This is a genomic window from Pseudomonas sp. F9001 (assembly GCF_013385435.1).
Lineage (GTDB): Bacteria > Pseudomonadota > Gammaproteobacteria > Pseudomonadales > Pseudomonadaceae > Aquipseudomonas.
In genome coordinates this window covers 1-57,671 of record NZ_JACAPX010000008.1, presented here as the reverse complement: position 1 = coordinate 57,671, position 57,671 = coordinate 1, and the positions used below count along the sequence as shown (strand labels likewise).

Genomic DNA, 57,671 nt, shown 5'->3' with positions numbered 1-57,671 from the left:
CCATTGCTCATTGAGTTTATTGGTGTAGAAACCGAAAGGAACGGCAGTGAAAGGGACCATGTCGCCTTTATTGCTACCGCTGGAGCGACCACTGACATCTTTGATGTTGGTGGAAGCATCAATCGCTGCAACACCACCTGTAACTTGCTGGCCGTCAAGGCGAGCCATACCGGCAGGGTTGCCATAAACAGTGCTTGCGTTTTCGGCAGATGAAGAACGTCCCGCAAAACCGGTACCCATCCCGGCAACGTCTTGTTCGTTGAGGGCGAAGCCGCTCGCGAACACGTGGGAGGATGCCATTGCAACGGCGAGGCTAAGTGTCGTCTTGAGCATTACTTTTTTCATTATTAGAACTCCGTGGTGATCACCGCTGCGGAAAGTAACAATAAATTTATGTTTGCGCTATAGGCTCAAACACAGGAGATAGAGCGGTTTTGTAGGACAATCCGACCAAAATCAACGTTTTTAGCCGAATCTTGCAAATCGCCCGGTCAACAGGCGACGTGATTCATGGGTGAAACACAGGTTTGCCAGGCCTGGGTGAAATCCCGGAGCCGGCCTTGAGGGTGAAATATTTCTTTCCAGATACGCGCCATCGCCAATACGTCGTCGGCCGGTGGCAGGTTTGGGCGGTGTTGTTCCACCAGCAGCCAGGCGATGGCGGTGGCGTAACGCAGGTTGACCGTCAGCTCAAGCTGCGGCCCGCTGAGGAAGGCATGCTGGCTGGCGAGTCCGCGTACCAGGCTGGCGCGCTCGGGGTCCAGCGCCAGATAGTTATCCCACAGCGCGCGATGACGCGGCTCGGTGATGCTGTAGAGGCCGTGGCCGCGGCGGTCGTGCAGGGCTGAACCGAGTGCCGACTGGCTGGCGGCGATGCCCAGCAGCAGGGATTCAGCCGTCTGGTTATGGCGACCCAGGTAAAGCAGGGTGGGCCGGATCACATAACGACACAATTCGCTGGCGGCGATGCCCATAAATGCCTCAATCCATGAAATTAATCGGCGATACCTGAGCGAGGGCTTGGCAGCGGTGAATCGGATCTCAGGTCCGCCGGAAGCGGATCATGCCGCTTGAGTTGAAGTGTAGTGTCATATTTACGATGTAAAGGACTGTTTTTAAAATATTTTCATCATTTAGTTATATCGTTTATATCAATTTAAACTTAGCGCGCCTGAATTTCAGGCAATAAAAAACCCCGGGTTTTAACCGGGGTTTTTGTGTTTCAGCGATTCGGGTCGATCAGGCAACCAGTGCCTGGCGAGTACGATCGATCACGGCCTGCAGCGGTTCTGCGCTGGAGTATTGATCGGGGTACAGGCGTTCGCTGTGACGAGCGATGCCGTGTTCGTTGACCAGGGTAAAGCTGAAGCAGCCTTTGCGAGCGGCCATGATCAGGCAGTTCATTGGTGCAAAAGCGTTGGTGAGGGTGCGAATGGCATCCTGAGTGTGGATTTGAGTGGACATATTATTGGTGTTCCTACAAATGACACGGTTAAGAACCGTGCAACGTTAAAACGTTCCAGTGACGTTGATCACCATTGATCGAACGAAGAACCCGACTGGAACAAAGCAGCCAGTTTGAAGCGCTATTAAGTTGGCGCGCTTGGGCTGGCAGGTAGGTACTTAGGAGGGCAGGCAACACAACAGGGGCAAAGGTTCTGGGCCCGGGGTGAAGATCCTGATCAATTTGCAGGTTGGTTCGGACAGAGTATGGAAACTTCGCGACACCCTTTGCATTGTTCAAAGGCCGTGTCGTCGCAAGTGATACCTGGAAACCATCGAGGTGGTCGATCCCTTTTTGTCGGCGGTGCCGTGAGGGAGTTGTTCGACCAGAATTGACTTTCAGCTTGGTACTAACGCCGCGGATAGTAACGGATTGAAACGATGAAAGGAAGTGTGATAGGCAAAAAACTTTTCGGGTCCTGGGCCTGCGGTAACATTCCTTAGCCGCTGCCTGAGCAAAAAACGCGGTTGATATAACCGGCGAGTGGGTAGTTGTGCACATTGGTGGCGCCCTGTGTAACTGAACTGACATACGCCCCGCAAAGCGCCCGGGTGCCTGCAACTAAAATTTAAGTCAATGAAAAATCGAGCTTTTTTTTATTGGTGAAAAAATCGTCAGTTTGACTGCGGCCCCCGTTCCATGGGCCTTTGCGGGACTTACAGAACGGTTGTCCACTGAGTTATCCACAGCTTCTGTGGATTGTCCCAAGCGCTTGCTCTAGAACGGGCGTGCAGGCTTTTTTCAGCTTTACCTGTACGAAAAAAAGAGTAGAGTGGCGCGCCTTCCGTTCTGTCCCACAGTGCTTTATGAAGTTTCGCTCAGTATCACCTTCTGTTACCGACAGCCCTCAGGTTGTTACCGCACCCAAGCGTTTTTCCCTGAAAGTTGCCTTGTGGTTGCTCGACAGCCCGCGCCTGGGCCACAGCCCCAACGTCAAACATTTTGCAGGGCATTTGCTCAAGCAACCGGCTCGTGCTGGCGTGGTGGTGGCGCAAAGCCGTCTGGGCCAGTTGATGTGCCGCGAGTGCGGCAATGCCCGCGACCGCCGTATCGGCCACGAACTGCTGCGCCAGGCCGCCCGCGCCGGCGACCGCATCGCCCAGCGTGAACTGGGCCAGATCGAAGACTGAGCTGTCCTCAATGCGCTGGCTTGGTTAACCTTCTTCTTTTCGGGTGACGGCAGGAATCGCTATGGCTTTTGACTGGACCAGTGTTGTGCTGGGTCTCGCCGCTGCTGGATTGCCGCTGTTGGGCCTGTGCTGGCAGATTCAGCGCCGACTGAGCGCGCGAATGGCCGGCTGGGAATTGCTCGAAGAGCGCCTGGCCACCGCGCAACTGGCCCAGGAAGGGCTCGCCGCGCAGTTGGACGCCAGCCGTGACGAAATCAGCGACCTGAGCCAGGCCAACGCTGCCAAACAGGCTGATCTGGCCGCCGTGCGCCGGGAAGTCGAACTGCTGCAGATCGACCGTGACAACGCCCGCGACGCCGCCCACGCCTGGAACCTCGACCGTTCCGCCAAAGAAGCCGAACTGCGCCGCCTGGATGCCTTGTCCGCGTCCCTGCGCGCCGAACTTCGCGAGCAACAGGAAAGCCATCAGCAACGCCTCAGTGACCTGCAAGGTTCCCGTGATGAGCTGCGCGCGCAGTTCGCTGAACTCGCCGGGAAGATCTTCGACGAGCGCGAGCAACGCTTCGCCGAAACCAGCCAGCAGCGCCTCGGCCAATTGCTCGACCCGCTCAAGGAGCGCATCCAGTCGTTCGAAAAGCGCGTCGAAGAAAGCTACCAGAGCGAAGCCCGCGAGCGGTTCTCCCTGGCCAAGGAGCTGGAGCGCCTGCAACAGCTGAACCTGCGCCTGTCCGATGAAGCCACCAACCTGACACGCGCCCTCAAGGGCCAGAAAACCCAGGGCAACTGGGGCGAGCTGATCCTGGAGCGGGTGCTGGAACATGCCGGTCTGGAAAAGGGCCGCGAGTACCAGACCCAGGTCAACCTCAAGGGCCCGGACGGCGAACGCTTCCAGCCCGACGTGTTGATCATGCTGCCGGGGGACAAGCAGGTAGTGGTGGACTCCAAGGTCAGCCTGACCGCCTATCAACAGTACGTCGCCGAGGACGACCAGGCGATCGGCCAGGCAGCCCTCAAGCAGCACGTACTGTCCTTGCGCAACCACGTCAAAGGCCTGGCCGGCAAGGACTACAAACGTCTGGAAGGCCTGCACAGCCTGGATTTCGTGCTGCTGTTCGTGCCCATCGAAGCCGCATTTTCGGCTGCACTCCAAGCCGAGCCGAACCTGTTCCAGGAAGCCTTCGACCGCAACATCGTGATCGTCAGCCCGACCACGCTGTTGGCCACCTTGCGGGTGATCGACAGCCTGTGGAAACAGGAACGGCAAAGCCAGAACGCCCGGGAAATTGCCGAGCGCGCCGGTTGGCTGTACGACAAGTTCGTGCTGTTTATCCAGGACCTGGACGAGGTAGGCAACCGCCTGCAGCAGCTGGATAAAGCCTACAGTGCGGCGCGCAACAAGCTGACCGACGGACGCGGAAACCTGGTGAGCCGTACCGAGCAACTGAAGCTGCTCGGCGCCCGCGCCAGCAAAAGCCTGCCGGCCGACTTGCTGGAACGGGCGATGACCGATGAAGACGGCGTGGCGCAGTTGCCAGAATAGTCACCGGTCTCTGTGGGAGCTGGCTTGCCTGCGATGCAGACACCTCGGTCCTCCGCATACACCGAGGCGATGCCATCCCAGGCAAGCCAGCTCCCACATGGGCTAAAGCGGCAGGTGCCGGCTCAACAAGGCCCGCAACGCCGCCGGCTTCACCGGTTTGGCGAGGTAATCCAACCCTGCCGCATGCACCTGGGCCACCATCTCCGGCCGCCCGTCGGCACTGATCACCACACCCGGAATCGGCTCTGCCAATTGCGCCCGCAGCCAACCCATCAACTCGGTGCCCGTTTCCCCGTGGTCGAGGTGGTAATCCACCAGGGCCAGTTGCGGCCGCACACCCTCGGCCAGCAACGCGGCACATTGCGCCTGGTCGCGGGCGGTCCAGACTTCACAGCCCCAGCGCGTGAGCAAACTGCGCATGCCGATCAGGATGCTTTCTTCGTTATCCACACACAGCACCTGTGCACCGCTCAACGGCTGGCCGCTTTCCTGCGCCGGCTTGGCAGGCGCGCTGACCTGAGTGCGCGCCAACGGCACACGCACGCTGAACACGCTGCCTTTGCCCGGCCATGAACGCACGCTCAAGCGGTGCCCGAGCACGCGGCACAGGCCATCGGCAATCGCCAGGCCCAGTCCGAGGCCTTTCTCGGCACGGGTCTGGTGACTGTCCAGGCGTTTGAATTCCTCGAAGATGACTTTTTGCTTGTCCTGGGGAATCCCGGGACCACGGTCCCACACTTCCAGGCACAACTCGCCGCGACGGCGCCGCACACCCAATAGCACCGGCCCGTCGGCGTACCGGAATGCGTTGGTGAGGAAATTCTGCAACACCCGCCGCAGCAACTTGATGTCACTGTCCACCCGCAAACGACTGCCCCGCAGACGGAAACGCAAACCCTGCTCCTGAGCCAGCGCCTTGAACTCGGCGCCCAGCGTATCGAACAGTTCATTGAGCACGAAGGGCTGGCGCTGCGGATTGATCTTGCCGTTTTCCAGGCGCGAAATATCCAGCAGGTCGCTGATCAGGTCTTCCGCCGAACGCAACGAACTGTCCAGATGCTGCACCAACTGCCGGGCATCCGGCGACATGCCGTCGTTCTGATGGGAGAGGGCAGCAGAGAACAATCTTGCGGCGTTCAACGGTTGCATCAAGTCGTGACTGACCGCTGCGAGGAACCGGGTTTTCGACTGGCTGGCGGTCTCGGCCACGCCCTTGGCATCGGTCAGCGCGACGTTGAGTTGCGACAGTTCGTGGGTTCGCTCGGTCACCCGCTGTTCCAGGCCTTCATTGGCCTCGGTCAACGCCTGCTCGGCTTCGCGGAACGCGGTGATGTCGGTGAAGCTCATCACAAACCCGCCACCCGGCATCGGGTTGCCGATCAGTTCGATCACCCGGCCATTGGGAAACAGCCGCTCGGAGGTATGCGCACGGCCCTGGCGCATCCAGTGCAGGCGACGCGCCACGTGTACTTCGGCCTCGCCCGGGCCGCACAGCCCGCGCTCGGCGTTGTAGCGAATGATGTCGGCAATCGGCCGGCCCACGCTGATCAGGCCTTCGGGGTAATTGAACAGCTCCAGGTACCGCCGGTTCCACGCCACCAGCCGCAGGGACTGGTCGACCACGCTGATGCCCTGGGTGATGTTTTCGATGGCGCCTTGCAGCAATGCCCGGTTGAACTGCAGCACTTCCGACGCCTCGTCGGCGATGCGAACTACGTCCTCCAACTGCATTTCCCGGCCTTCAATGGCGGCTTTCACCACTGCGCGGGTCGATGAAGCCCCGAGCACACCGGCCAACAGGCGTTCGGTGTGGGCAATCCAGTCATTGTCGGCGTTCTGGTTGGGGTTGAAACCTTTGCCTTGCCGATAGGCGAAGCGCACAAAACTCTGGTGAGCCCGTTCTTCACCGACAAACCGCGCTGCCAGACTGAGCAAGTCGTTGATCTGCACCGAAAGCATCGAGCGAGCGCTGGCCCGCTGGCTGATTTCCTGGCCGATAAAACGCCCGGCCTGCCAATGTTCCGACACGCGCGTGCGGGACAGCATCGAGACCCACACGAACAACGTGAAGTTACCCGCCAGGGAAAATACGGTGCCCAGCGTCAGAGAAGTTACAGACAAGCCCAGCGGGTGCGAATGCAGCCACGTCATGCCCGGGAAAAGGCTGAACGACCAGCCCAGACTTTTCGCGGTGACCGGCAGGACCAAGGTGTAGAACCACAGGAACGTACCCGCCGCCAGCCCGGCAAATACTCCGCGTCGGTTGGCCTGTTTCCAGTACAGCGCGCCGAGCATCGCCGGTGCCAGTTGGGTCACGGCGGCAAAGGCAATCTGGCCAATGGTTGCAAGGCTGGCGGAGGACCCCAGCAGCCGGTAACTGACGTAAGCCAGCAGCAGGATGATGACAATGCTCACCCGGCGTACCGACAGCATCCAGTGACGGAACACTTCGAACGGCCGCTCGGCACTGGAACGGCGCAGCAGCCAGGGCAGCAGCATGTCGTTGGAGACCATGGTCGACAGGGCGATGCTCGCGACGATCACCATGCCCGTAGCCGCCGAGGCGCCGCCGATAAACGCCAGCACGGCGAGCGCCGGATGGGCTTCGGCCAACGGTAGGCTGATCACGTAGGAGTCCGGTAATACCGAGCCCGGCAGCAGCATCTTCCCGCCGAGGGCAATCGGGATCACAAACAGGGCGGCCAGGATCAGATAGGCCGGGAACACCCACTTGGCCAGGCGCAGGTCCTGGGGATCGATATTTTCCACCACGGTGACATGGAACTGCCGGGGCAGGCAGATGATCGCCATCATCGCGACGCCGGTCTGCACCACCATCGAGGGCCAGTTGACGGTCTCTTTCCAGTATTCCTCCAGCCGTGGCGCGAGCATCGCCTGGCTGAACAAATCGTCGAAACCGTCGTACAGGCCGTAGGTCACAAACGCACCGACGGCGAGAAACGCGAACAGCTTGACCAACGATTCAAAGGCAATCGCCAGCACCATGCCGCGGTGGTGTTCCGTGGCGTCCAGGTTGCGGGTACCGAACACAATGGTGAACAACGCCAATACCAGCGACACGATCAGCGCCGTGTCCTGGGAGCGGGTGCCGGTAGTGTCGGCGCTGGCGCCGATCAGCAGGTTCACCCCCAGCACGATGCCTTTGAGTTGCAAGGCTATATAAGGCAGGACGCCCACCAGGCAGATCAGCGCCACCACCACCGCCAGGGATTGGGATTTGCCGTAACGGGCGGCGATAAAGTCGGCGATGGAGGTGATGTTTTCCTGCTTGCTGATCAGCACCATCTTCTGCAGGACCCACGGCGCGAGCACCAACAGCAGCACCGGTCCCAGGTAGATCGGTAAAAACGCCCACAACTGTTCGGCTGCCTGGCCTACAGCACCAAAGAATGTCCAACTGGTGCAATACACCGCCAGCGACAGGCTATACACCCAGGCACGCATCCGCGGCGGCAGCGGCGCATGGCGACGGTCACCGTAAAAGGCGATGGCAAACATAATGGCCATATAGGCCAGGGCAACGGCGGCGATCAGCCCGCTGGACAGCGTCATGAGAACTCCAGACATAAGAACGCCCGGGCATTCCCGGCCCGGGCGAACAGTCTCGCATGATGCTTGGCGTTAGTCAGTGTCGACCAAGGTCGGAGCGTGGTGTGATGTCGCAGCGTTGGTTCAGGCGCCGAAACCACCGTCGATGGTCAGGCTGGCGCCGGTGATGTAGCCGGCCTCAGGGCCTGCCAGATAGGCGACGAAACTGGCGATCTCTTCTACATGGCCATAACGGCCCACGGCCATGAAGCCGATCAGGCTTTCGGCGAAATCACCGCTTGCCGGGTTCATGTCGGTGTCCACCGGGCCTGGCTGCACGTTATTGATGGTGATGCCCCGTGGGCCCAGGTCGCGGGCCAGGCCTTTGGTCAGGCCGACCAGCGCCGATTTGCTCATGGCGTACGGGCCGCCACCGGCAAACGGCATGCGATCGGCATTGGTGCTGCCGATGTTGATGATGCGGCCACCTTCGCCCATGTGCCGCGCGGCTTCCTGGGTGGCGACAAATACGCTGCGTACGTTGATGGCGAGGGTGCGATCGAAGTCTTCCAGCTTGAAATCTTCCAGCGGGCCGACGGCCAGCACGCCTGCGTTGTTGACCAGGATATCCAGGCGCCCGAACGCTTCGACGGTGGCGTTGACGGCGCTGCGGATGGCGTCTGCGTCGGCGCTGTCGGCATGAATCGCCAGGGCTTTGCCGCCTTGGCTGATCACGCTGTTCTGCAACGCTTCAGCCTTGGCAGCCGAACTGACGTAGGTAAAGGCGACGGCAGCGCCCTGTGCGGCCAGGCGCTTGACGATGGCGGCGCCGATACCGCGGGAACCGCCCTGGATCAAGGCGACTTTGCCGCTGAGGTTTTGTGTGGTCATGTCGTTCTCCAAAAGGTGTGTTGAGGTTGGAGTCGAGTATCGACCTCACCCGGCGCGCCCGGTAGACCGTGATTGCTATAGTCTGTGTAAACCAAAAGTTTAGAGTGGGGCGATATGGAAAGCTTTGGCAGTATCGAATGCTTCGTGCGCAGCGCCGAAGGCGGCAGTTTTGCCGAGGCTGCCCGGCACCTGAGCCTGACCCCGGCGGCCGTGGGCAAAAGTGTGGCCAAGCTGGAGGCGCGCCTGGGTGTAAGGCTGTTCCAGCGCAGTACCCGGCGCCTGACGCTGACTGAGGCCGGCAAGCTCTTCCTCGAAGAAGTCAGCGGCAGCCTCACCACCATTCAAAACGCCGTGGCTAACCTGGCCAGTGCCGAAGGGCGGCCAGTGGGCACGCTGAAAGTGAGCATGGGCACGGTGTTCGGCAACCGTTATGTGGTGCCGTTGCTGGGGGAGTTTCTAAAGCGCTTTCCTGATATCAACCCCGACTGGCATTTTGATAACCGCCAGGTGGACCTGATCGGCCAGGGTTTCGATGCCGCGATCGGCGGTGGTTTTGAGCTGCCCCAGGGCGTGGTCGCGCGCAAGCTGGCGCCGGCGCACCGGATCCTGCTGGCCTCACCGGAATACCTCGCCAAACGCAAGCCGGTGGTCGCGCCCGAGGACTTGTCTGTGTGCAACGGCATCCTGATCCGCTCACCGCAAACCGGGCGCGTGCGTTCGTGGCAACTCACCCACCGCACCCGCGAACAACGCCCGCTGGTGCTCAAGCCGCGCATGACCATGAGCGACTCGGGCGCTGCCTGCTGCGCCAGTGCCCAGGGCTTGGGGATTGCGCTGGTCAGCATGCCGATGGCGGTGCCGTATCTGGACAGCGGCCAACTGGTGCGAGTGCTGCCCGACTGGTATGTCGACGACGGCAACATCTCGCTGTACTACGCCGAACACAAGCTGCTGCCCGGCAAGACCCGGGCGTTTGTGGATTTCATCCTGGAGCAGTTTGTCGAACGCGAGTTGGGGCGGCGGTTCAGCGCCATTTGATCCTTGTGGGGATCAAAGTGTGGGAGCGGGCTTGCTCGCGAAGGCGGTGTGACAGTCACCACATGCATCGACTGATCCACTGCTTTCGCGAGCAAGCCCGCTCCCACATTCTGGATCTTCAATGTCCGAACTTTCCGGGCCAGCCGATGACTTTCTTCGGCCTCGGCGTCGCAAACGTGCGGATCTTCGAGGTCGACAGTCCCAACCGCACCAGGCCTTCGGCAATGGTGACCGCCGAGGTCACACCGTCCACCACCGGCACACCCGTGCGGTAGCGAATCTGCTCATCCAGCCCGGCCATGCCGCCGCAGCCCAGGCAGATCACTTCGGCCTTGTCTTCGCTGATCGCCAATTCAGCCTGGCGCACGATGGCCTCCATGGCCCGCAGCGGGTCTTCCTCCAGTTCCAATACCGCCATGCCGCTGGCCCGTACCGACGCGCACCGCTGATATAAGCCGGCCAGTTTCAGCCGGTCCTCGATCAGCGGCACGGTGCGGTCCAGAGTCGTCACCACGGAGTAGGCATGTCCGAGGAACATCGCGGTGCTGGCGGCGGCTTCGGTGATGTCCACTACCGGTACGTTAAGCAACTCCTGCAAACCTTCGCGGCCGTGCTCGCCGTAACCCGCCTGAATCACCGCATCGAACGGCTGGTCGTAGGCCATCACCCGGTCCATCACCGCGATGGCCGCCAGGTAGCTTTCGAAATTGCCTTCCACCGATTCGGCACCGAAAAACGGAGTCAGGCCGACGATCTCGGTGCCGGGGGACGCCACCGCCCGTGCCTGTTTGGCGATGGCCTCGGTGATGGACTCGGTGGTGTTGACGTTGACCACAAGGATGCGCATGGAATGTCCTTACTTAATGACTGATGTTATCGACTGCAATGCTTTCGCCGCTCACATCGGCGTAGTACGGCTGGCGCTTGGCGAACAGCAGGTACAGCAGCCCTGCAATACCGGCGCCAATCAGCCAGGAGAAGGGCGAGACGAGGGCGAAACCGGGCAGCAGGGCGAGGAGAATGGCGATCACCGCCGCAGGAATAAACGCCGCCACCGCCCGCAGATTGACTCCGCGGCTGTAGTAATAAGCGCCATTCGGGTCTTCGCTATACAGCTGCGGCACGTCCACCTGGCTTTTGCGGATCAACCAGTAGTCGACCATGATCACCCCGTACAACGGCCCCAGCAGAGCGCCCAGCCCCGAGAGGAAATACACGATCACCAGCGGGCTGTTGTAGAGGTTCCACGGCAGGATCAACACCGCCACGGTGGCGCTGATCAGCCCGGCGCGGCGGAAGTTCAGGTACTTGGGCGCCAGGTTGCTCAGCACAAAGGCGGGTGCGACGAAGTTGGCCATGATGTTCACCGCCACGGTCACAATCAGGAACGCCAGGCAGCCCAGCACCAGGAAGAATGTGTTGGGTATCGCCGCAATGATTTCCGTGGGGCTCTCGATCACCCGGCCATTGAGGTGGAACTGCCCGCCGCACAGCAGCACGGTGATGGCCGCGAACACCAGGATATTCACCGGCAGGCCCCAGAAGTTGCCGACCTTGATGGTCTTGCGGCACGGCGAGGAGCGGGCGAAGTCGCAGAAATTCAGGATCAGCGTGCCGTAGATCGCCAGCCACAGCGCGCCGCCGGCAAAGATATTGCGCCACATCTCACCACCGGTCAGCGGCTCGCGAATGGCCCAGGCAATGTGGCCGTCCGCCTGGAAATACATCCAGCCGGCCAGGGACGCTACTGTCAGCAGAATCACCGGCCCGGCGAAGGCTTCATAGCGGCGCACCATCTCCATCCCATAGGCGAGGATGGCGAGCTGCACAAACCAGATCGCCACAAAACACGCCCAGCCCAGGGTGGACAGGCCGAGGATCGAGTTGTGGTCGTAGTCGGCAAAACCTGGATGAACCGCCGTCAACAGCACGCGGAAAACCACCGAGGCCAGGTAGGTCTGTATCCCGAACCAGGCAATCGCGATCACCGCACGAATCAGTGCCGGGATCTGCGCACCATGGATGCCAAAACTGATACGGCTGATCACTGGAAACGGTACGCCGGTCTTCTGCCCCATATAGCCCGACAGGTTCATGAAGAAGTACACCAGCGCCGCGCCGATCCCCAGGGACAGCAGAATCTGCCAGCCACCCAGGCCCAGCGCATACAGGCCGATGGCGAAGGAGTAGTTGGCGATGTTGTGCACATCGTTGGTCCACAAGGCAAAGATGCTGTAGCGGCCCCAGCGCCGGCCTTCGGCCTTGGTAGGCGCCAGGTCCTTGTTGTGCAGGCGCGGGCTGAGGACCAACGGGCCGGGGCTCGTGGCCTCGGGGTTCAGGGTGGAGGAGGGCAGATCCAGTGCGATGTTATTGGAGAGACTTGTACGCATTCCGGCAGGCTCCTGGACATCAGCAGGAGAGCGGCTGATGTCAAAGTGTATGTATATTCTTTATTAATTGTATACAAAGTGTGTTTTGCCTTAAGCCACATGCGTGCCAGATTTTCGCCGGATGAAATACACGGCGATTTGGTTTTTAGCGTGATTGGAAATAACAGACTGAATTTAAAGCGATATAAATTGACCGTTTGAACAGCTATTTATTTTGTAGCGCAGAGAGGGGCGGGGATTTTAGAAGAGGTGTGACGAGGGAGGATGTAACCTTTCGGTGCAGGATCTTATAAGTGCACACAAAAATGGCACCGATGGTGACATTTCTGTGTACAGGATTCTGGCTCAGGCGTTACGCCTTGCTGATGATGTTCCCGGCGTGCAACCCGCATTCTTTTTGGGTTGCTTCTTCCCACCACCAACGGCCTTCGCGTTCGTGCTGGTTCGGCAGTACCGGACGGGTGCACGGCTCACAGCCGATGCTGATAAAACCGCGCTCGTGCAGGCTGTTGTACGGCAACTCCAGCATGCGGATGTAACCCCATACTTCCTCACTGGTCATCTGCGCCAGCGGGTTGAACTTGTACAGGGTGCGTTCCGGGGTGGAAAAAGCCGTATCGATTTCCAGCGCGGCCACCTGGCTGCGGGTGCCGGGGCTCTGGTCGCGGCGCTGGCCGGTGGCCCAGGCGCTCACACCGGACAGCTTGCGGCGCAGCGGTTCGATCTTGCGCACACCACAGCACTCGCCATGGCCGTCCTTGTAGAAACTGAACAGGCCCTTTTCCTTGACGAAGGGTTCCAGCTTGCTCTGGTCCGGCGAGATCAGTTCGATGTCGATCTTGTAGAACTCACGCACCTGCTCGATAAACCGGTAGGTCTCCGGGTGCAGGCGACCGGTGTCGAGGCTGAACACCTTGACGTTCTTGTTCAGCTTCCAGGCCATGTCGACCAGCACCACGTCCTCGGCACCGCTGAAAGAGATCCACAGGTCGTCGCCAAACTGGCTGAAGGCCAGCTTGAGAATGTCCTGGGCGGATTTGTTGGCGTAAGTCGCGGCGAGTTCAGCGACGTCGAAGGCTTGGTTCATCAGGACGGTTCCTACAGGTCAGTGGCGCTGAGCGCTCTATAGGGGGGCGATGGTAACAAAATCCCGCCTGCGTTGCGGCGGCCAGCGTGAATCGCTAGAGTTCGGCAGTCCTTTTGCTCGCTCAACTCAATAACTTTAAATGGGAGTGTCTTGTGGAAATTGCCTGTCTCGACCTGGAAGGGGTGCTGGTTCCGGAAATCTGGATCGCCTTCGCCGAAAAAACCGGTATTGAATCCTTGCGGGCCACCACCCGGGACATCCCCGACTACGACGTGCTGATGAAACAGCGCCTGCGCATTCTTGATGAGCATGGGCTGAAGCTCTCGGACATCCAGGAAGTGATCGCCACCCTCAAGCCGCTGGACGGCGCCATCGAGTTCGTCAATTGGCTGCGCGAGCGCTTCCAGGTGGTGATCCTGTCTGACACCTTCTATGAGTTCTCCCAGCCGCTGATGCGCCAACTGGGTTTCCCGACCTTGCTGTGCCACCGGTTGATCACCGACGAGAGTGACCGGGTGGTGAGCTACCAGCTGCGTCAGAAAGATCCCAAGCGTCAGTCGGTGCTGGCCTTCAAAACCCTGTACTACCGCGTGATTGCCGCTGGTGATTCCTACAACGACACCACCATGCTGGGTGAGGCCGACCGTGGGATTCTGTTCCACGCGCCGGAGAACGTGATTCGCGAGTTCCCGCAGTTCCCGGCGGTGCATACGTTTGAGGATTTGAAGAAAGAGTTCATCAACGCGTCGAATCGGCAGTTGAGCCTGTAAGTTATTTGGCGTGGCTGACGCCTCATCGCAGGCAAGCCAGCTCCCACATGTTGACCGCGCTCCCATGTGGGAGCCGGGCTTGCCCGCGATGGGGCCGGTATGGCCACTGCACAGCCTAGACCCCTGCCAGCAAACTCTCATAAGGAATGCGCAAGCCTTCATGCAGGCGTTTGATCATCGACAAGCTCAGCTTGCGCTTATGATTCAACACTTCGGAAACCCGCCCGCTCGGACCTATGAAAGGCTCCAGGTCACGGGCGGTCAGGCCTAGCTGCTCCATTCGAAATTTAATCGCTTCTACGGGATCCGAAGGCGGCATTGGGAAATGCTCCGCTTCGTACTTTTCGATAAGGATGGCGAGAATTTCCAGCTCGTCACCCTCGGGCGAGCCGATTTCCGCTTCCCATAGCTGTTCGACGCGCGCGAGCGCAGCGGTCAGGTCTTCCTGGGAATGAATGGGTTTGATGTTCATCACACGGTCTCCGCATTGATCTGATCGTATTGCGCGTGGGTCCCCACGAAGCGAATGAACGCAAGCTGTCGCTGATAATTGATCGCCATGATCACTCGATACTTGTTGCCGCCTATGTTGAACACAACCCTGCCCCCTTTGAGAATGCTCGCTGTCCTTAGCTCTGCCTTGAGGGCCTGAGGGGTTGGGTAAACAGCTTTTTCCATATGGCGATACAGCTCGACCAGCGGCGTTTTGGCATCCATGCAACCAGGGTGGTTTTCCCAGAATATTCGTAGGGCAGACAGAGCGATTATCCGCATCGCTGCGACCTCCCAATTTGGGAGATGATAGGTGCGGTTGAGGGCAGATGCAATCTCGGAAATCTTTCCTGACAAGTAGGCAGTCGTTTCATGTGATCCTTCACAGACGGCTGGTGGACGGTTGAAACCGGACGCTATCCTCCGGCTTCGACCCCGTCTACTTCGGTACTGATTCAGGTCTTTTCTGCTGCCTGGCTCCGCGTCGCAGAGCCAGGGAGGGCTGCGTGCTACAGGCTTTCCAAGGTTTGTAACAACACCCGCACCTTGGTCATCGACTCCTGATACTCCGCCTGCCACTCCGAGTCCGCGACAATCCCGCCGCCGCCCCAGCAGCACACCTGACCATCCTTGACCAACAGGCTGCGAATGGCGATGGAGCTGTCCATCTCGCCGCGCACGTCCAGATACACCAGCGAACCGCAATACAACCCGCGCCGGGTCGGCTCCAGCTCGTCGATGATCTGCATCGCGCGAATCTTCGGTGCGCCGGTGATGGAGCCGCCGGGGAAGCTGCCGGCGATCAGGTCGAGGGCGTCTTTGTCGTCCGCCAGCTCACCGGTGACGCTGCTCACCAGATGATGCACGTTGGGATAGCTTTCCAGGCTGAACAACTCCGGCACTTTCACCGAGCCGGTACGGCAGGTGCGGCCCAGGTCGTTGCGCAGCAGGTCGACGATCATCAGGTTTTCGGCACGATCCTTGGGGCTGGCCAGCAATTCAGCGGCGTTGGCTGCATCTTCCTCGGGCGTCGCCCCCCTTGGCCGGGTGCCCTTGATCGGGCGGGTTTCCACCTGGCGCTGGCTGATTTTGACGAAGCGTTCCGGCGATAAACTCAATACCGCGCCATCATCCGGCAAGCTCTGGAACCCGGAAAACGGCGTCGGGCAGGCTGCGCGCAAGGCGCAGTAGGCCACCCACGGATCGCCACTGCACGGGGCACGGAAACGTTGGGCAAAGTTGACCTGGTAGCAGTCACCCGCCTGGATGTAATCCTGGATGCGGGCGAGTGCGTGTTTGTAGGTGTCGGCTGTCACGTCCGGGGCCATTGGGCCTTGCAGCTTGAAGGTGGCCGATGCGCTGATGGTCGGCTGGCCGAACAGCGCGATCAGGCGCTGCCGTTCGCTTTCCGCCAGTTTGGGATGGAACACCAGTTGGCTGGTCTGCGCCTGGTGATCGCTGATCAAGGCCCAGGCGTACAGGCCAAAGCGTGCATCCGGCAGGTGCAGGTCGTCCACCGCCACGTGCGGCAGGTGCTCAAGATGACGACCGAAGTCGTAGCTCAGGTAGCCGATGAGGCCGCCGGCAAACGGCAGTTCGTAGGGCGCGGGGATCGTGGCTTCACCCAGCAACGTCAGGTTTTCCCGCAGGCGCTGCAGGAAATCACTGCCGCTTTCGTCGGGCAGTACCGCCAGGGTCGTCTCGGGCCAGGCGCTCAGCAGGTCATAACGGCCGCGCTCGGCCGCCGGTCGGCCACTGTCCAGCAGCACCGCGCCGGGGGCATGGCGGATTGCTGCAAAGTATTCGGCAGGGTTGGCCCGGTAGGGCAGCGGGTGTACGGAGCAGGTCACTGGGTTTATCCCTCGACCGCCGGAATATGCCCAAACATTTCCTGCACAAACTTCACCCGTTCCTCCGGTGTTTCCGTCACGCCCGCCGCCTTCAGCTCTTCCAGTCGAGCCTCCACGGCATGGGTACGCAAGGTCAGGCCGCAGTCGTTGGCAATCTGGATGTTCAGCCCCGGGCGAGCGTTAAGTTCCAGGATCAACGGACCCTTTTCCTGGTCCAGCACCATGTCCACGCCGATATAGCCCAGGCCGCACAGCTCGTAGCAGCCGGCGGCGAGCTTCATGAAACCGTCCCAGTTGGGCAGTTGCACGCCGTCCACCGCATTGGTGGTGTCGGGGTGCTTGGTGATGATGTTGTTCAGCCAGGTGCCGCGCAGGGTCAGGCCGGTGGCTAGGTCGACACCCACGCCAATCGCGCCCTGGTGCAGGTTGGCCTTGCCGCCGGACTGGCGGGTGGGCAAGCGCAGCATGGCCATCACCGGGTAGCCCATCAGCACAATGATGCGGATGTCCGGTACGCCTTCGTAGCTGATGCTCTTGAAGATCTGGTCGGGCACCACCCGGTATTCGATCAGCGCGCGGTCACGGTGGCCGCCGAGGGAATACAGGCCGGTGAGGATGCTGGAAATCTGATGCTCGATTTCTTCATGGCTGATGATCTTGCCGGAGACGGTCCGGTAGCGCCCTTCAAAACGGTCGGCGATCACCAGGATACCGTCACCACCGGCGCCCTGGGCCGGCTTGATCACGAAGTCGCTGCGCCCGCCGATGATCTCGTCGAGCTTGTCGATTTCCTTCTCGGTGGAAATGACCCCGTACATTTCCGGCACGTGGATGCCGGCGGCCATGGCCCGTTCCTTGGTGATGATCTTGTCATCGACGATCGGATACAGGCTGCGCTTGTTGTACTTGAGCACGTAGTCGGCATTTCGCCGGTTGATGCCCATGATCCCCCGCGCTTCCAGGGCCTTCCAGGTCTTCCAGAAGCCGAACATTACGAGTCAGCCTTGAGGAAGGCCTTGAAACGCACCAGTTCGGTCAGGCGGTAGCCGCGATAACGACCCATGGCCAGCATGAAGCCCACCAGGATCAACAGGATCGCCGGGAAGGTGAACACGAAGTAGATCAGTTCCGGCACGCTCATGATGATGTGCGCCAGGGAAGCGGCGAACAGCGTGCCGATCGCGACTTTCATCGCATGGCCGCCACCGCGTTCTTCCCAGGTGATCGACAGGCGTTCGATGGTCATGGTCAGGATCACCATCGGGAACAGTGCCACCGACAACCCGCGCTCCAGGCCGAGCTTGTGGCTGAACAGACTGATGGCGGCGATCAGCACCACCACGAAGGTCAGCACCACCGAGAGCCTCGGCAGCATCTGCAGCTTCAAGTGTTCCAGGTAAGACCGAAGCGACAGCCCCAGCGCCGTAATAATGGTGAACAGCACAATCCCGAAGCCCAGCTGTGTCTCTCGGAACGCCAGGGCAATCAGCACCGGGGTAAACGTGCCAAGGGTCTGCAGGCCGATCAGGTTGCGCAGGATCAGGATCACCAGCACGCCAATCGGGATCATCACCATGATCATGAAGGTCTGCTGGGTTTGCAGCGGCAGGCCGTACAGCGAGTACTCGAGGAAGTTGGCGTCGGTGTTTTCGTCCGTCAGCTTGGCCAGGCGAATCGCGTTCATTTCGCTGTTGTTGAGGCTGAAGGTCACCATGGCCTTCTTGCCGCCGTCGACGGTGATCAGGTTTTCATCACCGGTCCACCACAGCAGGCGGTCGGCCGGCAGGCCTTGCTCGCCGGTGTCGGGGTTGAAGTACAGCCAGTCGTTGCCATTGAAACTGCGCAGCCAGAGTTCCGGGGTTTGCGGCTGGTCGGCCACCAGGCGGATGGTGTGGACCTTTTCCACCGGCACGTGGGCGATGGACAGCAGCAACTCGACGATCTTGGCCTTGTGCGGCGTCGACGGGTCGCCCGCCAGCAGCAGCTTCACGTTGTCGTCGTTGAGGTTGTTGGTGCGCTTGATGGCTTCGCTGATAAAGGTCTCGACGTCGGCCGAGTGCTGGCGGATCGGCGCCAGCAGGGCTTCGGCGGCGATTTTTTCCGGGCCTTCGACGGCGATGCTGTCGCGGAAGGTCGGGCCCTTGACCTTGACCTTTTCACCGCTGTAACGCTTGGTCAGCACCAGGCGGTAGTAGAGGGTCTGGTTGCCCTTGGCCCGGCGTGCCGACCAGGTGACCTTGCGGTTGCCGTCGAGGCGATTGACGCTGACGCCGTAGTTATTCGAGATAAAGCTTTCATTCAGGCTGACGAAGTCGCGGCTCAGGGGCGGCACGAACATCTGGATTTTCACCGGGTCCTTGGCGCTGGCAACGAACTCGACCTTGGCGTCGATGTTCCACAGGTCGTCGGTGGCGTCCTCGGTGACGGGAATCCCCAGCACGAAAATCTGATAGGCGGTGACCGAAATGCCCAAGACCACCAAAACGGCGATCAGGATTTTCAGGTGCAGATTAAGAGAGCGCATTCAAATTACTCAGCGGTATGAGCGTCGGAGGCGCAGGCAGGTTTGCCCGCCGCGTATTTAAGACTGGGGTCGACCAGCGCATCAAAGCGTTTCAGCGCTTCGGAGCCGATCAGCAGCGGGTATTGGAAGGCGCTGCGGTCAGTCAAGTTCACTTCGATACTGCGTAAAGCGGTGCCCATGCAGATGTCCAGGGCGATGACTGGACGGGCGGTGTAGTTCTTGTCTTCATCGGGGTCGTAGTCACCGGCGCGGCGCTTGATCTTGCTCACGCGGGCCAGGGGACGCTCGATGGGGTGGGAGTGTGCGGTGTCGATGGCCAGGTAGAAGCGCACCCAGGACTCGCCGTTGCGCTTGAAGCGCTTGATGTCGCGGGCGCTCAAGGACGCGGTCTTGGCCCCGGTGTCGAGCTTGGCGGCCACTTCCAGGTCAATGCCGGCCAACTTGGCGTATTCATTGAGTCCATAAACGGTCTTCTCGGCAGCAACGCCAAGGCCCGGGATAAACAGTAGAAGCAAAAGGGGGAAGGGCTTGAGTCTCATAAATCCTGACGCGGTGCAGTGCGATGTTCAATTCAAGGCGACTGGCATTGCTGCGCAAGCTCCCTCGTGCGCCTTTTCATCCAGGGATGTGAGGCAAAAGTGGCCGGCATTCTAACATGAAGGTTTTCTGGCGCCAGCGCTGGCAGCCGGCCATGCCCCGATAGAGTGCAAGGCGGGTTATTAGACGATTGTCGACAATGTGTATTTATTCTTTGACTATCCGGGGCTGATTGGCTAGTTTTTGCGGCAGTGCTTTTAAAGGTGTCGACAATATGCTGGATCAACTGGAAACCCCAGTGATGGCCCAAGACGATTCCCAGACCATGTCCGAGAACGTCTTTCGGCGTATCCAGGCCGCCATCGTCAAGGGCGAAATCGCCCCCGGCAGCAAGATCTCCGAGCCGGAACTGGCGCGCACCTATGGCATCAGCCGTGGCCCGCTGCGCGAGGCGATTCATCGCCTGGAAGGCCAGCGCCTGCTGGTGCGCATCCCCCATGTGGGCGCGCGAGTGGTCTCGTTGAGCCATGAAGAACTGATCGAACTCTACGAAATCCGCGAATCCCTGGAAGGCATGGCCTGCCGCCTGGCCGCCGAGCGCATGACCGACGCCGAGATCGAAGAGCTGCGCCAGGTGTTGCACACCCACGAGCGCGATGCGGCCTTCCAGGCCGGTGTCGGCTACTACCAGCAGGAAGGCGACTTCGATTTTCATTACCGGATAATTCAAGGCGCCGGTAATCGCACCCTGACCCAAATGTTGTGCGGCGAGCTGTATCAGTTGGTGCGCATGTACCGCATCCAGTTCTCCGCCACCCCCAATCGTCCACGCCAGGCCTTTGCCGAGCATCACCGCATTCTTGACGCGATTGCCGATCGCGACGGTGAACTGGCCGAGTTGTTGATGCGCCGGCATATCGGCGCCTCCAAACGCAACATTGCCCGTCACTTCCCGGACGGCGCTCCCCAATCACGAGGTGAGTCATGAGTTCCAATAACAACACCACTCCAGGCCAGCGTTTCCGTGACGCGGTTGCCAGCGAGCACCCGTTGCAGGTAGTCGGCGCGATCAACGCCAACCATGCGCTGCTGGCCAAGCGCGCCGGCTTCAAGGCGATCTACCTGTCGGGTGGCGGGGTGGCTGCCGGCTCCCTCGGTGTGCCGGACCTGGGCATCACCGGCCTGGATGACGTGCTGACGGACGTGCGCCGCATCACCGACGTGTGCGACCTGCCGCTGCTGGTGGACGTGGACACTGGTTTCGGCTCCTCCGCGTTCAACGTGGCGCGCACCGTCAAGTCGATGATCAAGTTCGGCGCGGCGGCGATCCATATCGAAGACCAGGTGGGCGCCAAGCGTTGCGGCCATCGCCCGAACAAAGAAATCGTGTCCCAGCAGGAAATGGTCGACCGCATCAAGGCTGCGGTGGATGCGCGTACCGATGACAGCTTCGTGATCATGGCCCGCACCGACGCACTGGCCGTGGAAGGTTTGGAATCCGCCCTGGAACGTGCCGCCGCCTGCATCGAGGCCGGTGCCGACATGGTGTTCCCGGAAGCCATCACTGAGCTTGAGATGTACAAGCTGTTCGCCTCTCGCGTGAAAGCGCCGATCCTGGCCAACATCACCGAATTCGGTGCGACACCTCTCTATACCGTCGATCAACTGAAATCTGCGGATGTTTCCATCGTCCTGTACCCGCTCTCGGCCTTCCGCGCCATGAACAAGGCGGCCGAGAACGTCTACACCGCGATCCGTCGCGACGGCACCCAGCAGAACGTGATCGACACCATGCAAACCCGCATGGAGCTTTACGATCGCATCGACTACCACACCTTCGAGCAGAAGCTCGACGCGCTGTTCGCCGCCAAGAAGTAACGCGAGCGCCTCACTAATAACTACAAGATTGGAGATAACCATGGCCGAAGCAAAAGTACTCAGTGGAGCTGGCCTGCGTGGCCAGGTTGCCGGGCAAACCGCACTGTCCACCGTGGGCCAGGCCGGTGCCGGCTTGACCTATCGCGGCTACGACGTGCGCGAACTCGCCGCCGATGCCCAGTTTGAAGAAGTCGCCTACCTGCTGCTCTACGGCGAACTGCCGACCAAAGCCGAACTGGTCGCCTACACCGCCAAGCTCGGCAAACTGCGCGACCTGCCCCAGGCGCTGAAAGAAGTGCTGGAACGCATCCCCGCCGACGCGCACCCGATGGACGTGATGCGCACCGGTTGCTCGTTCCTGGGCAATATCGAGCCGGAGAAAGACTTCTCCGTGCAGCGCGACGTGACCGACCGCCTGCTCGCCGCGTTCCCGGCGATCATGTGCTACTGGTACCGCTTCAGCCACGACGGCCAGCGCATCAACTGCGTGACCGACGAGCCGAGCATCGGCGGGCACTTCCTGCACCTGCTGCACGACAAGAAACCCAGCGACTTGCACGTCAAGGTGATGAACGTGTCGCTGATTCTCTACGCCGAGCACGAATTCAATGCCTCGACCTTCACCGCCCGCGTGTGTGCGTCGACCCTGTCGGACCTGTATTCCTGCGTCACCGCCGCCATCGGCTCCTTGCGTGGCCCGCTGCACGGTGGTGCCAACGAAGCGGCGATGGAGATGATCGAGCGTTTCTCTTCCGCCCAGGAAGCGGTGGAAGGCACCCTCGACATGCTGGCGCGCAAGGACAAGATCATGGGCTTCGGCCACGCGATCTATAAAGACAGCGACCCGCGAAACGAGGTGATCAAGGGTTGGTCGAAAAAACTCGCGGAGGAGGTGGGCGACACCGTGTTGTTCCCGGTTTCCGAAGCCATCGACAAGACCATGTGGGAGCAGAAGAAACTGTTCCCCAACGCCGATTTCTACCATGCCTCGGCGTACCACTTCATGGGCATCCCGACCAAGCTGTTCACCCCGATTTTCGTCTGCTCGCGGCTGACAGGATGGGCAGCTCACGTGTTCGAGCAGCGAGCCAACAACCGCATCATCCGTCCGAGCGCCGAGTACATCGGCGTTGAGCAGCGCAAGTTCGTGCCAATCGAACGTCGCTGAGTGGAGAAACCGCTGATCTTGGGGTGAAAACGGATCAAAAAGGTGGGAGCGGGCTTGCTCGCGAAGGCGGTGTGACAGTCGCCATGTGTGTTGCATGACACACCGCCTTCGCGAGCAAGCCCGCTCCCACATTTTGATCGCATTCCACCTTGGATCAGCACCGGTTCTTCCTTTTGCAACTACTGTGACCGAGTCCTGACGATGAACACTGAACACCGCAAACCGCTCCCCGGCAGCCGCCTCGATTTCTTTGACGCCCGCGCGGCGGTCGATGCAATCACCCCCGGCGCCTACGCCACACTGCCGTACACCTCCCGCGTGCTCGCGGAAAACCTGGTGCGTCGCTGCGACCCCGCAACCCTCAATGCCTCCTTGAGCCAACTGATCGAACGCAAGCGCGATCTCGATTTCCCATGGTTCCCGGCCCGCGTGGTATGCCACGACATCCTCGGCCAGACCGCCCTGGTGGACCTTGCCGGCCTGCGCGACGCCATCGCCCTGCAAGGCGGTGACCCGGCCCAGGTCAACCCGGTGGTGCCGACCCAACTGATCGTCGACCACTCCCTGGCCGTCGAAGCCGGTGGTTTTGACCCGCAGGCGTTCGAGAAAAATCGCGCCATCGAAGACCGTCGCAACGAAGACCGTTTCCACTTTATCGAATGGACCAAAAAGGCCTTCAAGAACGTCGACGTGATCCCGCCGGGCAACGGCATCATGCACCAGATCAACCTGGAGAAAATGTCTCCGGTGATCCAGGTACGTGACGGCGTGGCCTTCCCGGATACCTGCGTCGGCACCGACAGCCACACGCCTCACGTTGATGCCTTGGGCGTGATCGCCATCGGCGTTGGCGGCCTTGAAGCAGAGAGCGTGATGCTCGGCCGCGCCTCGTGGATGCGCCTGCCGGAAAGTGTTGGCGTGGAGCTGACGGGCAAGCTGCAACCGGGCATCACCGCCACCGACATGGTGCTGGCGCTGACCGAGTTCCTGCGCAAGCAGAAGGTCGTGGGTGCGTGGCTGGAGTTCTTCGGTGAAGGTGCTTCGGCGCTGACTCTGGGTGACCGCGCCACCATCTCCAACATGGCCCCGGAATACGGCGCCACCGCCGCGATGTTTTACATCGACCAACAGACCATCGCCTACCTGAAACTCACCGGCCGTGAAGACGAACAAGTCACCCTGGTGGAGCAGTACGCTCGCCACACCGGCCTGTGGGCGGACGACCTCAAGGGCGCGCAATACGAGCGTGGCCTGAGCTTCGATTTGTCCTCGGTGGTGCGCAACATGGCCGGCCCGAGCAACCCCCACGCCCGCGTCGCCACCAGCGACCTGGCGGCCAAGGGCATCTCCGGCCAGTGGGATGACGTGCCGGGGCAAATGCCCGACGGCGCGGTGATCATCGCCGCCATCACCAGTTGCACCAACACCAGCAACCCGCGCAACGTGATTGCCGCCGGCCTGCTGGCACGCAATGCCAACAAGCTCGGCCTGGCCCGCAAGCCGTGGGTCAAGTCGTCCCTGGCACCGGGTTCGAAAACCGTGGCGATGTACCTCGACGAAGCCGGGCTGACCACCGAGCTGGAGCAACTCGGTTTTGGTGTCGTGGCGTTCGCCTGCACCACCTGCAACGGCATGTCCGGCGCACTCGACCCGGTGATCCAGCAAGAGATCATCGACCGCGACCTGTACGCCACCGCCGTGCTTTCGGGTAACCGCAACTTCGACGGCCGTATCCACCCGTACGCCAAGCAAGCGTTCCTCGCGTCGCCGCCGCTGGTGGTGGCTTATGCGATTGCCGGCACCATCCGTTTCGACATCGAAAAAGACGTGCTGGGCCTGGACGCCAATGGCAAGGAAATCCGCCTCAAGGACATCTGGCCAAGCGACGAAGAAATCGACGCGGTGGTCAAGGCGTCGGTCAAGCCGGAGCAGTTTCGCCAGGTGTACATCCCGATGTTCGCGATCCACGAAGACACCGGCCCGAAGGTCACGCCGCTGTACGACTGGCGCCCGCAGAGCACCTACATCCGTCGCCCGCCGTACTGGGAAGGTGCCCTGGCCGGTGCACGTCCGCTCAAGGGCATGCGCCCGCTGGCGGTGCTGCCGGACAACATCACCACCGATCACCTGTCGCCGTCCAACGCGATCATGCCGGGCAGCGCCGCCGGTGAATACCTGGCGAAAATGGGCCTGCCGGAAGTCGACTTCAACTCTTACGCGACCCATCGTGGCGACCACTTGACCGCGCAGCGCGCCACCTTCGCCAACCCGAAACTGTTCAATGAAATGGTGGTTGAAGACGGTAAGGTCAAGCAGGGTTCGCTGGCGCGCCTGGAGCCGGAAGGCAAGGTCACGCGCATGTGGGAAGCCATCGAAACCTACATGGAGCGCAAGCAGCCGCTGATCATCATTGCCGGCGCCGACTACGGCCAGGGTTCGTCCCGGGACTGGGCGGCCAAGGGCGTACGCCTGGCCGGTGTTGAAGCGATTGCCGCCGAAGGTTTCGAGCGCATCCACCGCACCAACCTGGTGGGCATGGGCGTGCTGCCGCTGGAGTTCCTGCCGGGCACCGACCGCAAGACCCTGAAGATCGACGGCACGGAAACCTACGACGTGATCGGCGAACGCACCCCGCGTGCGCAACTGACGTTGCTGATCAACCGCAAGAACGGCGAGCGTGTCGAGGTGCCGGTGACCTGCCGCCTGGACACGGCTGAAGAAGTGTCGATCTACGAGGCGGGCGGCGTGTTGCAACGTTTTGCCCAGGACTTCCTGGAATCGGCTGTAACTGCCTGATAACTGCGGCCGGGGTCAACGCCCCGGCCCATGAGGACCACCATGGCACACGTACCGCAGATCAAGATTCCCGCCACCTACATGCGTGGCGGCACCAGCAAAGGCGTGTTTTTCAGCCTCAAGGATTTGCCCGAATCGGCCCAGGTGCCGGGCGCGGCGCGGGATGCGTTGTTGTTGCGGGTGATCGGCAGCCCCGACCCGTATGACAAGCAAATCGACGGCATGGGCGGCGCGACTTCCAGCACCAGCAAAACCGTGATCCTGGCCAAAAGTACCCGCGCCGATCACGACGTGGATTACCTGTTCGGCCAGGTGTCCATCGACAAACCGTTCGTGGACTGGAGCGGCAACTGCGGCAACCTGTCGGCGGCGGTGGGTTCGTTCGCCATCAGCGCCGGCCTGGTAGATGCCGCGCGCATTCCGCACAACGGCGTGGCTGTGGTGCGGGTGTGGCAGGCGAATATCGCCAAGACCATCATCGCTCACGTACCGATCACCGACGGTGCGGTGCAGGAAACCGGCGACTTCGAACTCGACGGCGTGACCTTCCCGGCCGCCGAGGTGCAGTTGGAATTCATGGACCCGGCGGCGGAAGAAGAGGGCGGCGGTGGCTCGATGTTCCCTACCGGCAACCTGGTGGATGACCTGGAAGTGCCGGGTGTCGGCACGTTCAAGGCGACGCTGATCAATGCCGGGATTCCCACCATCTTCATCAACGCCCAGGACCTGGGTTACACCGGCACCGAGTTGCAGGGCGCGATCAATGGCGACCCCAAGGCCCTGGCGATGTTTGAAACCATCCGCGCCCATGGTGCGCTGCGCATGGGCTTGATCAAGCACCTGGACGAGGCGGCCCAGCGTCAGCACACGCCGAAGGTGGCGTTTGTGGCGCGGCCTGCGGATTACGTGGCGTCCAGCGGCAAGGCGATCAAGGCGGGTGATGTCGACCTGCTGGTGCGGGCGCTGTCCATGGGCAAGTTGCACCACGCGATGATGGGCACGGCGGCGGTGGCGATTGGCACGGCGGCGGCGATTTCCGGCACGCTGGTGAATTTGGCGGCGGGCGGCGTGGAGCGTAATGCGGTGCGGTTCGGGCATCCCTCCGGGACGTTGCGCGTAGGCGCCGAGGCCAGCCAGGTCGACGGTGAATGGGTCGTGAAAAAAGCCATCATGAGCCGCAGTGCGCGAGTGTTGATGGAAGGGTTCGTACGCGTCCCCGGCGACGCTTTCTAACCGATCGTTCCCACGCTCTGCGTGGGAATGCATCCCGTGACGCTCTGCGTCACCCTTGCGCCGTACGGGACGCGAAGCGTCCAAGGCGGCGTTCCCACGCAGAGCGTGGGAACGAACACCCTGACCCTGAGGATGGACCACACCTAACCCACTTTGGAGTACTGCCATGAGCGCCAACGTCGACCAGAACAACCGCCCCGACTACGACCAGGTCCTGCAGGACATCGCCGACTACGTACTGAGTTTCAGGATCGAATCCCGCGATGCCCTCGACACCGCCCGCAACTGCCTGATGGACACCCTCGGTTGCGGCCTGCTGGCCCTGCGTTTCCCGGAGTGCACCAAACACCTGGGGCCGATCGTCGAAGGCACGGTGGTGCCGTTCGGCGCACGGGTGCCGGGCACCTCGTTCCGCCTGGACCCGGTCAAGGCCGCATGGGACATCGGCTGCATCGTGCGCTGGCTCGACTACAACGACACCTGGCTTGCCGCCGAATGGGGTCACCCTTCCGATAACCTCGGTGGCATCCTCGCGGTCGCCGACCATCTCTCGCAAAAACGCGTGGCCAACGGCGACGCACCGCTGACCGTGCGGGCAGTGCTTGAGGCGATGATCATGGCCCACGAAATCCAGGGTGTGATTGCCCTGGAAAATTCCTTCAACCGTGTCGGCCTTGACCACGTGCTGCTGGTGAAAGTCGCCTCCACCGCCGTCACCGCCAAGCTGATGGGCGCCAACCGTGAGCAACTGCTGTCGGCCCTGTCCCAGGCGTTTGTCGATGGCCAGGCATTGCGTACTTATCGTCATGCGCCGAATGCCGGTTCGCGCAAGTCGTGGGCGGCGGGGGATGCGTCGAGTCGCGGGGTGCGCCTGGCGGATATCGCCATGCGCGGCGAGATGGGCATTCCCGGTGTGTTGAGCGCGCCGCAGTGGGGCTTCTATGACGTGCTGTTCAGCCACACCAACAAGGACCTGGCGCTCAAGCCCGAAGACAAGCGCGCCTTCAGCCTGTCGCAGCCCTACGGCACGTATGTGATGGAGAACGTACTGTTCAAGATCAGCTTCCCCGCCGAGTTCCACGCACAAACCGCCTGTGAAGCGGCGGTCACCTTGCACCCGCAAGTGAAGAATCGCCTGCATGAGATCGACAGGATTGTGATCACCACCCACGAATCGGCGATCCGGATCATCTCCAAGGTCGGGCAGTTGGCCAACGCGGCGGACCGCGATCATTGCCTCCAGTACATGACCGCCGTACCGCTGGCGTTTGGCAACCTGGTGGCCGAGCAATACGAAGATGAATTCCACGCGGCCCATCCGATCATTGATGAGCTGCGGGAGAAGATGGTCATCGTCGAAGAGCCGCGCTACAGCCGCGAATACCTGGAGGCCGACAAGCGCTCCATCGCCAATGCGGTGCAGGTGTTCTTCAAGGATGGTTCCAGCACCGAACAGGTGGCCGTGGAATACCCGATTGGCCACCGTCGCCGTCGGGTGGATGGCATTCCGTTGCTGGAAGACAAGTTCAAGGCCAACCTGGCGACCCGGTTTACCGCGCAGCGCAGTGCCGAGATTTTTGCGCTGTGCAAGGATCAGGCACGGCTTGAGGCCACTGCGGTAAACCGGTTTGTGGACCTGTTCGTCATCTGAAGAACACCACTGGTCAAATGTGGGAGCGGGCTTGCTCGCGAATGCGGAGTGTCAGCCAATACATATATGGCTGATCCACCGCATTCGCGAGCAAGCCCGCTCCCACATTAAACCTACATGCTGCCTTCCACATCATCCAGGCTGAATGTCTCGGTATGGTCGTCATAGGAGAAGATCTCCGCATACCGCCCCCAGGCCACCACGCTTTCCAGGGTTTTCTCCACAAAGGCTTCCGTCATCGAGTCTTCCAGTTCCTGCTCGAAGCGCACCCGTGGCGCCCGGTGGCCGCTGCGCTCAAGCAACACCTGGTGAATGCGCGCGGCCAATGGCACGTGGCGGATCAAGTGTTCGGCGAACAGGGTTTTACGCTCCTGGGTGCCGTAGTCGGCGAACAGTTTGCCGGCATCGGTCAGGGTAATATCGGCACCCTTGAGTTCGGCGAAGCCCAAATGCTCAAGCATCTCCGCCACCGGGAACAGATCGTCGACTTCCAGCAAACGCCGTTCAGCCACGGTCGGCAGGCCGGCGTGGCCGTTGTAGGGCTCGGCGGCCAGGGTTTCGATCAGGCCAGCCATCAGGTTGGTGGAGACTTCCGGCAACAGGCTGCCCATTTTCAGCTCAGGCAAACCTCTGCTCGCGTCGGCGCTGCGGCGGTCGGTCATCAGGGCGTAGATGTCGTCGACCATTTGCCGGAAGGTCGGGTCCAGGCGGTTGCGCGGGTGGGCAAACGGCACCTTGATCTCGGCCACCACCCGGCCAGGGTTGGACGACAGCACCAGGATGCGGTCGCACATCAGCACCGCTTCTTCGATGTTGTGGGTCACGATCAGGATCGACTTGATCGGCAGCTGCTTGCCGCTCCACAGATCCAGCAGGTCGGTGCGCAGGGTTTCGGCGGTGAGCACGTCCAGCGCCGAGAACGGTTCGTCCATCAGCAACAGGGTCGGGTTGACCACCAACCCGCGGGCGAAACCCACGCGTTGGCGCATGCCGCCGGACAGTTCGCGCGGGTAGGCGTTTTCAAAACCGTCCAGGCCGATCAGGTCGATGGCCGCCAGGGCGCGCCTGCGGGATTCCTTGCGCTCGACCTGCAAGGCTTGCAGGCCGGCCTCGACGTTTTCCAGCACGGTCAGCCACGGGAACAGTGCGAAGGTCTGGAACACCATGGCCACGCCTTCGGCCGGGCCGGTGAGTGGCGCGCCGTTGTAGCGCACTTCGCCCGACGACGGCTGAATCAGCCCGGCGATGATGCGCAGCAAGGTCGACTTGCCCGAGCCGGACCGGCCGAGCATGCCGACAATCTCGCCTTCGTGCAGGCTCAAGTTCACGCCGCTGAGGACTTGCAGCTCGTCTTTACCTTTGCCGAACACCCGGTTCACGTTTTTCAACGAGTAGATTTCCGGAGTGTCGGCGGCATGCTCGGTATAGGTAGTCATCACAGCGAGTCCCATCAATTCAGACGAAGTTTGTTTTCAGCCATGGCGTACATCGGCCGCCACACAGCGCGGTTGAACGCCACCACGAAGATCGACATCACCACCACGCCCAGGGCGATCTTCGGGAAGTCGCCGGCCGCGGTGGTCTGGGCGATGTAGGCGCCCAGCCCGTGGGCGACCACGTTGTCGTGGCCCCAGGACACGTACTCGGACACGATACTGGCGTTCCAGGCACCCCCCGAGGCGGTAATCGCGCCGGTGACGTAGTACGGGAAAATCCCCGGCAGCATCACCTTGCGCCACCACAACCAGCCGCGAATGCGGAAGTTGGCGGCGGCTTCCTTGAAGTCATTCGGGAACGCGCTGGCTCCGGCGATCACGTTGAACAGGATGTACCACTGGGTGCCCAGCACAATCAGCGGGCTCAGCCAGATATCCGGGTTGAGGTTGTAGTGCAGGATCACGATGACGAACACCGGGAACAGCAGGTTCGCCGGGAAGGCCGCAAGGAACTGCGCCAGCGGCTGGATTTTTTCCGCAAGCGCAGGGCGCAAGCCGATCATCACGCCCAACGGCACCCAGATCAGCGAGGCGATCAGGATCAGGCCGACCACCCGCAACAATGTGATCAGCCCTAGCACGAATACATGGCCGACTTCGGCCAGGGTCACTTCAGTGCCGACGTACTGCACGATGTGATACAGCGCATAAGCGGCCAGCAGCGCGATGAGTGCGCCCCATACCCAGTCGATCACTTTTGACGCTTTCGGGGTTTCTGCCGGCAGCGCCTTGAGTGCACCGCCCGCCAGGCTGAAGCGCTTGTTGCCAATGCGGCTGATGGCGCGGGTGACAGGCCGCAGGATGCGCTGGACGATGCGCGTGCGCTGGATCAGGTTCAGCAGCCAGGATTGCGGCGCGGCACCCTGGGAGGCGGTGGTTTCCATGCGGAACTTGTCGGCCCAGGCCACCAGTGGGCGGAACAGGAACTGGTCGTACATCAGGATGACCACAATCATCGCCAGGATCACGTAGCCCACGGCGTGCAGGTCTTTCTGGGCAATCGCCAGGGCCAGGTATGAGCCCACGCCCGGCAAGGTGATGGTCTTGTCGCCGACGGTAATGGCCTCGGAGGCGACCACGAAAAACCAGCCGCCGGACATGCTCATCATCATGTTCCACACCAGCCCGGGCATGGCGAAGGGCACGTCGAGCTTCCAGAACCGCTGCCAACCGGAAAGCCGCAGGTTGGTCGACACTTCCACCAGGTCATGGGGCAGCATGCGCAGCGACTGGTAGAAGCTGAACGTCATGTTCCAGGCCTGGCTGGTGAAAATCGCAAAGATGGCCGCGAACTCCGCGCCGAGCACACGCCCGGGGAACAGCAGCAGGAAGAACGTCACCGTGAACGAGATGTAACCCAGCACTGGTACCGATTGCAGGATGTCGAGCACGGGCACCAGCAGTTTCTCGGCGCGCCGGCTTTTGGCGGCCAGGGTGCCGTACAACAGGGTGAACACCAGCGCTGCAACCATCGCCGCGAGCATGCGCATCGTGGTGCGCATCGCGTATTCCGGCAGGTTGGCCGGGTCCAGCGAGATCACTTCACTCTGCAGGGTGGCGATGGGCGCCCAGGTTTCCCGTGCAGTGATGGAGAAAAACAGTAAAAAGCCGATCACCAGGGGCAGGGCGACCAAATCCCAGCGGTTGGGTAGCAAGCGCAATGTGGATGCAGGGATGTAGTGACGGAACACTCTTTTCATAGGCAGTCATTCCTGCAGCGTTCAGGTTCAGGGGCGTGATGGGAGTGAGCTTAGCTGCTGCACGAATGACCCACCGAGAAGGGCGGGCGCTGTTTTCGCGAGTCAGGGGCAACGAGGCGTTGCTGGCGGGATTGTACGTTTCTGAATGTTACAAGCGCATAAATTTGCTGTCAGTTTCCTGTACGAACGGCGACTAGGGCGTCGGCGCCCCGGTCGTCGCTCGGCGGTTATTCAAACCGCAGGATCACCCTGCGATTGTGTTTGCTCTTCTTCTCGATTTTTTCGCAGAACACCCGGCCGATTTCTTCGGTATTGGTCACATGGGTGCCGCCGCAGGGCTGGATATCGATCCCGGCGATTTCAATCACCCGAACTGCCCCCTGGATGACCGGTGGCGCCACCGCCTGGGTGCGAGTGATCTGCAGCAGGGTTGAATACTCCGAGGCGGGCATGGACAGGGTTTTCACCCCATGAGCCTGTTCGATCAAGGCATTGAGGTCACGGGTGATGGTCTCTTTGTCGAGGGTCATTTCCGGCAGGTCGAAATCCAGGCGGCCCTTGTCGGCGCCGATGCTGCAACCGGTCACCGGAGCGTCGATGATCGAGCACAGGAGGTGCAGGCAAGTGTGCATTTTCATGTGCTGGTAGCGACGTTCCCAGTCCAGGCTGGCGTCGACCTGCATCCCGGCGGCCAGTTGCTCGGGGCAGTGTTCTACCTGGTGCCAGATGATCGAGCGCAGCACCGGGTCACGCACGGTGCCGGTGATGTCGACGCGGCTGCCGTCGGGCAGGATGAAATGGCCGGTGTCCCCCGGTTGGCCGCCGCCGGTGGGGTAGAACAGCGTGTGCTCCAGGGCGATTCCCTGTTCGCTGACGGCAATCACCCGCGCACTGAAGGCATTCTGGTAAGGCGCGCTGTCGAACAGCGCGAGGGTTTCCATGGTGTGCACGGACATGTTCAACCTCCGACGATCAGTGGGCTGGCTTGCAGCAGGCGACGAACCATCGCGCTCAAGCCAGGAGGAGATAGCAGGGTGATTTCAAATTCGGGCCCGGTCACTTTCAGGTTCAGCGGCAGGCGCGGCGGGTAGGCGTTGGTTTCGATGTGCCGCAGGCGGAATTGCAGGTGATGACGTTCCTTGACTGTCGGCTCCAGCAGCAGGCCGGGCAGGGGATGAAAGTCAGCGTCCAATACCGTCACCTTGTGGCTGGCGTTGACTTCGCCCACCACGTGCAGGCGTTCGTCGAGGGCAAACGCGCCGAGGTAATTGCTGTGGTCCGACTCATCGTTTTTCTGCAACTGGATCTGGTTGACCACCTTGACCTTGGTGCCGGCCGGCACGTCCTGGGTGATCACGCAGGACGGACTGATGAACACGTTGTCACCGATCAGCACGTAACCGAGCACCCGCGCGCCGGAGCCGACTTCCACGTTGTTGCCCAGCCGCGGGTGGCGCTTGCCGTCCGGGTTGTTGGCGATGCCCCGGGCGCCGAGAGTCACGCCGCAGAGGATGTAGCAGTCGTTGCCGATCTCGCAGGTTTCACCGATGACCGTGCCGTAACCGTGGTCCAGCACAAAGCGCCGGCCGATCCGCGCTGCGGGGTGAATTTCGGCGCCGGACAGGATCTTGCCCTGGTTGCTCAGCTTCAGGGCGATGGCGGAAAACACGCCGTTGTTCTTGTCCGGGAAATTCCACACCAGGTGGGCCAGGCGGTAATACAGCACGGCCTTGAACGAGGCGTAGGACTCCAGGATCAGCTCTCCGCGCCCACGGGACGCCGGGTCGCGCCAGGCATAGGCGATCAGGTCTTCGGCCACCGCCTGGGCCGCCGCCTGGATCAGCGGCGCGAGATGCGCCTCCAGCTGCTTCAACTGCGCAGGCGTGAGCGTGGTGATGAGGTGGGTGAGCAACTCATCGTGTAGCTGTTGCATGTCGATAAAGCCCCCCATGGAGGCACCCCCGCAATAGTTGTTATTCAAAACAGGGCAGATAGCTGTCGGCACTGTCGTAGACCATGGTCAGCACGACGGTGTCGGTGGGCAGCTCCGGCGCCAGCTTGGCGATGGCTACCATGTTGGCGGCCGACGACAGCCCGAGGCTGATGGCGTCGGTGCGCATGATGCGTTTGATCATGTCGAGGCATTCCTGGCGCGACACCTTGAGCATCCCGTCAATGATCGCGACGTTGAGAATGCTCGGGATCAAGCCGATCGACAGGCCCTGGATATGGTGCGGCGCATGGCGGTCGCTGAGCAGGTCGCACTCTTCCGGCTCCACCCCCATCACGCGGATCGCCGGCCAGGTGCTCTTGAGGGTTTCGCCGATGCCGGTGATATGGCCCCCGGTGCCGATGCCGCTGACGAAGTAGTCCACACGCAGCTCGCCGAAGGCGCGGATGATTTCCCGGGCGGTGGTGTCACGGTGGGTCTGCGGGTTGGCGCCGTTGCGCTGCTGGTTGAGCATCACGTAGCTGGGGTTTTCCAGCTGCAGCTCCATGCACTTTTCGCCGTGGGAATTGTTGCCCAGGCGGCTGTCCGACAGCACCACCCTGGCGCCGTACAGGCGCAGCAGTTTCTGCTTCTCGGGGCTGTAGTTGTCGGGGATCACCAGCACCACTTTGTAGCCCAGCACGTTACCGGCCATCACCAGGCCGATGCCGGTGTTGCCGCCGCTGGGCTCAATGATGGTTTGCCCTGAGCCACGAATCAGAATGCCCCGGCGCTCGGCGTCGAGGATCATGCCCAGGGCGATGCGTGCCTTGTGGCTACCGCCGGGGTTGAGGGATTCCAGCTTGGCGTAGACCTCGATGCCGAGGTCTTCGGAAAACTGTTCCAGGCGCACGATGGGCGTTTGGCCAATGGCGTCGAGTATCGAGTTATGCAACATCAAGTAAGAGCCCATGGCCGCTGATCAGTACAAAGGCATGTCGGGTTCGACGTCGCGAACCCAGTGTTTCATGCCACCTTGCAGTACTTTGGTGTTGGCGAATCCGGCGGCCAGCAAGGTGCTGGCGGCTTGCTCCGCGCGGGTCCCGGCGTAGCAGATGAGGTAGTGGGTGTTGTCGCGGCTGAGGTTGGCGAGTTGCCCGTCGAGCTCGGCCAGCGGGATGTGCACCACCCCCGGCAACTTGCACACTTCCAGCTCGCTGGCGTCCCGCACATCCAGCAGTACGTCGGCCTTGCTGTGTTGCTCGAGCAGTTGCTTGAGCACCCGCGGCTTGATGTAGCGCTCTTCAGCCAGCGACGGTTGGCTTGGCAGGGCGTCGGCGCAGACGGCGGGGGCGATGGTTTGGCTGTGGCGCAGTTCCGAGCAGCAAGGGCAGTCGGCGCGGCGCTTGAAGCGGATCTCGCTGAACTTCATCGCCAGCGCATCAAAGCGCATCAGCCGGCCCGAGAGTGGTTCGCCAATGCCGATCAGCAGCTTGATCGCCTCGGTGGCCTGGATCATCCCGACCACCCCGGGTAATACGCCGATGACCCCGCCGGCGCTGCAGTTGGGCGCCAGTTCCGCCGGTGGTGCCTGGGGAAACAGGCAGCGATAGCACGGCCCGCCTTTATAGTTGAGCACGCTGATCTGCCCGTCGAAGCGGTAGATGGCGCCGTACACCAACGGCTTGCCCAACTGCACGCAAGCGTCGTTGACCAGGTAGCGGGTTTCGAAATTGTCGGTGCCGTCGATCACCAGGTCATAGGCGCCCACCAGTTCCAGGGCGTTGTCGGTGTTGAAGGCGGTGTCGTAGGTGTTGATCTGGATGTGGCTGTTGAGGTCCTGCAAGCGCTGCTTGGCGGACTCGACCTTGGGCAGGCCCAAGGTGCTGTTGCCGTGGACGATCTGGCGTTGCAGGTTGCTGCTTTCCACCACGTCGAAATCCACCAGCCCCAGGGTGCCGATGCCGGCTGCCGCCAGGTACAGGCTGATGGGCGAACCGAGGCCGCCGGTGCCGATGATCAGCACGCGGGCTTTCTTCAGGTTCAACTGGCCTTCGCGGCCGACGCCGGGCAGGGTGATGTGGCGCACGTAGCGCTGCACTTCTTCGTTGCTCAGTTGGTCGACGTCCATGCCGCCGGAAGTGGCCAGCAACACTTCGATTTTGGCTTTTTCGGGCAACCGGTCGTTGGCGTCGATCAGTTCCTCTTCGGCGGTGAACAGGAAGTGTTCCTTGAGCTGGTTGTTCTCGTAGAGCAGGTGCGCCCGCAATTGCGGGTGCTCGATGCAGAGGTTTTCAATGACTTCGCGCAATGTCGATCCGGCACCCTCGAGGGTCGATGCTGGCAGCTTGGCCACGCGGACCAGGATGTCGGGGAAAGAGACAGCGTTCATGCACAACTCCGTTTGCAGGTCGTTGAAGGGTTTTTGGGCGAAGTGTTTGCCATCCCAGGCAAACAGCTTGGAACCTTGGGTCTTGCCCTGGCGAACATCCACCACCAGGTAGCTTACGGGGTAGATCGGCTCGCCCATGAAAAGGGCCTTGTCCTGGTCTTCGTCGCTGAAATACGCGCCGACGTCAGGGTGGGAGTGGTAGATCACCACCACCGGGTTATCACCGCGAAACGCCTTGTTCATCATCAGCGTGTCGGCCACCGAAAAGGTGTAGCCGTTGGCGGCGCTGCGTGAATACATATCCGGGTTCTTGCTGTGCAGCTCGTTCTGGATGTTGCTGCCCAGGTACACGCTGCCATCGGCGAAAACGAAACCGCAGCATTCCTCGGGGTAGCTGCGGTCGGCGTGGGCGTAGATCTGCTCCAGTGCGCTTGGGCTCAGGACCTTCATCTCAGTTTTTCTTCGCCAGGAGCTTTTCGATGGGCAGCTTGGTGATGGCAAAGCCGGCCAGCAGGATCGCCGAATACATCATCAGGTCCCTGGAAATCTGCACGCCCTCGTACCAGGCCCCGATGATCACCGCGAACACCGGGAAGATGATGAACACGAAGGACAAAATGATCGGGCTCAGGCGCTTGAGCAGCATGAAATACACGATAAAACCGCCCACCGAGGCCACCAGCCCGAGGTAGAACAGCGCACTCCAGGACCGCAGGGTGATGTCTTCAAAGGTCGGGGTTTCAAACCACAGCCCGGCGACAAACAGCATCAACCCGGCGATGCCGATGGGCAGGGTGTTGTAGGTGATCACGCTGATGGCACTGCCTTGTTTCTTGGTAATCACGTAGCACAAGGCATGCATGATCGCGGCGGCGAGGATCGCCAGCACGCCGAAGAACTCGGCATGGTCCAGGTGCAGGCCCTGGCTCTTGATGATCATGTACAGGCTGCCGAAACCGATGGCGATACCGATCACCTGGGAAAAGTAGATGCGCTCGCGCAGGAACAGCGCGGAGAAAATCAGGATAAATACCGGCATGCAGCTGAACAGCAGCGCGGTGAGGCCGGACGAGACATGCATTTCGCCGTAGTTGAGCAGGTAATACGGAACGCTGAAGTAGGACAGCGTCACAAACACGAAGAACCAGCGGCTTTCCCGGGGAAACAGGATCGGCTCGCGGCGCACCCAGGCGAAACACAGGAACAGCGGAAACGCGATCAGGAACCGCAGCCCGGCGGAGGTCAGCGGTGGCACGCTTTCCACAGCGATCTTGATGCCCAGCCAGGTAGTGCCCCAGCTGAGACACACGATCAGGAACATCACACTGGTAATCAGCCCGGCCAACCACTGCTTGTGAGTTTTTGTTTTTTCAGCATTTTCGAGAACGGCGGACATTGGCATCGTGACATTGCTTCCATGAGACCGAATTGACCTCTATATTGAGTGCCATGATTCGGTGATTGAACCCGTAAAAGCACACTATTAGGGCGAATGATGGCTGTCAAAACAAATATTGACATGGTGTCAATTATGCGGGAAGGACTCTCCAACGGGCAGGGCGTGAAGTACAAGCGCCTGTCCGATGTCATGGAGCGAGGCATCCTTGAAGGCTTGATTGAACCGGGAAGAAAACTGCCGCCTCATCGGGTGCTTTCCGACAATCTGGGGGTAACCATTGGCACCATCAGCCGCGCCTACGGTGAGCTGGAACGCCTGGGGCTGGTAGTGGCGCGGGTCGGCGACGGCACCTTCGTGCGCAAGCGTGGGATGGAGCGCCAGCGTGATGAAGGCTTTCGCAACTTCAGCGACGAGCCGCGGCAATACTTTGATATGAGCCGCAACATGCACATCCCCGGGCAGGAGACCACGTTCCTGGCCCAGAGCTTCCAGACGCTGGCGAACAACGCCAAGTTCTTGCAGGACATCAGTGCCTACACCCCGGATGCCGGGCTGCCGCGTTACCGGGCGGCGGGTGCGCAGTGGTTGGTGCAGCGGGATTTCCACCCGATTCCCGAGCAGGTGATTTGCGTGAACGGCGGCCAGCATGGGTTGCTCTGCGCAATGATGGCGCTGTTGCGAGCCGGCGATACGGTGGTGACCGAACAGTTGACCTATCCAGGGTTGATCACCGCCGCGCGCATGCTGGGCATCCGCCTGATCGGCCTGGAAATGGATGAAGAAGGGCTGCTGCCGGGGGCGCTGGATGAAGTCTGCCGCAATCACCGGGTGTCGGCGTTGTATTGCACGCCGACCATCCAGAATCCTACGACAGCGGTGCTATCGGTCGCGCGCCGTGAGGCATTGGTGAAGGTCTGTCGGGAACACAACCTGCTGATTCTCGAGGATGAGGCCCACGGTGTGCTGGTGGAAGACCGTCCGCCGCCCCTGAGTCATTTTGCCCCGGAGCGTACGATTCTGATCAGCAGCCTGAGCAAGGCGGTATCGGCAGGCTTGCGCGTTGGGTACGTGCATGCACCGCCGGCGCTGGTCAGCCGGATTTCTGCGGCCTTGCGTTCCACCTGCTGGATGGCCACGCCGGTCACCCTGGAACTGGCGACCCAGTGGATCGAAAACGGCACGGCGGAACACCTGTTGCACCAGCAGATCCAGGAAATCAGCCGCCGCAAGGCGCTGGTGGAAGGTTTGTTGATCGGGCTGGAGTACCGCACTCACCTGAACAGCCCGCACTTCTGGATCGAAGTCCCGGAGCCATGGCGCGCGTCGGAAATCGAGGCGGAGTTAAAGCAGAACAATTACCTGATTGCGACAGCCGAAGCGTTTGCCGTGGGGCAGACGGCGGTGCCGCAATTCATTCGGGCGAGCATCTGCAATACGTCGGGGGATGATCAGTTGCTGCTGGATGGGTTCGATGCGCTGGCGACGGCGCTGGGGCAGGGCGGGGGGCGGTTTCACCTGTGAACCCAACAGCTTGTGTGAACATGACCCCTGTGGCGAGGGAGCTTGCTCCCGCTGGGCTGCGAAGCAGCCCCAAAGCCATTCACTAAATACCAGTCGTCTGGTTTGCGACTGCTGCACAGTCGAGCGGGAGCAAGCTGCCTCGCCACAGAAGCTCCCTCGCCACACAAGCACCTTGGCCAGGGCGCGGAGTTACTTGAACCGCCGCTCCACCCCTTTCTCCACCAGTATCTTCGCCGAAATCTCTTCCACCGAAAAATGCGTGGAATTGATGTGCGCAATATTTTCCCGGCGGAACAGATTTTCCACCTCCCGCACTTCAAATTCGCACTGCGCATAGCTGGAGTAACGGCTATTGGGCTTGCGCTCGTTGCGAATCGCCGTCAGGCGGTCCGGGTCGATGGTCAGCCCGAACAGCTTGTGCTGGTGCGCGCGCAGGGCGCTCGGCAGCGTCAGGTGCTCCATGTCGTCTTCGGTCAGCGGGTAGTTGGCCGCGCGAATCCCGAACTGCATGGCCATATAAAGGCAGGTCGGCGTCTTGCCGCAGCGGGACACGCCCACCAGGATCAAATCAGCCTTGTCGTAGTAGTGGGTGCGGGCGCCGTCGTCGTTGTCGAGGGCGAAGTTCACCGCCTCGATCCGCTCCATATAGTTGGAGTTATGGCCAATGGAGTGAGATTTTCCGACAGAGTATGACGAATGTTCACTTAACTCTTGTTCCAGCGGCGCCAGGAAGGTAGAGAAGATGTCGATCATGAAACCATTGGAGGTGGCGAGGATCTCACGAATGTCCTGATTGACGATGGTGTCGAAAATGATCGGACGAAATCCGTCTTTTTCGGCCGCCAGATTGATTTGTTGTACCATGGCTCGCGCTTTATCCACGCTATCGATATAGGGTCGCGTGAATTTGCTGAAGGTAATGTTTTCGAACTGCGCCAGCAGGCTTTGACCCAGGGTTTCGGCTGTAATGCCGGTGCCGTCGGAGATAAAGAAAGCAGATCGTTTCATTTGAGCCTTGGGCCTTAAGCTGATGACGAATCTTGGATATGATAGGCGCGATTTTGCCGTCCCGCAGTGGGCCGCATTCTCACTTATTTTCCAGGTCCAGGCCACAAACGCCGGTAACCGCTCCTACTGAGCCGCCGGCGTCCTGAGCTTTTCCAACACAGAAAGTGGAGAGATCACCTTGGTAGAGTACGTAGTTTCCCTCGATAAGCTCGGCGTCCATGATGTAGAGCACGTAGGGGGCAAGAACGCATCCCTGGGCGAGATGATCAGTAATCTTGCGGGCGCCGGTGTATCGGTGCCAGGTGGTTTTGCCACCACCGCCCAGGCTTACCGTGATTTCCTCGAGTTGAGCGGCCTCAACGATCAGATCCATGCCGCCCTCGATGCGCTGGACGTCGATGACGTCAACGCCCTGGCCAAGACTGGCGCCCAGATCCGTCAATGGATCATGGAAGCCGAGTTCCCCGAGAAGCTCAACGCCGAGATCCGCACCGCGTTTGCCACGCTGTCGGCCGGTAACCCGGACATGGCCGTCGCCGTGCGCTCCTCGGCCACCGCCGAAGACCTGCCAGACGCTTCCTTTGCCGGCCAGCAAGAAACCTTCCTGAACATCCGCGGCGTGGAAAACGTGATCCGCGCAGCCAAGGAAGTGTTTGCCTCCCTCTTTAACGACCGTGCTATTTCCTACCGCGTACACCAGGGTTTCGACCACAAGCTGGTGGCCCTGTCTGCCGGTGTGCAGCGCATGGTGCGTTCGGAAACCGGTACCGCCGGCGTGATGTTCACCCTGGACACCGAATCGGGCTTCCGCGACGTGGTGTTCATCACCGGCGCCTACGGCCTCGGCGAAACCGTCGTACAAGGCGCGGTGAACCCGGACGAATTCTACGTCCACAAACACACCCTTGAAGCCGGCCGCCCGGCCATCCTGCGCCGCAACCTGGGCAGCAAGGCGATCAAGATGATCTACGGCGACGAGGCCAAGGCCGGTCGCTCGGTGAAAACCGTTGATGTCGACAAGGCCGAACGCGCGCGTTTCTGCCTGACCGACGCCGAAGTCAGCGAACTGGCCAAACAAGCGATGATCATCGAGAAGCACTACAAGTGCCCGATGGACATCGAATGGGCCAAGGACGGCGACGACGGCAAGCTGTACATCGTCCAGGCCCGCCCTGAGACCGTGAAGAGCCGCACCTCGGCCAACGTCATGGAACGCTACCTGTTGAAAGAAACCGGCACCGTGCTGGTGGAAGGCCGTGCCATCGGCCAGCGCATCGGCGCCGGCAAGGTGCGGATCATCAAGGACGTGTCCGAGATGGACAAGGTCCAGCCAGGCGACGTGCTGGTCTCCGACATGACCGACCCGGACTGGGAACCGGTGATGAAGCGCGCCAGCGCCATCGTCACCAACCGTGGCGGGCGTACCTGCCACGCGGCGATCATCGCCCGCGAGCTGGGGATTCCGGCAGTGGTCGGTTGCGGTAACGCCACCCAACTGTTGAAAGACGGCCAGGGCGTAACCGTGTCCTGCGCTGAAGGCGACACCGGCTTCATCTTCGAAGGTGAGCTGGGCTTCGATATCAAGCAAAACTCCATCGACGCCATGCCCGACCTGCCGTTCAAGATCATGATGAACGTCGGCAACCCGGACCGCGCCTTCGATTTCGCGCAATTGCCGAACGCCGGTGTGGGCCTGGCCCGCCTGGAGTTCATCATCAACCGCATGATCGGTGTGCACCCCAAGGCCCTGCTGAACTACGACGGCCTGCCGCCGGACATCAAGGAAAGCGTCGACAAGCGCATCGCCGGCTACAACGACCCGGTGGGCTTCTACGTCGAGAAGCTGGTGGAAGGCATCAGCACCCTGGCAGCGGCGTTCTACCCGAAAAAGGTCATCGTGCGCCTGTCGGACTTCAAGTCCAACGAGTACGCCAACCTGATCGGCGGCAAGCTTTACGAGCCGGAAGAAGAAAACCCGATGCTGGGCTTCCGTGGCGCCTCGCGCTACATCAGCGAAGCCTTCCGTGACTGCTTCGAGCTGGAATGCCGCGCCCTCAAGCGCGTGCGCAACGAGATGGGCCTGACCAACGTCGAAATCATGGTGCCGTTCGTGCGCACCCTGGGTGAAGCGAGCCAGGTGGTGGACCTGCTGGCTGAAAACGGCCTGTCCCGTGGCGAGAACGGCCTGCGCGTCATCATGATGTGCGAGCTGCCATCCAATGCCATCCTGGCTGAAGAGTTCCTGGAGTTCTTCGACGGCTTCTCCATCGGTTCCAACGACCTGACCCAGCTGACCCTGGGCCTGGACCGCGACTCCGGGATCATCGCCCACCTGTTCGACGAGCGTAACCCTGCGGTCAAGAAGCTGCTGGCCAACGCCATCCAGGCGTGCAACAAGGCCGGCAAGTACATCGGGATCTGCGGCCAGGGCCCTTCCGATCACCCGGACCTGGCCAAGTGGCTGATGGAGCAGGGCATCGAAAGCGTCTCGCTGAACCCCGATTCCGTACTGGAAACCTGGTTCTTCCTGGCTGAAGGTCAAGCCCAGGCGTAATACGCAACACCCAAAAGTGCCGGTCAACCTTGCGGTTGGCCGGCATTTCTCATTCTGTACAGGGCGGAACTCCTTCCGGACGCCGCCCTTTTTTGTGCAAGAGCATTATGCAAAGCAGCAGCAACCTGTTTCCCGTCGCCTTGATCAGCGCTGAGCGTCGTGGCGACCTGAGTGAAGATGTGTATCGGCTGAAACCCGGCAACAGCCCTGACGGTACCGTCGAACTGGCCGTGACCCGCCTGGGCCTGGCTGACGTCCCGGAAAACCGGGGCGTGCCGGTGGTTTTGTTGCATGGCAGTTTTTCCAACCGCCGCTTCTGGTACTCGCCCAAGGGGATCGGCCTGGGCGCCTACCTGGCGCGCGAAGGGTTTGACGTCTGGATCCCGGAAATGCGCGGTCACGGGCTGTCCCGGCGCAACCAGGACTACGCCAGGAATCGTGTCGCCGACTATGCTCGCTACGACTTGCCGGCCATTGCCGCCTTCGTGCGTGAGCAAAGCGGGCAGATTCCCCACTGGATCGGGCATTCCCTGGGTGGCACAACCCTGGCTGCGGCCCTGGGTGGGCAGCACCTTGGCGCGCCGGCGGTGGCCTCGGTGGCGCTGTTTGGCTGCCAGGTCAGTCGCACGCATTGGCCGTTGAAGTTGCCACCGGTGGAGTGGACCGGTCGCCTGCTCTTGAAACGTTTCGGCCAATTGTCCGGCGCTCGGTGGAAACGCGGCCCGGAGGACGAGCCGGCGGGCGTATTGATTGAAGCCATGCGCTGGAATGGGCTGTTCGGCCGCTTTGGCGAAGGTAAGCAGGATTGGTGGAAAGGCTTGGCCGAGGTTGACGTGCCGCTGTTGGCGGTGAGCGCCGCCGGCGATCACCAGGACCCGGATTGGGCCTGTCGCAAGCTCTTTGAGCAGGTCGGCTCCGAGCATCGCCAATACCTGTGCCTGGGGCGCCAGCAAGGGTTCAGCGGGGATTTCGGGCATGTCGAGATGCTCGTCAGCAAGGCCGCCCAGGCTGAAGTGTGGCCGCTGGTGACGCGCTGGTTGAAAAATCCGCTTACACCTTTGCTGGGGGCGCAGGCGCAGGAACTGGCAGCGGTTTGAGCGCAAGGCTCTATCAGGGGCGTTTCGCTTGTTTGCCGTAGAGGCTAAGATATGACGCGTTGGGTGGTTCTGGTCATATTCAGTCGCGCAGTGGGTCTTGCGTTGCTATCCGATGGGCCTGACTATTCGGCCCGGATTAAAGAACCTTCACGGCAAAGCGTTTCCAGATGTAAGTAAACAGTGGGATGTTTGACACCTTCTTTCACCTACAGGAGTTTCTCGATGAACCATTACCTTACCCCCGACCTGTGTGACGCCTATCCGGAGCTGGTGCAGGTGGTTGAGCCGATGTTCAGCAATTTCGGCGGCCGGGACTCCTTTGGTGGCGAGATCGTGACCATCAAGTGCTTTGAAGACAATTCCCTGGTCAAGGAACAAGCCGAGCTCAATGGCGCCGGCAAGGTGCTGGTGGTCGATGGTGGGGGTTCCCTGCGCCGCGCGTTGCTGGGCGACATGATCGCCGAGAAAGCCGCGAAAAACGGCTGGGAAGGGCTGGTGATCTACGGCTGCATCCGTGATGTCGACGTGATCGCCCAGACCGACCTGGGCGTGCAGGCCCTGGCCAGCCACCCGATGAAGACTGACAAGCGCGGTATTGGCGATTTGAACGTGGCGGTGACATTCGCCGGCGTGACCTTCCGTCCCGGTGAGTACGTGTACGCCGACAATAACGGCGTGATCGTCTCCCCAAGCCCGCTGAAAATGCCTGAATAAATAGCCGTAGCCGACAGGGGTGAGGATGTTCGAGGAAGAAAACGCGCAGTGGGGGCTGGTGCATGCCCTGGTGCTGGACGGTAAAGGTGGTGCGCGTTCGATTGCCCGGACAGAGCTTGATGAGCTGCAACTGCAGCCTCAGGAAAGCCTGTGGCTGCATTGGGACCGTAGCCATCCCCAGACCCAGACCTGGTTGCGCAAATCCAGCGGCCTCAGCGAATTCGCCTGTGACCTGCTGCTGGAGGAGAACACTCGCCCACGCCTGTTGCCGCTGCCGGATGCCGAACTGCTGCTGTTTTTGCGCGGGGTCAACCTCAATCCCGGCGCCGAACCGGAAGACATGGTCTCGGTGCGGATCTTTGCCTCGGCAGCGCGGGTGATTTCCCTGCGTTTGCGCCCATTGCGCGCCACCGACGAGTTGCTGGTGCAACTGGCAGACGGCAAGGGGCCGAAGACTTCCTCGGAACTGGTCCTGTATATGGCGCAGTACCTGACCAACAAGGTTCAGGATCTGGTCAGCGACTTGTCCGAAATCGTCGATATCGAAGAAGAAAAACTGGATGCCGACGAACGGTATACTCCGGAGCACGGCAGCGTTTTGCAGATCCGTCGGCGCGCCGCCGGGCTTAAACGTTTCCTGTCGCCGCAGCGGGATATTTTCGCGCAGTTGACCCGGATCAAATTGCCCTGGTTCTGTGACGACGATGCTGACTACTGGAATGAATTGAACAACAGCCTGACCCGCTACCTGGAAGAGCTTGAGCTGGCCCGGGAGCGCGTGGGGCTTGTGCTGGAGACCGAAGACCGGCGTTTGAGCCTGCGCATGAACCGCACCATGTACCGCTTCGGGATCATCACCGGGATCTTCCTGCCGATGAGTTTCCTGACCGGTTTGCTGGGCATCAATGTAGGCGGAATTCCGTTCTCTTCCAGCCCTTACGGGTTCCTGATTGCTTGCCTGATGATGGTCACGGTGGCGGTCGGGCAATGGTGGTTGTTTCGACGGTTACGTTGGGTTTGAGCTGAATGTGACCTGAACGTGGAAAGAGGTCATGTGACCCGAAGAATTTTACCCTCGTCTTTTAAATCACTTGCGAGAGGTTTTTTATGCACGATCCGTTCGAACAGTCTTTGCGTGACATGCTCAATGCCTCGCCGTCCAACCGGGACGACGATGCTTGCCTGGGTCGCGTCTTGAAAACCGCCAACCGCCAGGTCGGGGCTGGGGATCTGTTCGGTCTGCTTGGCCGCTGGTTGCCGGCGTTGATGATGGCCTTGAACAATGGTTCGGCCCATGTCTCACCGGTTTCCCGTCGTAAACCTCTTGCACGCACTGCTGATAAGGCTGAATGAATATGGAACTCGATCTCTGGACCCAGAGTCTGGTAACTGCAATGACTGCGTTGTGGACCAAGGTGGCGAATTTCATTCCCAACCTGTTTGGTGCACTGGTGGTGGTACTGCTGGGTTTTGTCGTGGCCAAGCTGCTTGACACCCTGCTTTCCAAATTGCTGGCTAAGCTGGGTCTTGATCGATTGATGGGTGGCACCGGCCTGACCAAGATTTTGGGGCGTGCCGGGTTGCAAGTGCCGATCTCGACACTGATCGGCAAGATCGTTTATTGGTTTGTTTTGCTGATTTTTCTGGTTTCTGCGGCTGAATCCCTTGGACTTGAGCGAGTTTCAGCTACGCTCGACATGCTGGCGCTGTATTTGCCGAAAGTATTCGGTGGCGCGCTGGTGTTGCTGGTAGGGGTTTTGCTGGCGCAACTGGCCAATGGCCTGGTGCGTGGGGCGGCTGAAGGCGTGGGTCTGGATTATGCCAGCGGCCTGGGGCGAATTGCCCAGGGTCTGGTGATTATCATCAGTATTTCGGTCGCGATCAGCCAGCTGGAGGTCAAGACCGACCTGCTGAACCATGTGATTGTGATTGTTTTGATTACCGTTGGTCTGGCCGTTGCGCTGGCCATGGGACTGGGAAGCCGGGAAATTGCCGGGCAGATTCTTGCGGGAATCTATGTGCGTGAGCTATATCAGGTTGGGCAACAAGTGCGTGTGGGCGAGGTCGAAGGGCAGATCGAGGAGATCGGCACGGTCAAGACGACAGTGCTGACGGACGATGGCGAACTGGTGTCGCTTTCGAACCGGATCCTGCTGGAACAGCATGTGACTAGCCGCTAACCCGGCGAATCCTGCTAATGTACGCCGCCGCAAACCTGGGTATCCAGGCCATGGCGGACATTGACCTGACTGTCGGCACGACTTGTTTTGAATAAAGCCCAAACGCTGTCCACGCGCTATGACCCCCGTGAGCTCTCTGATGAGGAGTTGGTCGCGCGCTCGCACACGGAGCTGTTTCACGTAACACGCGCGTACGAAGAATTGATGCGCAGGTATCAACGCACTCTGTTCAACGTTTGTTCAAGGTATTTAGGGAACGATAGAGATGCGGATGATGTCTGTCAGGAAGTGATGCTCAAGGTGCTATACGGCCTGAAGAACTTCGAGGGAAAATCGAAGTTCAAGACATGGCTCTATAGCATCACGTACAACGAGTGCATCACGCAGTATCGGAAGGAACGGCGAAAGCGTCGCTTGATGGATGCTTTGAGTCTGGACCCCCTTGAGGAAGCGTCTGAGGAAAAGGCGCCTACCCCGGAAGAAAAGGGCGGACTCGATCGCTGGTTGGTGCATGTGAATCCGATTGACCGGGAAATTCTGGTGCTACGATTTGTCGCAGAGCTGGAGTTTCAGGAGATCGCTGACATCATGCATATGGGTTTGAGTGCTACAAAAATGCGTTACAAACGCGCTCTTGATAAATTACGTGAGAAATTTGCGGGCAGCACTGAAACTTAGTGCGTGGCAAATATCTCTTACGTGTAGGCAAGTTCTGTTAGACTTGTCGCCGAGTTGTCCCCCGGTATGTGGGACTGCTTTACAATCACCAGATGGGGATTTAACGGATGAAACTGAAAAACACCTTGGGCTTGGCCATTGGTACTCTTATTGCTGCCACTTCTGTCGGCGCTCTGGCACAAGGCCAAGGCGCAGTTGAAGGCCAGCTGTTTTACAAAAAGCAGTTCAACGATAGCGTCAAACATATCGAAGACGGCTTCAATCCTGGCGCCAGCATCGGTTACTTCCTGACCGACGACGTGTCGATCAACCTGAACTACGACACTACCAACCACACCCGTTCGAACGACGGTACTGGCAACCAGAAGATCAAAGGTGATACCGGCAGCGTTACTGCCCAGTACCACTTCGGTCAAGCTGGCGTCGACTCCCTGCGTCCATACGTAGAGGGCGGTTTCGGCCACCAGAGCCGTACCAACGTTGAAGCTGATGGTCACAAAGGTCGCGATCAATCGACCCTGGCTATCGCTGGCGCTGGTGTGAAGTACTACTTCACCGACAACCTGTTCGCACGTGCTGGTGTTGAAGCTGACTACGCTATCGACAACGGCAAGTGGGACTACTCCGCACTGGTTGGCCTGGGCGTAAACTTCGGCGGCAACGCTGGCAAAACTGCTCCAGCTCCTACCCCAGCACCAGCTCCAGAGCCAACCCCAGAGCCAGAAGCTCCGGTTGCTCAGGTTGTTCGTGTTGAGCTGGACGTGAAGTTCGACTTCGACAAGTCGGTTGTTAAGCCTAACAGCTACGGCGACGTGAAAAACCTCGCTGACTTCATGAAACAGTACCCACAAACCACCACCGTTGTTGAAGGTCACACTGACTCCGTCGGTCCTGACGCTTACAACCAGAAGCTGTCCCAGCGTCGTGCTGACGCTGTTAAGCAAGTCCTGGTCAAAGACGGTATCGCTCCTAACCGTGTAAGCTCGGTTGGTTATGGCAAATCCCGCCCAGTTGCTGACAACGCAACTGAAGCTGGCCGTGCTATCAACCGTCGAGTAGAAGCCTCGGTAGAAGCACAAGCAGCTCAGTAATTACTGAGTTGTAGAAAAAAGCCCGGCTTAGGCCGGGCTTTTTTTCGCCTGCAATTTGCCTCAGACCGTGGCGCTGGCCAGGGCCGCAAGCGCCTGCGTCGCTTGCGCAACCCGGCCAATCACCAGGATAGCCGGGCTCTTGAGCGCGAATTCGTGCGCATCATCCTGCATCCGGGCGAGGCTGCTGCGGCATTCGCGCTGTTGTGGCAGTGAAGCGTTTTCAATCATCGCCACCGGCATGTCATCGCTCATGCCACCTTCCAGCAATTGCCGGCGGATTTCCCCCAGTTTCGCCACCCCCATATAGATCACCAGCGTCGTGCCGCCCTCGGCCAGGGCCCGCCAATTGAGGCTGCTGTCGTCCTGGGTATGGGCCGTGACCAACGTGACGCCACGGCTGACACCGCGCAACGTCAGCGAAATATCGCAGTTCGTTGCCCCGGCCAGCCCTGCCGTAATGCCGTTGACCAACTCCACTTCCACCCCTTGCTGCCTGAGCCACGCCGCCTCTTCGCCGCCGCGACCAAAAATGCACGGGTCTCCGCCCTTGAGCCGCACCACGCACTTACCCTGCCGGGCATAACGCAACATCAGGCGATGGATAAACGCCTGTGGGGTGGAACGGCAGCCACCGCGTTTGCCCACGGTGATCAGCCGTGCAGCGGGGCAATGCTCCAGCAGCGCCGGGTTGACCAGATCATCGATCAGCACCACATCGGCTTCCCGCAGGGCTCTCACCGCCTTGAGTGTCAGCAGTTCCGGATCGCCGGGGCCTGCGCCCACCAGCCAGACTTTTGCGCTCATATGCTTGCCTCATACTCTGATCGCGATTGGCTGCTCGCCGCTCGCCAATAACCGTTTGATTTCCGGCACACAGGAGCCGCATTGCGTGCCGCAACCCAGTTCCTGCTTCAGCCCGTTCAGGTCCAGGCCCCGGGCAATGCCGGCGCAGACCGCGCTTTCGCTGACGTTCTTGCAGTTGCACAGCGTCTTGTTGCTGCTTGAGCCGCCCCCCGGTGGCGCACTCAATGGCGCCAACAACCAGCGGCGTAACTGCTCATCGGTGCGACCTTCCAGCCACAGGCTTTGCAGCCAGTGGCGAGCCAGGGTTTCGCCAGCCAGGCGGATCGCGGTGATACGGCCTTTTTCAATCTTTACCCGCTTGCCAATGGAGCGCCGCGGGTCGTCGTACGCCATCACGGGGCCGTCGTTGAGGCCCAGCAGTTGGTCGATCTGCTTGAGCAGGTCAAGGGCGGGCGCCTCGTGATGCGCCGCACGAATCAGCAGGGCAGGCCGCTCGCGTCCGGTCAGGCTCAGGCTGACGTAGGCAAAGCCGTCACACAGCGGTCGCAACGCTTCGAAGTGTTGCTGCACATCGCCTTCAATCAGCGCAAACAAGTGCCAGGGCAGTTGCACCGCCTCCAGGCGCACGCCGCTGTGCTTGAGTTCCGGCTGTTTGGACAGCGGGTCGAATGCCGGCTGGGTCAGCGCATTTACGCCGCCTTTAAGAAAACGGTCGCCCCAGTGCATCGGCAGGAAAGCCTGGCCGGGACGCACGCTGTCATCGCTGCCGACGGCCACAATCACGCTGCCGCGCCGGCTTTTCAGGCTGACCAGATCCCCTTCCTTCAAGCGATGGCGACGCAGTTCGTCCGGGTGCAGGCTGAGCACTGCTTCACTGACATGGCCGAACAGCTGCGCAGCGGTGCCGGTGCGGCTCATGCCATGCCATTGGTCCCGCAGGCGGCCGGTGATCAGGGTGAGTGGGAAGCGCGCGTCACGCTGCTCCTTGGCGGCGCGATAAGGGTCGGCGACAAAGTGCGCGCGGCCAGTCTCCGTAGGGAAAAATCCGTCGGTGTACAGCCTTGGTGTTCCGCCCACCGCATCGGCCGGGAATGGCCATTGCTGCGGGCCTATCCGGTCCAGCAGCGCGTGGCTGATACCCGACAGGTCCAGGTCCCGCCCACGGGTCAGCAGCTTGTATTCATCAAAGATCTGTGCCGGTTGCTCAAAGGCAAAAAGCCCCGGTTTTCCGGGACAAAGACGCTGCTCCAGGCGTTGGGCAAAATCCACGGTGATTGCCCAGTCCGGCCGCGCTTCCCCAGGTGGGGCGATGGCTCGGCGAACGTGGGAAATGCGCCGCTCAGAGTTGGTCACTGTGCCTTCCTTCTCGCCCCAGCTCGCGGCTGGCAGCAACAGGTCGGCGTAACGCGCCGTCTCGGTTGTACGAAAGGCTTCCTGTAGCACCACGAACGGACACGCTTCCAGGGCCTGGCGCACGGTGTTCTGGTCGGGCAGGGATTGGGCGGGGTTGGTGCACGCGATCCACAAGGCCTTGATCTTGCCGGCCTGCATCTGTTCAAACAATTCGATGGCGGTCAGCCCGGTGCTGGCCGGCAGTTGGTCGACCCCCCAATACGCGGCTACTTCTGCCCGATGTTCGGGGTTGGCAGCCTCACGATGGCCAGGCAGTAAATTCGACAAACTGCCGGTTTCCCGCCCACCCATGGCATTCGGCTGACCCGTCAGGGAGAAAGGTCCGCAGCCAGGGCGGCCGATGGTGCCGGTCGCCAAATGCAGGTTAATCAAGGCGCTGTTCTTCGCGCTGCCGGCGGTGGACTGATTGAGCCCCATGCACCACAACGACAGAAAACTCGCCGAGGTGCCGACCCATTCCGCACACAGACGCAGTTGCTCGACACTGATCCCGCACAACTGCGTGACCATTTGCGGTGTGTAGTCGTGAACCAGGCGTTTGAGTTCGACCAGGCCGTCGGTATGGGCCTGGATAAAGTCGCGGTCGATCCAGTCTTCCCACAACAGCAAGTGCAGGATCCCATGGAACAATGCGACATCCGTACCCGGCAGAATCGCCAGATGCAGGTCCGCCAATTCGCAGGTGTCGGTGCGCCGGGGATCAATTACCAGCACTTTCATCTGTGGCCGGCGGGCCTTGGCTTCCTCCAGGCGTCGGAACAACACCGGATGCGCGTAGGCCATATTGCTGCCGACGATCATCACGCAGTCGCTCGACTCCAGGTCCTCGTAGCTGCACGGTGGCGCGTCGGCCCCCAGGCTGCGCTTGTAGCCGACCACCGCCGAAGACATGCACAGCCGCGAGTTGCTGTCGATATTGTTGGTGCCCACCAGCGCTCGCGCGAGTTTGTTGAAGCTGTAGTAATCCTCGGTCAGCAACTGCCCGGATATATAGAATGCCACGCTGTCCGGCCCGTGTTCAGCGATGGTTTCGGCAAACACGTTCGCCGCGTGCTCCAGGGCGGTATCCCAGTCGGTGCGGCTGCGGGCCAGGCCTTTGCCCAGCCGCAGTTCCGGGTACAACGCGCGGGCCGCGAGGTCTCCGGTGAGGTGCAGGCTGGAGCCCTTGCTGCACAATTTTCCGAAGTTGGCCGGATGACTCGGATCGCCACTGACGCCGAGGATCTGCGAGCCATCATGCTCGATCAGTACGCCGCAACCGACCCCGCAGTAGCAGCAGGTGGACGCGGTGGTCTGGCGGTTCATCAACCGGCGTCCCGCAGGGCCAACATCACCCGGCCGTTTTCCACACGGGCCGGGTGGTGATGGGCGCAGCCGACGTCCGGTGCCTGGGCCTCCCCGGACTCCAGGTCGATCTGCCAGTTGTGCAGCGGGCAGGCCACGCGCTTGCCGTAGATCAAGCCTTGGGACAGCGGGCCACCCTTGTGCGGGCAGCGGTCGTCGAGGGCGAAAACCTCGTCGTTACTGGTACGAAAAATCGCGATGTCGCCTTTTGGCCCGCTGATGATGCGCGAGCCCAGGGCGTTGATTTCTTCGAGGGCGCAGATATCCAGCCAGTTCATGCCGGCACCTCCAGCAGTTTGACGGGGATGGTGTCGAATTCCTTTTTCAGCAGCGGCTGTTCCAGGCGTTCTTTCCACGGGTCCTGCTCGAACGACAGGGAGAATTGCAGGCGTTCATTCAGTGCCTGGCGCCGCGCCGGGTCTTCCAGTACAGCCTTCTTGATGTGCTCCATGCCGACCCGTTGCAGGTAGTGCACGGTGCGCTCCAGGTAGAAGGCTTCTTCCCGGTAGAGCTGTAGGAAAGCTCCGTTGTATTCGCGCACTTCTTCGGCGGTTTTCAGCTTGACGAAGAACTCGGCGACCTCGGTCTTGATCCCGCCGTTACCGCCGATGTACATCTCCCAGCCGGAATCGACGCCGATGATTCCCACGTCCTTGATCCCCGCTTCCGAGCAGTTGCGCGGGCAGCCGGACACTGCCAGCTTGACCTTGTGGGGCGACCACATATTGAACAGGTCATGTTCCAGCTCAATCCCCAGTTGCGTCGAGTTCTGCGTACCAAAGCGGCAGAACTCGCTGCCGACGCAGGTCTTCACGGTGCGGATGGATTTGCCGTAGGCATGGCCGGATGGCATATCGAGGTCTTTCCATACGCCGGGCAAGTCCTGCTTCTTGATGCCGAGCAAATCGATGCGCTGCCCGCCGGTGACCTTGACCATCGGCACGTTGTACTTGTCGGCCACATCAGCGATGCGCCGCAGTTCCGACGGATTGGTCACACCACCCCACATCCTTGGGACTACCGAGTAGGTGCCGTCTTTCTGAATATTGGCGTGGGCGCGTTCGTTGATCAGGCGCGATTGCGGATCGTCTTTTGCCTCGCCGGGCCAGGTGGAGATCAGGTAGTAGTTGAGTGCCGGGCGGCAGGTGGCGCAGCCGTTCGGGGTGCGCCAGTTCAGGTAACTCATGGTGCCGGCGATGGTCAGGAGGTGCTGGTCGCGGATGGCCTGGCGGATTTGCCCGTGGTTGAGGTCGCTGCAGCCGCAGATGGCTTTTTCGCTTTTCGGTTTGACGTCCGCCGCGCCGCCCACGGTGTTGATCAGGATTTGTTCCACCAGCCCGGCGCAGGAACCGCAGGAGCTCGCGGCCTTGGTGTGCTTCTTCACATCATCGACGCTGAACAGCCCGTGTTCCTGAATCGCCTTGACGATGGTGCCCTTGCACACGCCGTTGCAGCCGCAGACTTCGGCGGTGTCGGCCATGCTCATGGCTTTGTCCTGGCCTTGGTGGCCTACATCGCCCAAAGCATTTTCACCGAACATCAGGTGATCGCGGATCTCGCCAATGGCATGGTTCTCACGGATCTGCCGGAAATACCAGCCGCCGTCGGCCGTATCGCCGTACAGGCAGGCGCCGACGAGGATGTCGTCCTTGATCACCAGCTTCTTGTACACGCCGCCAATCGGGTCGGAAAGCGTGATGGTTTCCGTGCCTTCGCCGCCCATGAAGTCCCCGGCGGAGAACAGGTCGATGCCGGTCACTTTCAATTTGGTGGAGGTCACCGAACCTTGATAGCGCGCGAAGCCCAGCTGGGCGAGGTGGTTGGCGCAGACCTTGGCCTGCTCGAACAGCGGTGCCACCAGGCCGTAGGCAATCCCGCGATGGCTGGCGCATTCGCCGATGGCATAGATGCGCGGGTCGTAGGTTTGCAGGGTGTCGTTGACCAGAATCCCGCGGTTGCACGGGATGCCGGATTTTTCCGCGAGTTCGGTGTTGGGGCGGATGCCCGCAGCCATCACCACCAGGTCGGCGGGGATCACATCGCCATTCTTGAATTGCACCGAGCCGACGCGGCCGTTGCCGGCGTCATGCAGCGCCTCGGTCTGCTCCTTCAAGCGAAACACCAGGCCACGGCTTTCCAGTTCGGTTTGCAGCAACTGGCCGCTGGTCTTGTCCAGTTGCCGTTCCAGCAGCCACTCGCCGATATGCACCACGGTCACGTGCATGCCACGCAGCATCAGGCCGTTGGCGGCCTCCAGGCCCAGCAGGCCGCCGCCGATGACGACCGCGTGCTTGTGGGTCTTGGCGGTGTCGATCATGGCCTGGGTGTCGGCGATGTCGCGGTAGCCGATCACACCCTGCAACGTATTGCCCGGGATCGGCAGGATAAACGGCGTGGAGCCGGTGGCGATCAGCAGGCGATCGTACTCGGCCTCGCTGCCGTCTTCGGCGATGACTTTGCGTTTGACCCGGTCGATCTGCACCACTTTGCGGTTAAGCAACAGCTTGATGTTGTTATCGAGGTACCAGCTCAAGTCATTGAGCACGATCTCTTCGAAGGTCTGCTCACCGGCCAGCACCGGCGACAGCAAAATGCGGTTGTAATTGGTGTGGGGCTCGGCGCCGAAAACGGTGATGTCGTACAGGTCGCTGCTCAGCTTGAGCAATTCTTCAAGGGTGCGAACCCCGGCCATGCCGTTGCCGATCATCACCAGTTTGAGTTTCTTCATGTCGTTCTCCGCAGTGGCTCGACAAATCGTGCGCAACAAAAAAAGGCGTCCCCGCTACGTAAGTAGCGAGGACGCCTTTGTCCTGGTCCCGTTCTCTCGGGAAGCCCGACCTTCGACGTTGAAGGTGCGGCTATATGTGTGTTGATGGGAAAGCTAATGCAGCGGTTGTGCCAAGTAGGATTTTGGCCGGTTTTGCTAAGTGAGGCGGCGATGTATCGAGAAAATTCGCCTCTTAGTGGTGCAACAGCCAGTACAACAGCACCAGATTGATCAGCAACGACAGCACGGCCAACGTTTGCCAGACCTTCAGCGGTTCGCGCTCCAGCAGCGGTTTTGGTCGCGTGCTCAACTCGCGGCGATCCGCCTGCTCCAGTACCAGCAACCATTCCTCGGCAGTTTCATAACGTTGCTCGGGTTGCGCGGCGACTGCGCGCTCCAGGCTCTGTTGCAGCCAGTCGGGCAGGTCGGGGCGGTAGCGGCTGGCGCCGACAGGCGTAATGAACCTGGGACGCTGGAAAGCTTCGATTTCGCCGTAGGGGTAATGCCCGGTGAGCAGGTAATACAAGGTCACACCGACGCTATACAGGTCCTGTTGCGGGGTAGGGCGTTCGCCGTTGAAGGCTTCCGGGGCGATAAAGCTTGGCGTGCCAGGCAACAGGTGCGCGCGATCCTCCGAGAGCCCGGGGCAGTAGGCCAGGCCGAAGTCCAGCACACGTAATTCGCCATCCTCGCCCAGCAGCAGGTTTTCCGGCTTGATGTCGCGGTGCAGGATCTGCCGGCGGTGCAGCAGCCCGACGGCACGCAACAGGCGCTCGGCCAGGGTTTGCCACTGCGCCAGGGGCAATGGGCCCTGGTGCTTGAACAGTTCGGCCAGGGTTTGGCCGGAGTATTCACGCATCACGTAGTACAAATGCTGACGGCCACTGGCTGGATGGACTTCAGGAAACGCGCGGCCGGCGACCCGGCGCAGGAACCATTCCTCTGACAGCAATGCCTGGGCGGCGAACACGTCATCGTCGTGGCTGAGCGGCAAGGTCTTCAGCAGCCACGCCTGTTGATGGGCATCGCGCACCCGATAGAGCAAGGATTGGCGGCTTTGCCCCAACAGCGACTCTACGTGCCAGCCTTCGAAGCGCTGGCCGGGTTTCAGGGGGGGCGGCAGGGGCCATTGCTGCAACTGCACCAGCGCATCGCCGAGGGTGGCGGCGCCAAGCTGGTCGACGCGGACCAGCAGGGCGCTGGCGTTGTCCTGGCTACCGGCCAGGTGCGCGGCGCTGACCAGGGTGTTTACCGCGAGGTCCAGGTCCGACTGTTCCCGCAGGATTGCGCTGATGTTGTTGTCATCCAGGGTCGCCCACACGCCGTCGCTGAGCAGCAGGAAACACTCGCCTGCCCGCAACTCGCCGTCGAGGAAATCCAGCACCAGATGCTGATCCAGGCCCATGGCGCGCTTGAGCACATGCTGCATGCCCGGTTGCTCCCACACATGCTCCTGGCTCAGGCGCTGCAACTGGCCATCGAGCCAGCGGTACACCCGGCAATCACCCACATGGGCCAGGGTGAAACGCTGGCCGCGAAACACCAGGACGCTGAGGGTGGTCAGCAACGGCTGGCCGCCGCCGTTGGCTTGCAGCCAGCGATTCTGGGCCACCAGCAAGCGTTCCAGGGCCTGGGCCACGCCCCAGGTTTGCGGCGTGGCGTAATAGTCCAGGGCCAGCGCTTGCAAGGTCGAGCGTGCAGCCAGTCCGCCATCGGCGCATTGGCTGACGCCATCGGCGATGGCACACAAGTAGCCTTTGCTGGCGGCCAGCTCCGGGGCGGGAGTGACCAGGCGCAAGGCGTCTTGGTTTTCCTGCCGCGGGCCGGTGGCGCTGGCCTGGGCGAAGCTCAGTTGCAGGCTCATCAGACCCGTGCAGCCGTCACCGCAGCCGAGCCCCAAGTGGTTCTCCAGCGACGCTTGACGCCGTACAGGCCGAACCAGGCCAGCACGCCCAGGCTGGCGAACAGCCACAGCGCCAACTGATAGCTGCCGGTGCTTTGCTTGATCGCGCCCATGCCCGCCGCCAGGGCGAAACCGCCGATGCCGCCGGCCATGCCGATCAGGCCGGTCATCACACCAATCTCGCGGTGAAAGCGTTGGGGCACCAGTTGGAAGACTGCACCGTTACCGGCACCCAAACCGAGCATGGTGCACACAAAAAGCGCCAGTGCTGCGTAGGAGCTTGGCAGGTTGAACCCCACCGCCGCGATGCAGATCGCTGCCACGCCGTACATGCCGAGCAGGGTGCGAATCCCGCCGAAACGGTCGGCCAGGGCGCCGCCCAAAGGCCGCATCAGGCTGCCGCCGAATACGCAGGCGGCGGTGTAGTAGCCGGCGGTGACCGGGCTCAGGCCGTATTGGTCGTTGAAATAGCCGGGCAGGGCGCTGGCCAGGCCGATGAAACCACCGAAGGTCACACTGTAGAAGAACATGAACCACCAACTGTCGCGGTCGCCCAGGGCTTTGAAGTAGTCGGCCATGGACTTGGCCTTGGGTCGTTGCGGGGCGTTGCGGGCGAGCCAGGCGAAGACGATCAGCGTCAGGATCAGCGGGATCAGTGCGAAGCCGAACACATTGCTCCAGCCAAACGCGGCGGCGAGCACCGGTGCCAGCAGGGCCGCAAACACCGTCCCGGAGTTGCCGGCGCCGGCGATGCCCATGGCCTTGCCCTGGTGCTCGGCGGGGTACCACTGGGAGGCCAGTGGCAACGCGACGGCGAACGAGGCTCCCGCCATGCCGAGGAACATGCCCAGCAGCAGGGCTTGCTCGTAGCTGTGGATTCCGAGTTTCCAGGCGACGAACAAGGCGCCGATGACAATCACCTGGCCGATCAGGCCGGCGGTCTTGGGGGAGAGTTTGTCGGCGAGCATGCCCATCAGGAACCGCAGCACTGCGCCGGCCAGGATGGGGGTGGCGACCACCAGGCCGCGTTGTTGGGTGGTGAGGTGCAGGTCGGCGGCGATTTGTACCGCCAATGGGCCCAACAGGTACCAGACCATGAAGCTCAGGTCGAAATACAGGAACGCGGCGAACAGGGTCGGGGTGTGACCGGATTTCCAGAAGCTTGATTTCATCACGCACCTCAGCGGTAAGGGGTCTTATGAGAAGGCCTGGTGATGGAACGGCTGGGGCCGCCCCATCGGCCCCGGGCTATGGGGCCAAAACGAAAAAACGCCGCCACCGGGTTCGCTGGGGCAAACCGGGTGTGCGACGTCTTTGTCGTGGAGGGGGCAACCGCCGTTGGCTACCTGTGGGGATTCTTTAGCAAGAGGTGGGCCAACAGGGGGTGGGGGCGTTGTGGTGTGGTGTGGTGTACATATCCGTTGCTGCGGTAACGGCGGCTTAGGGTTCCGCTCTTACAGCGGGTCACTTTTGGCAAACGCCCCAAAAGTAACCAAAAGGTCTTTGCCCCACCACTCGGTGCCTCGCCTAGGCTCGGCATGCCCGCACTCCGGCCCGGTTCCGCGGGCCGCCGCGACGGGCCATCCATGGCCCGGCGCGGCTAAATCGGCATCCTTGCCGGTTTACCCGCTCCACCGTGCCTACTTGCGGCC

47 protein-coding genes (1 of these 47 running past the window's edge) are annotated in these 57,671 nt (G+C 61.0%); 19 read left to right on the top strand and 28 right to left on the bottom strand.

Going from position 1 to position 57,671, the window contains the following annotated elements; all coding sequences use genetic code 11:
• The 3 genes from HX818_RS06065 to HX818_RS06055 form a co-directional block, all read right to left on the bottom strand.
• Positions 1 to 345 carry the 5' portion of an OmpP1/FadL family transporter gene (locus HX818_RS06065; protein WP_177019644.1) on the bottom strand. It extends 945 nt beyond the left edge of the window, so 345 of the gene's 1,290 nt are visible here — the first part of the coding sequence; it begins with the start codon at positions 343 to 345; its stop codon lies off the left edge, out of view.
• Positions 346 to 491: 146 nt separating this feature from the next.
• Positions 492 to 974, bottom strand: coding sequence for a hypothetical protein (locus tag HX818_RS06060; RefSeq protein WP_087695206.1), 483 nt, complete (start codon positions 972 to 974; stop codon positions 492 to 494).
• 265 nt (positions 975 to 1,239) lie between these two features.
• Positions 1,240 to 1,464: a hypothetical protein gene (locus HX818_RS06055; RefSeq protein WP_003214941.1), complete on the bottom strand. Its 225-nt coding sequence runs from the start codon at positions 1,462 to 1,464 to the stop codon at positions 1,240 to 1,242.
• Between the two features lie 846 nt (positions 1,465 to 2,310).
• Between HX818_RS06055 and HX818_RS06050 the strand changes: the two genes are divergently transcribed.
• On the top strand, positions 2,311 to 2,634 hold the full coding sequence (locus HX818_RS06050) for a sel1 repeat family protein (RefSeq protein WP_023659092.1): 324 nt from the start codon (positions 2,311 to 2,313) through the stop codon (positions 2,632 to 2,634).
• A 175-nt stretch (positions 2,635 to 2,809) separates the two neighbouring features.
• Positions 2,810 to 4,174, top strand: coding sequence for a DNA recombination protein RmuC (gene rmuC / locus HX818_RS06045; RefSeq protein ID WP_173883039.1), 1,365 nt, complete (start codon positions 2,810 to 2,812; stop codon positions 4,172 to 4,174).
• Positions 4,175 to 4,276: 102 nt separating this feature from the next.
• Here rmuC and HX818_RS06040 read toward each other — a convergent pair whose 3' ends face one another.
• The gene (locus tag HX818_RS06040) at positions 4,277 to 7,747 is read right to left on the bottom strand and encodes a PAS domain-containing hybrid sensor histidine kinase/response regulator (protein WP_003214948.1); all 3,471 of its coding nucleotides are present in this window, start codon (positions 7,745 to 7,747) and stop codon (positions 4,277 to 4,279) included.
• Positions 7,748 to 7,867: 120 nt separating this feature from the next.
• Positions 7,868 to 8,614, bottom strand: a complete 747-nt coding sequence (locus HX818_RS06035) for a 3-oxoacyl-ACP reductase family protein (RefSeq protein WP_177019643.1) — start codon at positions 8,612 to 8,614, stop codon at positions 7,868 to 7,870.
• A 114-nt stretch (positions 8,615 to 8,728) separates the two neighbouring features.
• Between HX818_RS06035 and HX818_RS06030 the strand changes: the two genes are divergently transcribed.
• Entirely contained in the window at positions 8,729 to 9,652 is a 924-nt protein-coding gene (locus HX818_RS06030) for a LysR family transcriptional regulator (protein ID WP_102605104.1), read from the top strand.
• A 118-nt stretch (positions 9,653 to 9,770) separates the two neighbouring features.
• Here the strand turns inward: HX818_RS06030 and HX818_RS06025 are convergent, their stop codons facing one another.
• The 3 genes from HX818_RS06025 to HX818_RS06015 form a co-directional block, all read right to left on the bottom strand.
• A complete protein-coding gene (locus HX818_RS06025; RefSeq protein ID WP_008432690.1) occupies positions 9,771 to 10,499 on the bottom strand; it encodes an aspartate/glutamate racemase family protein in 729 nt (242 codons plus the stop codon).
• Positions 10,500 to 10,512: 13 nt separating this feature from the next.
• Positions 10,513 to 12,042: an NCS1 family nucleobase:cation symporter-1 gene (locus HX818_RS06020; protein WP_177019642.1), complete on the bottom strand. Its 1,530-nt coding sequence runs from the start codon at positions 12,040 to 12,042 to the stop codon at positions 10,513 to 10,515.
• A gap of 352 nt (positions 12,043 to 12,394) precedes the next feature.
• Positions 12,395 to 13,129 (bottom strand): phosphoadenylyl-sulfate reductase, encoded by a 735-nt coding sequence (locus HX818_RS06015; RefSeq protein WP_003214958.1) that lies wholly within the window; start codon positions 13,127 to 13,129, stop codon positions 12,395 to 12,397.
• A 152-nt stretch (positions 13,130 to 13,281) separates the two neighbouring features.
• On the opposite strand from HX818_RS06015, the gene thrH reads away from it, so the two are divergent.
• Entirely contained in the window at positions 13,282 to 13,899 is a 618-nt protein-coding gene (thrH, locus tag HX818_RS06010) for a bifunctional phosphoserine phosphatase/homoserine phosphotransferase ThrH (protein WP_177019641.1), read from the top strand.
• A gap of 115 nt (positions 13,900 to 14,014) precedes the next feature.
• On the opposite strand, the gene HX818_RS06005 is transcribed toward thrH, so the two are convergent.
• The 6 genes from HX818_RS06005 to HX818_RS05980 all read right to left on the bottom strand — a co-directional run bounded on the left by HX818_RS06005 (position 14,015) and on the right by HX818_RS05980 (position 19,304).
• Positions 14,015 to 14,371: a type II toxin-antitoxin system HigA family antitoxin gene (locus HX818_RS06005; protein ID WP_087695204.1), complete on the bottom strand. Its 357-nt coding sequence runs from the start codon at positions 14,369 to 14,371 to the stop codon at positions 14,015 to 14,017.
• Positions 14,371 to 14,673 carry a type II toxin-antitoxin system HigB family toxin gene (locus HX818_RS06000; RefSeq protein ID WP_003214964.1) on the bottom strand — a complete coding sequence of 101 codons (303 nt, stop codon included), beginning with the start codon at positions 14,671 to 14,673 and terminating at the stop codon, positions 14,371 to 14,373. Before HX818_RS06000 ends, HX818_RS06005 begins: the two co-directional genes overlap by 1 nt.
• Before the next feature lie 227 nt (positions 14,674 to 14,900).
• On the bottom strand, positions 14,901 to 16,241 hold the full coding sequence (pabB, locus tag HX818_RS05995) for an aminodeoxychorismate synthase component I (protein ID WP_177019640.1): 1,341 nt from the start codon (positions 16,239 to 16,241) through the stop codon (positions 14,901 to 14,903).
• Positions 16,242 to 16,246: 5 nt separating this feature from the next.
• Complete coding sequence (locus HX818_RS05990) at positions 16,247 to 17,233, bottom strand: alpha-L-glutamate ligase-like protein (RefSeq protein WP_003214969.1); 987 nt, start codon at positions 17,231 to 17,233, stop codon at positions 16,247 to 16,249.
• Positions 17,233 to 18,765 carry an inactive transglutaminase family protein gene (locus HX818_RS05985; protein ID WP_003214971.1) on the bottom strand — a complete coding sequence of 511 codons (1,533 nt, stop codon included), beginning with the start codon at positions 18,763 to 18,765 and terminating at the stop codon, positions 17,233 to 17,235. Before HX818_RS05985 ends, HX818_RS05990 begins: the two co-directional genes overlap by 1 nt.
• Positions 18,766 to 18,770: 5 nt before the next feature.
• Positions 18,771 to 19,304, bottom strand: coding sequence for an ATP-dependent zinc protease (locus HX818_RS05980; protein ID WP_023659091.1), 534 nt, complete (start codon positions 19,302 to 19,304; stop codon positions 18,771 to 18,773).
• Between the two features lie 272 nt (positions 19,305 to 19,576).
• Here HX818_RS05980 and HX818_RS05975 point away from each other — a divergent pair, with 272 nt between their 5' ends.
• The 6 genes from HX818_RS05975 (at position 19,577) to prpD (ending at position 28,028) form a co-directional block, all read left to right on the top strand.
• Complete coding sequence (locus HX818_RS05975) at positions 19,577 to 20,290, top strand: GntR family transcriptional regulator (protein WP_008432676.1); 714 nt, start codon at positions 19,577 to 19,579, stop codon at positions 20,288 to 20,290.
• Positions 20,287 to 21,180 (top strand): methylisocitrate lyase, encoded by an 894-nt coding sequence (gene prpB, locus HX818_RS05970; RefSeq protein WP_003214976.1) that lies wholly within the window; start codon positions 20,287 to 20,289, stop codon positions 21,178 to 21,180. The genes HX818_RS05975 and prpB overlap by 4 nt, the downstream gene beginning before the upstream one ends.
• A 40-nt stretch (positions 21,181 to 21,220) precedes the next feature.
• Positions 21,221 to 22,348 carry a 2-methylcitrate synthase gene (prpC, locus tag HX818_RS05965; protein ID WP_177019639.1) on the top strand — a complete coding sequence of 376 codons (1,128 nt, stop codon included), beginning with the start codon at positions 21,221 to 21,223 and terminating at the stop codon, positions 22,346 to 22,348.
• A 201-nt stretch (positions 22,349 to 22,549) separates the two neighbouring features.
• Complete coding sequence (acnD, locus tag HX818_RS05960; RefSeq protein WP_134325935.1) at positions 22,550 to 25,144, top strand: Fe/S-dependent 2-methylisocitrate dehydratase AcnD; 2,595 nt, start codon at positions 22,550 to 22,552, stop codon at positions 25,142 to 25,144.
• A gap of 42 nt (positions 25,145 to 25,186) precedes the next feature.
• On the top strand, positions 25,187 to 26,377 hold the full coding sequence (gene prpF / locus HX818_RS05955) for a 2-methylaconitate cis-trans isomerase PrpF (RefSeq protein ID WP_177019638.1): 1,191 nt from the start codon (positions 25,187 to 25,189) through the stop codon (positions 26,375 to 26,377).
• Positions 26,378 to 26,543: 166 nt separating this feature from the next.
• Positions 26,544 to 28,028, top strand: a complete 1,485-nt coding sequence (prpD, locus tag HX818_RS05950; RefSeq protein ID WP_177019637.1) for a 2-methylcitrate dehydratase — start codon at positions 26,544 to 26,546, stop codon at positions 28,026 to 28,028.
• A 113-nt stretch (positions 28,029 to 28,141) separates the two neighbouring features.
• Here the strand turns inward: prpD and HX818_RS05945 are convergent, their stop codons facing one another.
• The 7 genes from HX818_RS05945 to HX818_RS05915 form a co-directional block, all read right to left on the bottom strand.
• Positions 28,142 to 29,464, bottom strand: a complete 1,323-nt coding sequence (locus HX818_RS05945; protein ID WP_008432668.1) for an AAA-associated domain-containing protein — start codon at positions 29,462 to 29,464, stop codon at positions 28,142 to 28,144.
• Between the two features lie 14 nt (positions 29,465 to 29,478).
• Complete coding sequence (locus tag HX818_RS05940; protein WP_003214988.1) at positions 29,479 to 31,224, bottom strand: ABC transporter permease subunit; 1,746 nt, start codon at positions 31,222 to 31,224, stop codon at positions 29,479 to 29,481.
• Positions 31,225 to 31,451: 227 nt separating this feature from the next.
• Entirely contained in the window at positions 31,452 to 32,180 is a 729-nt protein-coding gene (locus tag HX818_RS05935; RefSeq protein WP_003214990.1) for an alanyl-tRNA editing protein, read from the bottom strand.
• A 2-nt stretch (positions 32,181 to 32,182) separates the two neighbouring features.
• Positions 32,183 to 33,175, bottom strand: a complete 993-nt coding sequence (locus HX818_RS05930; protein ID WP_003214992.1) for a serine O-acetyltransferase — start codon at positions 33,173 to 33,175, stop codon at positions 32,183 to 32,185.
• A 22-nt stretch (positions 33,176 to 33,197) separates the two neighbouring features.
• Positions 33,198 to 34,112, bottom strand: a complete 915-nt coding sequence (locus tag HX818_RS05925; RefSeq protein WP_043225528.1) for a PLP-dependent cysteine synthase family protein — start codon at positions 34,110 to 34,112, stop codon at positions 33,198 to 33,200.
• Between the two features lie 24 nt (positions 34,113 to 34,136).
• A complete protein-coding gene (gene moeB, locus HX818_RS05920) occupies positions 34,137 to 35,996 on the bottom strand; it encodes a molybdopterin-synthase adenylyltransferase MoeB (RefSeq protein WP_177019636.1) in 1,860 nt (619 codons plus the stop codon).
• Between the two features lies 1 nt (position 35,997).
• Positions 35,998 to 36,891, bottom strand: a complete 894-nt coding sequence (locus HX818_RS05915) for a DMT family transporter (protein ID WP_166742189.1) — start codon at positions 36,889 to 36,891, stop codon at positions 35,998 to 36,000.
• 150 nt (positions 36,892 to 37,041) lie between these two features.
• Between HX818_RS05915 and HX818_RS05910 the strand changes: the two genes are divergently transcribed.
• Positions 37,042 to 38,466 carry a PLP-dependent aminotransferase family protein gene (locus HX818_RS05910; RefSeq protein ID WP_032899027.1) on the top strand — a complete coding sequence of 475 codons (1,425 nt, stop codon included), beginning with the start codon at positions 37,042 to 37,044 and terminating at the stop codon, positions 38,464 to 38,466.
• Positions 38,467 to 38,655: 189 nt separating this feature from the next.
• On the opposite strand, the gene HX818_RS05905 is transcribed toward HX818_RS05910, so the two are convergent.
• Positions 38,656 to 39,474: a pyruvate, water dikinase regulatory protein gene (locus tag HX818_RS05905; protein ID WP_003215001.1), complete on the bottom strand. Its 819-nt coding sequence runs from the start codon at positions 39,472 to 39,474 to the stop codon at positions 38,656 to 38,658.
• Between the two features lie 178 nt (positions 39,475 to 39,652).
• On the opposite strand from HX818_RS05905, the gene ppsA reads away from it, so the two are divergent.
• The 8 genes from ppsA to HX818_RS05865 all read left to right on the top strand — a co-directional run bounded on the left by ppsA (position 39,653) and on the right by HX818_RS05865 (position 47,788).
• A complete protein-coding gene (ppsA, locus tag HX818_RS05900) occupies positions 39,653 to 42,028 on the top strand; it encodes a phosphoenolpyruvate synthase (protein ID WP_003215003.1) in 2,376 nt (791 codons plus the stop codon).
• Positions 42,029 to 42,135: 107 nt separating this feature from the next.
• Positions 42,136 to 43,125, top strand: coding sequence for an alpha/beta fold hydrolase (locus HX818_RS05895; protein ID WP_003215005.1), 990 nt, complete (start codon positions 42,136 to 42,138; stop codon positions 43,123 to 43,125).
• A 222-nt stretch (positions 43,126 to 43,347) separates the two neighbouring features.
• Positions 43,348 to 43,839, top strand: a complete 492-nt coding sequence (rraA, locus tag HX818_RS05890) for a ribonuclease E activity regulator RraA (protein WP_003215007.1) — start codon at positions 43,348 to 43,350, stop codon at positions 43,837 to 43,839.
• Between the two features lie 25 nt (positions 43,840 to 43,864).
• Positions 43,865 to 44,860 carry a zinc transporter ZntB gene (locus tag HX818_RS05885; RefSeq protein ID WP_003215009.1) on the top strand — a complete coding sequence of 332 codons (996 nt, stop codon included), beginning with the start codon at positions 43,865 to 43,867 and terminating at the stop codon, positions 44,858 to 44,860.
• A gap of 86 nt (positions 44,861 to 44,946) precedes the next feature.
• Positions 44,947 to 45,192 carry a hypothetical protein gene (locus tag HX818_RS05880; protein WP_003215011.1) on the top strand — a complete coding sequence of 82 codons (246 nt, stop codon included), beginning with the start codon at positions 44,947 to 44,949 and terminating at the stop codon, positions 45,190 to 45,192.
• A gap of 2 nt (positions 45,193 to 45,194) precedes the next feature.
• Positions 45,195 to 46,019 carry a mechanosensitive ion channel domain-containing protein gene (locus HX818_RS05875; RefSeq protein WP_008432650.1) on the top strand — a complete coding sequence of 275 codons (825 nt, stop codon included), beginning with the start codon at positions 45,195 to 45,197 and terminating at the stop codon, positions 46,017 to 46,019.
• 87 nt (positions 46,020 to 46,106) lie between these two features.
• The gene (gene sigX, locus HX818_RS05870; protein WP_003215014.1) at positions 46,107 to 46,697 is read left to right on the top strand and encodes an RNA polymerase sigma factor SigX; all 591 of its coding nucleotides are present in this window, start codon (positions 46,107 to 46,109) and stop codon (positions 46,695 to 46,697) included.
• 107 nt (positions 46,698 to 46,804) lie between these two features.
• Positions 46,805 to 47,788: an OmpA family protein gene (locus HX818_RS05865; protein ID WP_003215016.1), complete on the top strand. Its 984-nt coding sequence runs from the start codon at positions 46,805 to 46,807 to the stop codon at positions 47,786 to 47,788.
• A 60-nt stretch (positions 47,789 to 47,848) separates the two neighbouring features.
• On the opposite strand, the gene cobA is transcribed toward HX818_RS05865, so the two are convergent.
• The 6 genes from cobA to HX818_RS05835 all read right to left on the bottom strand — a co-directional run bounded on the left by cobA (position 47,849) and on the right by HX818_RS05835 (position 57,191).
• The gene (gene cobA / locus HX818_RS05860) at positions 47,849 to 48,592 is read right to left on the bottom strand and encodes a uroporphyrinogen-III C-methyltransferase (RefSeq protein ID WP_177019635.1); all 744 of its coding nucleotides are present in this window, start codon (positions 48,590 to 48,592) and stop codon (positions 47,849 to 47,851) included.
• A 9-nt stretch (positions 48,593 to 48,601) separates the two neighbouring features.
• On the bottom strand, positions 48,602 to 51,310 hold the full coding sequence (locus HX818_RS05855) for a nitrate reductase (RefSeq protein WP_177019634.1): 2,709 nt from the start codon (positions 51,308 to 51,310) through the stop codon (positions 48,602 to 48,604).
• Positions 51,310 to 51,627: a nitrite reductase small subunit NirD gene (gene nirD, locus HX818_RS05850; RefSeq protein ID WP_177019633.1), complete on the bottom strand. Its 318-nt coding sequence runs from the start codon at positions 51,625 to 51,627 to the stop codon at positions 51,310 to 51,312. Before nirD ends, HX818_RS05855 begins: the two co-directional genes overlap by 1 nt.
• The gene (nirB, locus tag HX818_RS05845) at positions 51,624 to 54,077 is read right to left on the bottom strand and encodes a nitrite reductase large subunit NirB (RefSeq protein ID WP_003215025.1); all 2,454 of its coding nucleotides are present in this window, start codon (positions 54,075 to 54,077) and stop codon (positions 51,624 to 51,626) included. The genes nirD and nirB overlap by 4 nt, the downstream gene beginning before the upstream one ends.
• 232 nt (positions 54,078 to 54,309) lie before the next feature.
• Positions 54,310 to 55,980 (bottom strand): bifunctional protein-serine/threonine kinase/phosphatase, encoded by a 1,671-nt coding sequence (locus HX818_RS05840; RefSeq protein ID WP_177019632.1) that lies wholly within the window; start codon positions 55,978 to 55,980, stop codon positions 54,310 to 54,312.
• Positions 55,980 to 57,191, bottom strand: coding sequence for a NarK/NasA family nitrate transporter (locus HX818_RS05835; RefSeq protein ID WP_003215029.1), 1,212 nt, complete (start codon positions 57,189 to 57,191; stop codon positions 55,980 to 55,982). Before HX818_RS05835 ends, HX818_RS05840 begins: the two co-directional genes overlap by 1 nt.
• Positions 57,192 to 57,671 lie beyond the last annotated feature (480 nt).

Coding starts and splice junctions, on each gene's coding strand:
- HX818_RS06060 (WP_087695206.1), bottom strand. CDS start 974: ATGGGCATCGCCGCCAGCGAATTGTGTCGTTATGTGATCCGGCCCACC.
- HX818_RS06055 (WP_003214941.1), bottom strand. CDS start 1,464: ATGTCCACTCAAATCCACACTCAGGATGCCATTCGCACCCTCACCAAC.
- HX818_RS06050 (WP_023659092.1), top strand. CDS start 2,311: ATGAAGTTTCGCTCAGTATCACCTTCTGTTACCGACAGCCCTCAGGTT.
- HX818_RS06040 (WP_003214948.1), bottom strand. CDS start 7,747: ATGACGCTGTCCAGCGGGCTGATCGCCGCCGTTGCCCTGGCCTATATG.
- HX818_RS06035 (WP_177019643.1), bottom strand. CDS start 8,614: ATGACCACACAAAACCTCAGCGGCAAAGTCGCCTTGATCCAGGGCGGT.
- HX818_RS06030 (WP_102605104.1), top strand. CDS start 8,729: ATGGAAAGCTTTGGCAGTATCGAATGCTTCGTGCGCAGCGCCGAAGGC.
- HX818_RS06025 (WP_008432690.1), bottom strand. CDS start 10,499: ATGCGCATCCTTGTGGTCAACGTCAACACCACCGAGTCCATCACCGAG.
- HX818_RS06020 (WP_177019642.1), bottom strand. CDS start 12,042: ATGCGTACAAGTCTCTCCAATAACATCGCACTGGATCTGCCCTCCTCC.
- HX818_RS06015 (WP_003214958.1), bottom strand. CDS start 13,129: ATGAACCAAGCCTTCGACGTCGCTGAACTCGCCGCGACTTACGCCAAC.
- HX818_RS06005 (WP_087695204.1), bottom strand. CDS start 14,371: ATGAACATCAAACCCATTCATTCCCAGGAAGACCTGACCGCTGCGCTC.
- HX818_RS06000 (WP_003214964.1), bottom strand. CDS start 14,673: ATGCGGATAATCGCTCTGTCTGCCCTACGAATATTCTGGGAAAACCAC.
- HX818_RS05990 (WP_003214969.1), bottom strand. CDS start 17,233: ATGTTCGGCTTCTGGAAGACCTGGAAGGCCCTGGAAGCGCGGGGGATC.
- HX818_RS05985 (WP_003214971.1), bottom strand. CDS start 18,765: ATGCGCTCTCTTAATCTGCACCTGAAAATCCTGATCGCCGTTTTGGTG.
- HX818_RS05980 (WP_023659091.1), bottom strand. CDS start 19,304: ATGAGACTCAAGCCCTTCCCCCTTTTGCTTCTACTGTTTATCCCGGGC.
- HX818_RS05975 (WP_008432676.1), top strand. CDS start 19,577: ATGCTGGATCAACTGGAAACCCCAGTGATGGCCCAAGACGATTCCCAG.
- prpB (WP_003214976.1), top strand. CDS start 20,287: ATGAGTTCCAATAACAACACCACTCCAGGCCAGCGTTTCCGTGACGCG.
- prpC (WP_177019639.1), top strand. CDS start 21,221: ATGGCCGAAGCAAAAGTACTCAGTGGAGCTGGCCTGCGTGGCCAGGTT.
- acnD (WP_134325935.1), top strand. CDS start 22,550: ATGAACACTGAACACCGCAAACCGCTCCCCGGCAGCCGCCTCGATTTC.
- prpF (WP_177019638.1), top strand. CDS start 25,187: ATGGCACACGTACCGCAGATCAAGATTCCCGCCACCTACATGCGTGGC.
- prpD (WP_177019637.1), top strand. CDS start 26,544: ATGAGCGCCAACGTCGACCAGAACAACCGCCCCGACTACGACCAGGTC.
- HX818_RS05945 (WP_008432668.1), bottom strand. CDS start 29,464: ATGACTACCTATACCGAGCATGCCGCCGACACTCCGGAAATCTACTCG.
- HX818_RS05940 (WP_003214988.1), bottom strand. CDS start 31,224: ATGAAAAGAGTGTTCCGTCACTACATCCCTGCATCCACATTGCGCTTG.
- HX818_RS05935 (WP_003214990.1), bottom strand. CDS start 32,180: ATGTCCGTGCACACCATGGAAACCCTCGCGCTGTTCGACAGCGCGCCT.
- HX818_RS05930 (WP_003214992.1), bottom strand. CDS start 33,175: ATGGGGGGCTTTATCGACATGCAACAGCTACACGATGAGTTGCTCACC.
- HX818_RS05925 (WP_043225528.1), bottom strand. CDS start 34,112: ATGTTGCATAACTCGATACTCGACGCCATTGGCCAAACGCCCATCGTG.
- moeB (WP_177019636.1), bottom strand. CDS start 35,996: ATGAAGGTCCTGAGCCCAAGCGCACTGGAGCAGATCTACGCCCACGCC.
- HX818_RS05910 (WP_032899027.1), top strand. CDS start 37,042: ATGGCTGTCAAAACAAATATTGACATGGTGTCAATTATGCGGGAAGGA.
- HX818_RS05905 (WP_003215001.1), bottom strand. CDS start 39,474: ATGAAACGATCTGCTTTCTTTATCTCCGACGGCACCGGCATTACAGCC.
- HX818_RS05895 (WP_003215005.1), top strand. CDS start 42,136: ATGCAAAGCAGCAGCAACCTGTTTCCCGTCGCCTTGATCAGCGCTGAG.
- rraA (WP_003215007.1), top strand. CDS start 43,348: ATGAACCATTACCTTACCCCCGACCTGTGTGACGCCTATCCGGAGCTG.
- HX818_RS05885 (WP_003215009.1), top strand. CDS start 43,865: ATGTTCGAGGAAGAAAACGCGCAGTGGGGGCTGGTGCATGCCCTGGTG.
- HX818_RS05880 (WP_003215011.1), top strand. CDS start 44,947: ATGCACGATCCGTTCGAACAGTCTTTGCGTGACATGCTCAATGCCTCG.
- HX818_RS05875 (WP_008432650.1), top strand. CDS start 45,195: ATGGAACTCGATCTCTGGACCCAGAGTCTGGTAACTGCAATGACTGCG.
- HX818_RS05865 (WP_003215016.1), top strand. CDS start 46,805: ATGAAACTGAAAAACACCTTGGGCTTGGCCATTGGTACTCTTATTGCT.
- cobA (WP_177019635.1), bottom strand. CDS start 48,592: ATGAGCGCAAAAGTCTGGCTGGTGGGCGCAGGCCCCGGCGATCCGGAA.
- HX818_RS05855 (WP_177019634.1), bottom strand. CDS start 51,310: ATGAACCGCCAGACCACCGCGTCCACCTGCTGCTACTGCGGGGTCGGT.
- nirD (WP_177019633.1), bottom strand. CDS start 51,627: ATGAACTGGCTGGATATCTGCGCCCTCGAAGAAATCAACGCCCTGGGC.
- nirB (WP_003215025.1), bottom strand. CDS start 54,077: ATGAAGAAACTCAAACTGGTGATGATCGGCAACGGCATGGCCGGGGTT.
- HX818_RS05840 (WP_177019632.1), bottom strand. CDS start 55,980: ATGAGCCTGCAACTGAGCTTCGCCCAGGCCAGCGCCACCGGCCCGCGG.
- HX818_RS05835 (WP_003215029.1), bottom strand. CDS start 57,191: ATGAAATCAAGCTTCTGGAAATCCGGTCACACCCCGACCCTGTTCGCC.